51 protein-coding genes and 1 riboswitch (1 of these 52 cut by a window edge) are annotated in these 56,575 nt (G+C 66.1%); of the genes, 26 read left to right on the top strand and 25 right to left on the bottom strand.

Annotated elements, in window-relative coordinates; translation table 11 throughout:
* From ABFX29_RS12135 to ABFX29_RS12115, 5 genes are all read right to left on the bottom strand, one after another.
* Positions 1 to 520: the start of a serine/threonine-protein kinase gene (locus ABFX29_RS12135; RefSeq protein ID WP_246167716.1), read on the bottom strand. Its footprint begins 908 nt before the window's first position; the window shows 520 of its 1,428 coding nt (coding positions 1–520); its start codon is at positions 518 to 520; its stop codon lies beyond the left edge, outside the window.
* 211 nt (positions 521 to 731) lie between these two features.
* Positions 732 to 2,039, bottom strand: coding sequence for an Nramp family divalent metal transporter (locus ABFX29_RS12130; protein ID WP_152229270.1), 1,308 nt, complete (start codon positions 2,037 to 2,039; stop codon positions 732 to 734).
* Between the two features lie 104 nt (positions 2,040 to 2,143).
* Entirely contained in the window at positions 2,144 to 2,539 is a 396-nt protein-coding gene (locus tag ABFX29_RS12125; RefSeq protein WP_152229271.1) for a PIN domain-containing protein, read from the bottom strand.
* Positions 2,536 to 2,670, bottom strand: coding sequence for a hypothetical protein (locus ABFX29_RS12120; RefSeq protein WP_275124659.1), 135 nt, complete (start codon positions 2,668 to 2,670; stop codon positions 2,536 to 2,538). The genes ABFX29_RS12125 and ABFX29_RS12120 overlap by 4 nt, the downstream gene beginning before the upstream one ends.
* 28 nt (positions 2,671 to 2,698) lie before the next feature.
* Positions 2,699 to 2,825: riboswitch (SAM riboswitch) on the bottom strand.
* Between the two features lie 271 nt (positions 2,826 to 3,096).
* A complete protein-coding gene (locus ABFX29_RS12115) occupies positions 3,097 to 3,300 on the bottom strand; it encodes a cold-shock protein (RefSeq protein ID WP_066298618.1) in 204 nt (67 codons plus the stop codon).
* A 210-nt stretch (positions 3,301 to 3,510) separates the two neighbouring features.
* On the opposite strand from ABFX29_RS12115, the gene glsA reads away from it, so the two are divergent.
* Entirely contained in the window at positions 3,511 to 5,325 is a 1,815-nt protein-coding gene (gene glsA, locus ABFX29_RS12110; protein ID WP_152229272.1) for a glutaminase A, read from the top strand.
* Between the two features lie 187 nt (positions 5,326 to 5,512).
* Here the strand turns inward: glsA and ABFX29_RS12105 are convergent, their stop codons facing one another.
* The 5 genes from ABFX29_RS12105 to ABFX29_RS12085 form a co-directional block, all read right to left on the bottom strand.
* The gene (locus ABFX29_RS12105; RefSeq protein ID WP_055240158.1) at positions 5,513 to 5,716 is read right to left on the bottom strand and encodes a cold-shock protein; all 204 of its coding nucleotides are present in this window, start codon (positions 5,714 to 5,716) and stop codon (positions 5,513 to 5,515) included.
* A 211-nt stretch (positions 5,717 to 5,927) separates the two neighbouring features.
* On the bottom strand, positions 5,928 to 6,506 hold the full coding sequence (locus tag ABFX29_RS12100; protein ID WP_152229273.1) for a DUF421 domain-containing protein: 579 nt from the start codon (positions 6,504 to 6,506) through the stop codon (positions 5,928 to 5,930).
* Positions 6,507 to 6,599: 93 nt separating this feature from the next.
* Entirely contained in the window at positions 6,600 to 7,070 is a 471-nt protein-coding gene (locus tag ABFX29_RS12095) for an acyl-CoA thioesterase (RefSeq protein WP_246167717.1), read from the bottom strand.
* 151 nt (positions 7,071 to 7,221) lie between these two features.
* Positions 7,222 to 8,211 (bottom strand): LLM class flavin-dependent oxidoreductase, encoded by a 990-nt coding sequence (locus ABFX29_RS12090; protein WP_152229274.1) that lies wholly within the window; start codon positions 8,209 to 8,211, stop codon positions 7,222 to 7,224.
* Positions 8,212 to 8,279: 68 nt separating this feature from the next.
* Positions 8,280 to 8,768: an SRPBCC family protein gene (locus ABFX29_RS12085; protein WP_170287804.1), complete on the bottom strand. Its 489-nt coding sequence runs from the start codon at positions 8,766 to 8,768 to the stop codon at positions 8,280 to 8,282.
* Between the two features lie 138 nt (positions 8,769 to 8,906).
* Between ABFX29_RS12085 and ABFX29_RS12080 the strand changes: the two genes are divergently transcribed.
* Positions 8,907 to 9,635, top strand: a complete 729-nt coding sequence (locus ABFX29_RS12080; protein WP_152229276.1) for a DUF72 domain-containing protein — start codon at positions 8,907 to 8,909, stop codon at positions 9,633 to 9,635.
* A 72-nt stretch (positions 9,636 to 9,707) separates the two neighbouring features.
* On the opposite strand, the gene ABFX29_RS12075 is transcribed toward ABFX29_RS12080, so the two are convergent.
* The 4 genes from ABFX29_RS12075 to ABFX29_RS12060 are packed head-to-tail and all read right to left on the bottom strand — an operon-like array spanning position 9,708 to position 13,813.
* Positions 9,708 to 10,505 carry an ABC transporter permease gene (locus ABFX29_RS12075; RefSeq protein ID WP_091607081.1) on the bottom strand — a complete coding sequence of 266 codons (798 nt, stop codon included), beginning with the start codon at positions 10,503 to 10,505 and terminating at the stop codon, positions 9,708 to 9,710.
* Between the two features lie 10 nt (positions 10,506 to 10,515).
* Positions 10,516 to 11,442, bottom strand: coding sequence for an ABC transporter permease (locus ABFX29_RS12070; protein WP_152229277.1), 927 nt, complete (start codon positions 11,440 to 11,442; stop codon positions 10,516 to 10,518).
* Positions 11,442 to 12,593 carry an ABC transporter ATP-binding protein gene (locus tag ABFX29_RS12065; RefSeq protein WP_152229278.1) on the bottom strand — a complete coding sequence of 384 codons (1,152 nt, stop codon included), beginning with the start codon at positions 12,591 to 12,593 and terminating at the stop codon, positions 11,442 to 11,444. Before ABFX29_RS12065 ends, ABFX29_RS12070 begins: the two co-directional genes overlap by 1 nt.
* A gap of 5 nt (positions 12,594 to 12,598) precedes the next feature.
* Positions 12,599 to 13,813, bottom strand: a complete 1,215-nt coding sequence (locus ABFX29_RS12060) for an ABC transporter substrate-binding protein (RefSeq protein WP_152229279.1) — start codon at positions 13,811 to 13,813, stop codon at positions 12,599 to 12,601.
* 247 nt (positions 13,814 to 14,060) lie between these two features.
* Here ABFX29_RS12060 and ABFX29_RS12055 point away from each other — a divergent pair, with 247 nt between their 5' ends.
* The 3 genes from ABFX29_RS12055 to ABFX29_RS12045 are packed head-to-tail and all read left to right on the top strand — an operon-like array spanning position 14,061 to position 17,319.
* Complete coding sequence (locus ABFX29_RS12055) at positions 14,061 to 14,525, top strand: Lrp/AsnC family transcriptional regulator (RefSeq protein ID WP_152229280.1); 465 nt, start codon at positions 14,061 to 14,063, stop codon at positions 14,523 to 14,525.
* Positions 14,522 to 15,934, top strand: coding sequence for an aspartate aminotransferase family protein (locus ABFX29_RS12050; protein WP_152229281.1), 1,413 nt, complete (start codon positions 14,522 to 14,524; stop codon positions 15,932 to 15,934). Before ABFX29_RS12055 ends, ABFX29_RS12050 begins: the two co-directional genes overlap by 4 nt.
* Positions 15,934 to 17,319, top strand: a complete 1,386-nt coding sequence (locus ABFX29_RS12045) for an NAD(P)/FAD-dependent oxidoreductase (protein WP_152229282.1) — start codon at positions 15,934 to 15,936, stop codon at positions 17,317 to 17,319. Before ABFX29_RS12050 ends, ABFX29_RS12045 begins: the two co-directional genes overlap by 1 nt.
* 21 nt (positions 17,320 to 17,340) lie before the next feature.
* On the opposite strand, the gene ABFX29_RS12040 is transcribed toward ABFX29_RS12045, so the two are convergent.
* On the bottom strand, positions 17,341 to 17,652 hold the full coding sequence (locus ABFX29_RS12040) for a cupin domain-containing protein (protein WP_152229283.1): 312 nt from the start codon (positions 17,650 to 17,652) through the stop codon (positions 17,341 to 17,343).
* Positions 17,653 to 17,715: 63 nt separating this feature from the next.
* The gene (locus ABFX29_RS12035; protein WP_152229284.1) at positions 17,716 to 19,353 is read right to left on the bottom strand and encodes a PucR family transcriptional regulator; all 1,638 of its coding nucleotides are present in this window, start codon (positions 19,351 to 19,353) and stop codon (positions 17,716 to 17,718) included.
* A 147-nt stretch (positions 19,354 to 19,500) separates the two neighbouring features.
* Here ABFX29_RS12035 and ABFX29_RS12030 point away from each other — a divergent pair, with 147 nt between their 5' ends.
* The 7 genes from ABFX29_RS12030 (at position 19,501) to ABFX29_RS12000 (ending at position 28,851) form a co-directional block, all read left to right on the top strand.
* On the top strand, positions 19,501 to 20,991 hold the full coding sequence (locus tag ABFX29_RS12030; protein ID WP_170287805.1) for a CoA-acylating methylmalonate-semialdehyde dehydrogenase: 1,491 nt from the start codon (positions 19,501 to 19,503) through the stop codon (positions 20,989 to 20,991).
* A 20-nt stretch (positions 20,992 to 21,011) separates the two neighbouring features.
* Entirely contained in the window at positions 21,012 to 22,382 is a 1,371-nt protein-coding gene (locus ABFX29_RS12025; RefSeq protein ID WP_152229285.1) for an aspartate aminotransferase family protein, read from the top strand.
* Positions 22,383 to 22,697: 315 nt separating this feature from the next.
* Entirely contained in the window at positions 22,698 to 24,413 is a 1,716-nt protein-coding gene (locus tag ABFX29_RS12020) for an amidohydrolase (RefSeq protein ID WP_152229286.1), read from the top strand.
* Positions 24,410 to 25,849: an NAD(P)/FAD-dependent oxidoreductase gene (locus ABFX29_RS12015; protein WP_387012373.1), complete on the top strand. Its 1,440-nt coding sequence runs from the start codon at positions 24,410 to 24,412 to the stop codon at positions 25,847 to 25,849. Before ABFX29_RS12020 ends, ABFX29_RS12015 begins: the two co-directional genes overlap by 4 nt.
* The gene (locus ABFX29_RS12010) at positions 25,846 to 26,214 is read left to right on the top strand and encodes a cupin domain-containing protein (protein ID WP_152229287.1); all 369 of its coding nucleotides are present in this window, start codon (positions 25,846 to 25,848) and stop codon (positions 26,212 to 26,214) included. The genes ABFX29_RS12015 and ABFX29_RS12010 overlap by 4 nt, the downstream gene beginning before the upstream one ends.
* Before the next feature lie 59 nt (positions 26,215 to 26,273).
* Positions 26,274 to 27,767, top strand: a complete 1,494-nt coding sequence (locus tag ABFX29_RS12005) for a gamma-aminobutyraldehyde dehydrogenase (RefSeq protein WP_152229288.1) — start codon at positions 26,274 to 26,276, stop codon at positions 27,765 to 27,767.
* Positions 27,768 to 27,813: 46 nt separating this feature from the next.
* Complete coding sequence (locus ABFX29_RS12000) at positions 27,814 to 28,851, top strand: nitrilase-related carbon-nitrogen hydrolase (protein ID WP_152229289.1); 1,038 nt, start codon at positions 27,814 to 27,816, stop codon at positions 28,849 to 28,851.
* Positions 28,852 to 28,860: 9 nt separating this feature from the next.
* On the opposite strand, the gene ABFX29_RS11995 is transcribed toward ABFX29_RS12000, so the two are convergent.
* The 3 genes from ABFX29_RS11995 to ABFX29_RS11985 all read right to left on the bottom strand — a co-directional run bounded on the left by ABFX29_RS11995 (position 28,861) and on the right by ABFX29_RS11985 (position 32,397).
* Entirely contained in the window at positions 28,861 to 29,823 is a 963-nt protein-coding gene (locus ABFX29_RS11995) for an L-lactate dehydrogenase (RefSeq protein WP_152229290.1), read from the bottom strand.
* A gap of 95 nt (positions 29,824 to 29,918) precedes the next feature.
* Complete coding sequence (locus ABFX29_RS11990) at positions 29,919 to 30,599, bottom strand: GntR family transcriptional regulator (protein ID WP_170287806.1); 681 nt, start codon at positions 30,597 to 30,599, stop codon at positions 29,919 to 29,921.
* The gene (locus ABFX29_RS11985; protein ID WP_152229291.1) at positions 30,583 to 32,397 is read right to left on the bottom strand and encodes a gamma-glutamyltransferase family protein; all 1,815 of its coding nucleotides are present in this window, start codon (positions 32,395 to 32,397) and stop codon (positions 30,583 to 30,585) included. The genes ABFX29_RS11990 and ABFX29_RS11985 overlap by 17 nt, the downstream gene beginning before the upstream one ends.
* Before the next feature lie 121 nt (positions 32,398 to 32,518).
* On the opposite strand from ABFX29_RS11985, the gene ABFX29_RS11980 reads away from it, so the two are divergent.
* The gene (locus ABFX29_RS11980; RefSeq protein WP_152229292.1) at positions 32,519 to 33,214 is read left to right on the top strand and encodes a YoaK family protein; all 696 of its coding nucleotides are present in this window, start codon (positions 32,519 to 32,521) and stop codon (positions 33,212 to 33,214) included.
* A gap of 112 nt (positions 33,215 to 33,326) precedes the next feature.
* Positions 33,327 to 33,866 (top strand): GNAT family N-acetyltransferase, encoded by a 540-nt coding sequence (locus ABFX29_RS11975; protein ID WP_170287807.1) that lies wholly within the window; start codon positions 33,327 to 33,329, stop codon positions 33,864 to 33,866.
* A 256-nt stretch (positions 33,867 to 34,122) separates the two neighbouring features.
* Here ABFX29_RS11975 and ABFX29_RS11970 read toward each other — a convergent pair whose 3' ends face one another.
* Entirely contained in the window at positions 34,123 to 34,941 is an 819-nt protein-coding gene (locus ABFX29_RS11970) for an HpcH/HpaI aldolase family protein (RefSeq protein WP_152229294.1), read from the bottom strand.
* On the bottom strand, positions 34,926 to 35,711 hold the full coding sequence (hpaH, locus tag ABFX29_RS11965) for a 2-oxo-hept-4-ene-1,7-dioate hydratase (protein ID WP_152229295.1): 786 nt from the start codon (positions 35,709 to 35,711) through the stop codon (positions 34,926 to 34,928). The genes ABFX29_RS11970 and hpaH overlap by 16 nt, the downstream gene beginning before the upstream one ends.
* Positions 35,712 to 35,836: 125 nt before the next feature.
* Here hpaH and ABFX29_RS11960 point away from each other — a divergent pair, with 125 nt between their 5' ends.
* From ABFX29_RS11960 to ABFX29_RS11950, 3 genes are all read left to right on the top strand, one after another.
* Positions 35,837 to 36,931 carry an alpha/beta hydrolase gene (locus ABFX29_RS11960; protein ID WP_152229296.1) on the top strand — a complete coding sequence of 365 codons (1,095 nt, stop codon included), beginning with the start codon at positions 35,837 to 35,839 and terminating at the stop codon, positions 36,929 to 36,931.
* Positions 36,932 to 36,953: 22 nt separating this feature from the next.
* Positions 36,954 to 38,420 (top strand): DUF5129 domain-containing protein, encoded by a 1,467-nt coding sequence (locus tag ABFX29_RS11955; protein WP_152229297.1) that lies wholly within the window; start codon positions 36,954 to 36,956, stop codon positions 38,418 to 38,420.
* Between the two features lie 77 nt (positions 38,421 to 38,497).
* Entirely contained in the window at positions 38,498 to 39,346 is an 849-nt protein-coding gene (locus ABFX29_RS11950; protein WP_211372424.1) for a methylenetetrahydrofolate reductase, read from the top strand.
* Between the two features lie 88 nt (positions 39,347 to 39,434).
* Here the strand turns inward: ABFX29_RS11950 and ABFX29_RS11945 are convergent, their stop codons facing one another.
* Positions 39,435 to 40,418, bottom strand: a complete 984-nt coding sequence (locus tag ABFX29_RS11945) for an ABC transporter substrate-binding protein (protein WP_152229298.1) — start codon at positions 40,416 to 40,418, stop codon at positions 39,435 to 39,437.
* A gap of 194 nt (positions 40,419 to 40,612) precedes the next feature.
* Here ABFX29_RS11945 and ligM point away from each other — a divergent pair, with 194 nt between their 5' ends.
* Positions 40,613 to 42,022: a vanillate/3-O-methylgallate O-demethylase gene (gene ligM, locus ABFX29_RS11940; RefSeq protein ID WP_152229299.1), complete on the top strand. Its 1,410-nt coding sequence runs from the start codon at positions 40,613 to 40,615 to the stop codon at positions 42,020 to 42,022.
* A gap of 83 nt (positions 42,023 to 42,105) precedes the next feature.
* Here the strand turns inward: ligM and ABFX29_RS11935 are convergent, their stop codons facing one another.
* Genes ABFX29_RS11935 through ABFX29_RS11925 form a run of 3 tightly spaced genes read right to left on the bottom strand, consistent with a single transcriptional unit; the run spans position 42,106 to position 45,049 of the window.
* The gene (locus tag ABFX29_RS11935) at positions 42,106 to 42,741 is read right to left on the bottom strand and encodes a LutC/YkgG family protein (protein WP_152229300.1); all 636 of its coding nucleotides are present in this window, start codon (positions 42,739 to 42,741) and stop codon (positions 42,106 to 42,108) included.
* Entirely contained in the window at positions 42,738 to 44,252 is a 1,515-nt protein-coding gene (locus ABFX29_RS11930) for a LutB/LldF family L-lactate oxidation iron-sulfur protein (RefSeq protein WP_152229301.1), read from the bottom strand. Before ABFX29_RS11930 ends, ABFX29_RS11935 begins: the two co-directional genes overlap by 4 nt.
* Positions 44,249 to 45,049, bottom strand: a complete 801-nt coding sequence (locus ABFX29_RS11925; protein WP_152229302.1) for a (Fe-S)-binding protein — start codon at positions 45,047 to 45,049, stop codon at positions 44,249 to 44,251. Before ABFX29_RS11925 ends, ABFX29_RS11930 begins: the two co-directional genes overlap by 4 nt.
* A 193-nt stretch (positions 45,050 to 45,242) precedes the next feature.
* Between ABFX29_RS11925 and ABFX29_RS11920 the strand changes: the two genes are divergently transcribed.
* The 8 genes from ABFX29_RS11920 (at position 45,243) to ABFX29_RS11885 (ending at position 56,548) form a co-directional block, all read left to right on the top strand.
* Positions 45,243 to 46,961, top strand: coding sequence for an L-lactate permease (locus ABFX29_RS11920; protein ID WP_152229303.1), 1,719 nt, complete (start codon positions 45,243 to 45,245; stop codon positions 46,959 to 46,961).
* 113 nt (positions 46,962 to 47,074) lie between these two features.
* Positions 47,075 to 47,809, top strand: coding sequence for a FadR/GntR family transcriptional regulator (locus ABFX29_RS11915; protein ID WP_152229304.1), 735 nt, complete (start codon positions 47,075 to 47,077; stop codon positions 47,807 to 47,809).
* Positions 47,810 to 48,262: 453 nt separating this feature from the next.
* Positions 48,263 to 49,603 (top strand): sensor histidine kinase, encoded by a 1,341-nt coding sequence (locus ABFX29_RS11910; RefSeq protein WP_152229305.1) that lies wholly within the window; start codon positions 48,263 to 48,265, stop codon positions 49,601 to 49,603.
* 64 nt (positions 49,604 to 49,667) lie between these two features.
* Positions 49,668 to 50,327 carry a response regulator transcription factor gene (locus ABFX29_RS11905; RefSeq protein ID WP_152229306.1) on the top strand — a complete coding sequence of 220 codons (660 nt, stop codon included), beginning with the start codon at positions 49,668 to 49,670 and terminating at the stop codon, positions 50,325 to 50,327.
* 79 nt (positions 50,328 to 50,406) lie between these two features.
* Positions 50,407 to 53,217 carry an FAD-binding and (Fe-S)-binding domain-containing protein gene (locus ABFX29_RS11900; protein ID WP_152229307.1) on the top strand — a complete coding sequence of 937 codons (2,811 nt, stop codon included), beginning with the start codon at positions 50,407 to 50,409 and terminating at the stop codon, positions 53,215 to 53,217.
* A gap of 89 nt (positions 53,218 to 53,306) precedes the next feature.
* On the top strand, positions 53,307 to 54,227 hold the full coding sequence (locus ABFX29_RS11895) for a hypothetical protein (protein WP_152229308.1): 921 nt from the start codon (positions 53,307 to 53,309) through the stop codon (positions 54,225 to 54,227).
* A 67-nt stretch (positions 54,228 to 54,294) separates the two neighbouring features.
* A complete protein-coding gene (locus ABFX29_RS11890) occupies positions 54,295 to 55,431 on the top strand; it encodes an ROK family transcriptional regulator (RefSeq protein ID WP_152229309.1) in 1,137 nt (378 codons plus the stop codon).
* 52 nt (positions 55,432 to 55,483) lie between these two features.
* Complete coding sequence (locus ABFX29_RS11885) at positions 55,484 to 56,548, top strand: extracellular solute-binding protein (RefSeq protein ID WP_152229310.1); 1,065 nt, start codon at positions 55,484 to 55,486, stop codon at positions 56,546 to 56,548.
* The last annotated feature ends 27 nt before the right edge of the window (positions 56,549 to 56,575 follow it).

Below are 56,575 nucleotides of genomic sequence, written 5' to 3'. Positions count from 1 at the left end.
TGCCGAAGTCAGTGAGCTTGGCGCGGGGTGCCGTGCCCGCGATGGCCGGGGGCAGGAGGATGTTGGCCGGCTTCACATCCCGGTGGATCACTCCCCGGGTGTGGATATAGGCCAGGGCGCCGGCGAGTTCCGCTCCCACGTAGGCGACGTTGGACGCAGGCACAGGAGCGTCACGCAGCCGCTTGCGAAGGTCCGGACCATCCACCAGTTCCATGACCAGGAACGCCCGCGGCTCGCCGTCCGGGCCGTCGTCCCGCCCGGCGTCGTCCTTGCCCGCGTCATACAGGGTGACCAGCCCGGGGTGGGAGAGGGATGCCAGAAGCCGCATTTCGGTTTCCTGCCGCCCGACGTCGTCGGGATCAACAGCACTGGCCCGGAAGAGCTTCACGGCTATGTCGCGGCCGAGCGCTTCATCCAGTCCTCGATAGACGGTGGCCATGCCACCGTGGCCAATTGGTTCGATGAGTCGGTATCGGCCCGCAATCAGACGATTCAGGCCACCCGCTGCGCTGATTTCCATGCTGCAACCTTCTCTCGCCATTACAGCGTAACGGAGGGTTCTCAGCGCGTACCTGGGGTCTGGCTACATATTTTCGAACTGCGTTTTTCCCTCGTAGATGCCGGACCAATACGCTAAACTGCCCTGCCGCGCTGGTGCGCGGTAGGGCAGTTCCAGGGTGCTTCGATCCCGCTCTCCGGAACCGGCGGCGGAGCCGGCCCGGGACCTTGGACTACTCCCCGCCGAATACCGGCGCGAGAGCCTTCCAGGCCTGCTGCAGGCCGAGAATGATGAACAGCAGGGCCGTGATGCCCAGCGCGATGTTGGTGTGCAGGCGGTTGGCCCATTCCTTGGGAATGCGCTTGCCGTTGAGCAGTCCCAGCAGGGTGACTGCCAGGAACGGCATGAACAGGGAGCCAAGCACGCCGTAAGCCAGGATCAGGCCGATGGGCTGGCCCAGTGCGAACAGGATCATGGGCGGGAAGGTCAGCCACAGGACGTAGAACTTGAAGTATTTGCCGCCCACGCGGGTATCCGGGTGGCCGGATTCCTTGCCGCGCATGTTGCCCCAGAAATCGGCGAACATCAGGGAAACGCCGTTCCAGACGCCGATGATGGAGGAGAAGGACGCAGCCCAGAAGCCAACGAGGAAGCCGGTGCCAACAAAGTCGCCGTATTCGAGCTTCAGCACGTCGTAGAGGTCCAGGAGGCCCTTGTCTCCGGCGCTCAGGGTGATGCCCGCGGTGCGGACAACCTCAGCACCCACAATGAGCATGGCGATGACGAAGATGCCGGTCATGACGTACGCCATCGAGTTGTCGATGCGCATGACCTTCATCCACTTGGGCGTGTACCAGCCCTTTTCACGCAGCCAGTAGCCGTAGGCGGCGAGGGTGATGGTGCCGCCGACGCCGCCGGCCAGCGCGAGGGTGTAGACCACTCCGCCTTCGGGGATCATCGGGACCAGGCCCTTGAACATTTCCGGAATGTTGGGGGTGGCGATGATGGCCAGGCCCACCACGGTGACGAACATCAGGCCTACGAGGACCGCGGTGATCTTCTCGAAGGTGGCGTACTTGCCGAACCACACCATCACGAACCCGGCCAGGCCCATGAAGATGGCCCAGGCCCAGAGCGGCAGGAACGGGAAGACTGCTGCCAGCGGAAGGGCGGCGGAAGACATGGCCGTGGCTCCGTAGACGAAGCCCCAGATCATGATGTACGGACCGAAGTACCAAGTGGTCCACCGGCCCAGGGAGCGCCAGCCTTCGAAGATGGTCTTGCCGGTGGCGAGCGTGAAGCGGCCCGCGCCTTCAACCAGGATGATCTTCAGGATGACGCCGAGGATGACCGCCCAGAGCAGTCCGTAGCCATACCGGGAACCGGCCACCAGGGTGGCGACCATGTCCGCCGCGCCGACGCCCGTGGCCGCGACCACGAGTCCGGGGCCAACAATTTTCCATTTGGCAGCTTTGCCGCCGTCATCGTCAATCCGTTCCGAATGCGGTACCGCATCCGATCGGGGAGTGTTTTCAGCCATCGGCCAGGAATTCCTAACTTGCGAGTGTCCGCGGCGCCAAGAGAGCACGCGGCAGTGTGCCCGGCCTCACCCGGGACAATGAATTCTCTCACAAGGGGTTGTGCTCAGCCGAATTTCCTGAATGGACTGACCGCATGCGCACCACAGGCCACAAAAGCCTCAGGTTCCGGGGTCACCACCGTGAGATTGCGGGCAATGGCCGTTGCGGCAAGCCAGTTTGTGAGGCCGCCGCGGACGTCCTCCGGCGCCGGCGGCGGCAGGGTTCGCCACAGCAGGGCGACCTCGTGGTCAACCGGGAGGATGTTCTCGGCAAAACGGGAAGACAACTCCCAAAGCCAACCCGGCGTGGTTGATTCAAGCTCCCCCACGGTCAGCGCGGAGACAAAGACGCGCAGATGGCTTCGGCTGCGGAGGAACTCGACGACGGCGCGGTCCGGGGACCCGCTGCGCACCTCCGCCACGACGGGGGTATCCAGGAGCAGGCCCGAGGGACCGCTCATGCCGCGGCGGACGGGTCGCCCAGCAGGAAGTCCACGAAGGCTTGCCTGACGCTGACCAGGGACTCATAGTCCTGGAGACTGACGGCATTCAGGAGACCGTGAACAGGAGGAGAGGATGCTGAATTATCCATGGGTGCGGCGCCGGGCGCCGGTCCTTTCGGCGTGCTCTTGCCTGGCACCGGTTGCCCCGGAGGGCGAGTGCAGGCCGCTTCTTCATCCGAACCACCCAACGAGCGTGGGGTTGGTATGCGGCCAAGTCGGAGCTTGGCGGCCGCAGTTCTTGAAGCTGTTAGGAGTATAGACAGAAGCCCGCAGATTTTGTGTGCTGCGTTACGCGCGCCGGGCGCTCCCAAGGCTGAAACGTGCGGGGTGTCAGCCCGAACAGGTCCGTGAAGCCGGGGCGGCACCCATTCCGTGGAGGGATCCCCGCACCGTTCCCTAGGCGTCCCCTAAACACAGACAGGCATCCCTTAACACGCCTTAAACACACAGATGCAGGACGGAAACCGTCCTGCATCTGTGTCCAGCTGGCCCGTGAAAGGGCCGGAAGTCTTTGGTTAGACAGCCTGGATGTTTACCGCCTGGGGGCCCTTGGGTCCCTGTTCGGTATCGAAGCTAACCTTCTGGTTCTCTTCGAGGGAGCGGTAGCCGCTCGCGTTGATGGCGGAGTAGTGGGCGAAAACATCGGCGCTGCCGTCATCGGGCTCGATGAAGCCGAAGCCCTTTTCGGAGTTGAACCATTTCACGGTGCCTGTTGCCATTTTTAATCATCCTTCTGAGGCGAAACATCCCCGACCGTCGAGGAGTTTCCAGCTGAAGTGTCCCATGCAGCGTTGGACAAAAAAAGCGGCTGTCCCTGGATTCGGGGTTCGCCGCTTCAAGTTCAAACGCTCAACACAACAACTGCGTGCCAGTATACACAGAGGTAACGGTCAGGTCACGGGGTTTCAGGGTCCCCGTAGGCTGGTTGGATGGACTCCCCCATCGATCACTACCTGCAGCGAATCCACACCGAGATAGCGGACCTGAAGGACGGTAAACCGTACAGCTCGATCCCAGCGATGGCGAACGTCGACCCGGACAATTTCGGGATCGTCCTGGCCACCGCGGACGGATATGTCTACGAGATTGGGGATACCCGCGAAGAGTTCAGCATCCAGTCAATCTCCAAACCGTTCACCTACGGCCTTGCGCTGGCGGACCGCGGCATGGACGACGTCGACGCGAAGGTTGACGTGGAACCCTCCGGTGATTCCTTCAATGAGATTTCGCTGGCCGAGGGCACCGGACGCCCGGCAAATGCAATGATCAATGCGGGCGCCCTGACTGCTACGTCCCTGGTGCGCGGGTCGGGCGGCAATTCGAGGTTCAAGCGGATACTTAATACCTATTCCGCATTCGCAGGCCGCCAGCTCTCCGTTAGCGAACGGATCTACCAGTCTGAGCTGAAGTCCGGTCACCGCAACCATGCGCTGGCTTACCTGCTGCGCAGTTTCGACATTATTGAATCGGACCCCACCCCGGTGATTGAGGACTATTTCCGGCAGTGTTCGGTAATGGTCAACACACTGGACCTCGCCATGATGGCTGCAACGCTGGCCAACAGCGGCAGGCACCCCCTGACCAATGAGCAGGTCCTGGATATTGCGCCGGTGGAACGGGTGCTCTCAGTCATGGCTACCTGCGGAATGTACGACGACGCCGGCGCCTGGATGAGCAGCGTCGGCATGCCGGCGAAGTCCGGCGTGGCAGGCGGCACCATCGCCGTGCTGCCCGGACAGATCGGGCTGGCCGTGTACTCCCCGCCGCTGGATGCCCATGGAAGCAGCGTGCGCGGAGTCGCCGTCGCCCAGCGCCTTTCCAGTGACCTTGAACTGCACTTTGTGCGGGCCGGGCGGACCGGCCGCTCCGCGCTTCGCGGGTCCTACGACATCGGAACAACTCCATCCGGCATCCGCCGCAGCGAGGAAGCTGCCGCCGTGCTGCGCGCCAACGTGGCCCGCGCCCGGATCCTGGAGCTGAACGGTGACCTGCTGTTTGCCGGCGCCGAGGCCATGGTGCGCGAACTCGCATCCCTGGATGACGACGTCGAACTGGTGGTCCTGGACCTTCGCAGCGTCGATGAGGTGTCCGGGGTGGCGATGCGCATGTTCGCGGAGGCTGCCCACATGCTCACCCAGGCCGGGCGCAGCCTCGCGGTCGTGGACGCGGACGGCGCGGTGGCAGAGAGCCTGATGGAGGACGGGCACGACATCCAGTCCTTCGCCACCCGCTCGGCTGCCGTGGAATGGTGTGAGGAAGAGCTGCTGGAACGCCATGCCGCCGGGCTGGTCCAGCCTGCACGGATCCTTCCGGCTGACTCCCCCGCACTCGCTCCCATGGGCGAGGAACCGGCGAAGGACGTGGCCGCGCGGATGGAAAAGCTCACCTATGACGACGGCGAGGTGATCCGCCGGATCGGCCAGCGCTTCAGCGGCGTGTACTTCATTGCCTCCGGGCACGTGCAGACCCTGATGCCCGGACCTGACGGGCACCGGGTGAAACTGAACCGGCTCGGTGCCGGCATGACGTTCGGCGAGATGGCCCTGGGCGAGGACAGGCGGCAGGAAACCACGGTCAAGGCCGACGGCGCCGTGGAGGTCTGGCGTCTTCCGGCAGAGGAGATCGCGCATCTGGAAGAAAATGAGCCGCACCTGGCCATGCAGTTCTGGCGCGCACTGACACAGGACGCGTACACCCGGGTGGAGCAGTACCTGCGGGAGACCGCAGTGCGGGTACAGGACTAGCTCCCCTGCCCAACCGCCGAAAACCCATCGAGAGGCCAGTTACGGCTCGTTTGAACGCTCAAACCAGCCGTAACTGCCCTCTCGGCGAAGAAGTGTGGCGGGGTTAAAACAAGAAGAGCAGGACGGTTGCCCGTCCTGCTCTTCTTTTTAGATGCCTGCCTTAGCGGCGGCGTCTAGGCTTCTGGAATTAGAGGCCCTGAATGTTCGTAGCCTGCGGACCCTTGGGGCCCTGCTCGGTGTCGAAGGAGACCTTCTGGTTCTCTTCGAGGGACTTGTAGCCGCTGGAGTTGATAGCGGAGTAGTGAGCGAAGACGTCGGCGCTGCCGTCGTCCGGCTCAATGAAGCCGAAGCCCTTTTCGGAGTTGAACCACTTCACGGTACCTGTAGCCATTTTAATATTCCTTCTGGATTGAAACACTTCCCGACTTTCGGGAGGTTTCAGTCGCGGTGTTCCTTTACCGCTTTTACAGAAAAGCGGCTAGCCCGTTTGGGTTTCGCCGCTTGAAATACAAAATGCGCAACACAACAACTGAGAAAGACTCTACACGGGATCCCGCCAAACGCCTAATCGTGCTCCCGGGCGGACCCGGCCGGGCGTCCTGTTAGGGGCCCTGATGCCCGTCCCGCTGCGGCAGAAGCAGTTCACGGGGGATCCTGTCCCTGTCAGCCACGCGCCGCAGCAGCTCGCGTTCCACCGGCACCCCCCTGCGCATGACGCTCACGTCTCCGGTGGGCTCAAGCAGCACTATCGAGACCTCGGAGAAACTGCGGATCCCGGCTTGGCGCAGTTTGAAATAGAGCTCGTCGTTTTGGATTCGGGCCTTTTTAAGGTTGTCCGCGAGGATTTCGTCCCCTGCCATCAGCAGTACCGGTTTGCTGCTCAGGTACACGCCGCGTTTGGTGCGGCGGAGGTACTCCTCCAGCCGCATCATGGTGAACAGGGTGATGAGTCCAACGATCCCGCCGGCAAGGGTGGGTGTGTAGCCGAGGATGACCCGGCCCACTACTCCGCCCAGGGCAATGACGATCGCCTTGTCCAGGGTGGACCAGCTGGCGAGCGCCCGCTGGCCGAAGCCCCTGATCAGTAGGAAGAACGCGGCATAGATGCCGATGGCCGAGACGACTACCCACAAGGCTTCGATCGGCGTTATGCCAAGGCTGTACCACGGATCATTCGACACGGCAGGGTCTCCTCCGGCAGTGAACGGTTCCCCGGTACCTCAGGCAGGCAGCTTTCTCAGATGGTAGTCCCCCGGCTTACCTGCTGGGACCCGCTAGGCAAAGACCGAGGCACCGGTGTGCCGGCGCAGCAGCTCCCGCTGCTCGGCCGAGACGCGCTGCAGTGCGCCGGTGGCACCATCCACAAATGCCAGGGTGGTCTCAGCCTTGATGCATGGCTTGTTCGTCACCGGATCCGACACTAAGTAGGAAATCGCCAGACTGGCTCCCTTGACGGAGCTGAACCAGATGTCGACGTCGGCCGGAACGTTCCGGTATTCAAGCGGGGCGAGGTACTTGACCCTGTGCTCCGAGACAAGGGACTGCGTATTGGGCGCAACCGTGTTGAAAAGTGGAACCGGAGGTTCGGTTCCCGGTGCGCCGGTGCCTCCGGGCGGGCCAAACGCCAGGATCCTGGCTTCTTCCAGCATCCGGATGACTTCAACATTGTTGATGTGGCCGTAGGCGTCCATGTCGGACCAGCGCATGGGCACTCGAACCCGGATGACGTGGGCGGATGTTTCCATGCCTAGATTCTGGCACAGCGCGGCCGGTGCGCCCGCCGTCGTGCTCCGCGCACCGCTCACCCGGCGCTCCGCTATCGAGATAGCAGAAACTGCCCGTTTCAGACGTCAAACGAGCAGTTTCTGCTATCTCGCGGGGGGAGGTGGAGCCGGGTTAGGCGGGGATGAGCTCCGCAGCCTCGGCCAGCAGGGTGAATGAACGCAGGCGCTGTTCGAGGGTGGGAGCATGCGTGGCCACGATGAGCTCATCGGCCTGGGCATGCTCGGTGAACCAGTCCAGGTAGGAACGGACCTCAGCGGGAGTTCCAACGCCGGAGTAGTGGCCCATCATCTTGATGTGCTGGCCGGCCGGGGAATCAAGCACCAGGTCAGCTTCCTCATCCGTGTACGTGCGGTCCTTGCCAAGCAGCTGGGTGACCCGCCGCCGCTGGGACTGCTTGAAGATTGCTTCCGCCTCTTCGGTAGTGGGCGCGGCAAGGGCGTTGACCCCCGCAATCACGTACGGCTCGGCAAGCTGCTCGGAGGGCTGGAACTCACGCCGGTAGAGCGCGACGGCGTCCTGCAGTGCCTGCGGAGCGAAGTGGGAGGCGAAGGAGTACGGCAGGCCCAGCGCGGCGGCGAGGCGGGCTCCGAACAGGGACGAGCCGAGGATGTACAGCGGCACATTGGTGCCCTTGCCCGGGATGGCATCGATGCCCGGAATCAGGCTGTTGCCGGTCAGGTAGCCCTGCAGCTCCTGGACGTCGCGGGGGAAACTGTCCGCTGACATGGGATCGCGCCGCAGGGCGCGCATGGTCTTCTGGTCGCTACCCGGAGCCCGCCCCAAGCCCAGGTCAATCCGTCCCGGATACAGGGACTCCAAGGTTCCGAACTGCTCGGCAATGGTCAGCGGAGCGTGGTTGGGCAGCATGATTCCGCCGGCACCGAGCCGGATGGTGGAGGTGTTCGCGCCGATGAAGGAGATCAGCACGCTCGTCGCGGAGGAAGCGATGGTGGGCATGTTGTGGTGCTCGGCGTACCAGACGCGGCGGTACCCCAGCTTTTCCGCATGCCGGGCCAGGGCCAGGCTCTCCTGGAAGGATTCGGCTGCAGTCCCGCCCTCTTCAATGGAGGCGAAGTCGAGGATGGAAAGCGGGTACGTCATGGGACAGCTGGCCTTTCGTTGCACTTGGTTGGGCTTAGCAGTACAACCGAGGGACCCCCGCGGTTATTTCAGGACCGCCGCGCCAGGAATTCCGCCAGCCGGGAAAAGGACGAGTTCCAGCCCGTTTCGTGGCTGTCCCTTTCCTTCGTGTTCGGGAAGGGCCCCTGCGCGAAGGACATCTGCGTGCCGCCGTCGCGCGCTTCCAGGTCAACGGTGATCAGCGTGGTGTTGCTGGCCGCTGTCCCGTCCGGCTGTTCCCATTGCTGGGTCATCGACAGGTGTTCGGGCGGATCAAGCCGTTCCAGGGTGCCGCCCCACCACAGTTCGTCCCCCGTGATGGTGTTCACCATGCAGGCCTGGTAGCGGCCGCCTTCCCGGCTGTCCATGCTCACCCGGTCCTCCGGGACGATGAAACCCTCCGGGCCCCACCAATCGGTGACGTGTGCCAGGTCCGTCCAGGCGTTGTACACCGCCTCGGGCTGTGCCCGGAAGTCGCGGACCATCTGCAGGTAAATCCCGCGCCTGGCTGGTTGTCCTGGCTGTTCTGGCTGGGTCATGGCTGGTCCTTTCCCGGGCAGTACCGCCGTCTGGGGCTTCTTCCAGTCTGCCGTTTCCACCGTGCCCCGGGGTACGCCGACGGGCAGTTTTAACCGGGCCGGGGGTACGTTGGTGCCCAGGAACAGGAGGGAGCACCCATGGCACAGCTGCGCATCGGAACGTCCGGGTGGACCTACAGTGACTGGCGCCATGAGCTGTATCCCTCCGGGGTACCGGCCGCCAAGTGGCTGGAGTACTACGCCGGGCAGTTCGACACCGTGGAGTTCAACGGCAGTTTCTACCGCTGGCCACGGGAGGAGGCGTTTGCCCGCTACCGGGACCGGCTGCCGGAGGGTTTCGAGTTCTCCGTCAAAGCACCTCGGGGGCTCACGCATGCCCGCAAGCTGCGCGATCCGGAGGTCTGGATTGGACGGATTAGCCGCTGCTGGGAGGAGCTGGGTTCCCGGGCCGGCGTGCTGCTGCTCCAGCTGCCGCCGGACTTTGAACGCGACGACGCCCGGCTCGGTGACGTGCTCACCGATCTTCCGGAGTCCATCCGCGTGAGCGTTGAATTCCGGCACGAGACCTGGAACGACCCGGAGGTCTATGCCCTGCTGGCCCGGCACAACGCAGCCTACTGCGTGATGAGCGGCGCACAGCTGCCCTGCATTCTGGAAGCCACCGCGGACTTTGTCTACGTGCGCCTGCACGGGCCGGACCAGCACACCCTCTACGCCGGGTCGTACCCGGAGCCGGACCTGCAGTGGTGGGCGGAGCGACTCCGAGAATGGCAGGCCGGCGGGCGGGATGTCTATGCCTATTTCAACAACGACGGCGGCGGCGCAGCGGTGCATAACGCCCGCCGGCTCAGGGAGCTGCTGGCTTGAGGGACGTCAGGACAAAGGAAGAGGCACCGCGGCGTTCACCGCGGTGCCTCTTCGATTGCAGCTGACGGTTCCCTAGCGGGCCGCCAGCATCTTGGCCCGGCGGTGTGCCAGGACCTGTCCGCCGATCACGACGAGGAGCGAAATGATGAACATGGCCGAGCCGATGACGTTGGCCTGCGCCGGGATGCCCCTGGTCGCGGCCACGTAAATGAACTTCGGGAACGTGTCCAGGTTGCCGGAGTTGAAGTTGGTGATGATGAAGTCATCGAAGCTCATCGCGAAGGCCAGCAGCGCTGCCGCCACGATGCCCGGCAGCAGCAGCGGGAAAGTAACCCGCCAGAACGCCTGGATGGGCGAGGCGTAGAGATCCCCGGCGGCTTCCTCCAGCTTCGGGTCAAGGCTCGCCACGCGCGCCTTGACAGTCACCACCACGAAAGAGATGCAGAAGATGGAGTGGGCAATGATGACGGTGCCCATGCCAAGCTCAGCGCCGATGTTCAGGAACTGCGCCAGCAGCGAGGCTCCCAGCACCACTTCGGGAGTAGCCAGCGGCAGGAAGATCAGCATGTTCGCCGTCGCATTGAACTTGAAGCGGTAACGGACAAGCCCGACGGCGATCGCGGTGCCCAGCGCCGTCGAAATCAGCGTTGCCGCCAGCCCTACCTGCAGGCTGTTGCCCAGGGCCTCGCAGACGCCCGGGGCGCCGCAGGGGTTCTTCCAGTTATCCAGGGTGAAGCCGCGCCAGGAAAGGTTGGTGCGTCCGGCGTCGTTGAAGGAGAACGCGAAAACGTAAACGATCGGAACCAGGAGGAAAAGGAAGGCCAGTCCCCCGAACACCGGCACAAGCCAGCGGCCTAGTTTTTGTTTCATGTTTGGTTCCTTACATCAGTTCTTTGGTGCCGAAACGCCGGACGTACAGGATCACCAGGAACAGGATCGCCAGCATCAGCAGGAAGGAGAGCGCTGACGCGCCCGGGTAGTCAACCACCCGGAAGAACCGGGAGTCGATGACCTGGCCGATCATGGTGGTGTTCTGGTTGTTGCCCAGCAGTGCCGCGTTCACGTAGTCGCCGGTGGCGGGGATGAAGGTCAGCAGCGTCCCGGCCATGACGCCCGGAAGCGAAAGCGGGAAGGTGATCTTGCGGAAGGTGGTGAAACCGTTCGCGTACAGGTCCCCGCCGGCCTCGATCAGCCGGGTGTCCAGGCGTTCCAGGTTGGCGTAGATAGGCAGGGTCATAAAGGGCAGGAAGTTGTACGTCAGGCCACAGATCACGGCGAAGGCCGTGGCAGTGAGCCGTCCGTCGTCCGGCAGCAGCGACACCGCCCGCAGTACCGAAACCACCGGGCCTTCATCTGCCAGGATCTGCTTCCAGGCCTGGGTGCGCAGGATAAAGCTGGTGAAGAACGGCGCGATGATGAGCACCAGCAGGATGCCCTTGAGCAGCTTGCGGTCACGCAGCCGCACGGCCACCAGGTAGGCCATGGGATAGCCGATCGCCAGCGCGGCGACCGTGGCGATCAGTGCGAACCCGAACGAGCGGAGGACCGCCGGCCAGTAGTTCTGCAGCACCACCACGTAGTTGCCGAACTCAAGGGCTGGAACGAACTGTCCGACGTCCGCACCCTCAGGCTTGATGTAGAGGGACGTGGCCAGCAGGGACAGCACCGGCATGGCAAAGAAGAGCAGCAGGAAGATGAAGCCGGGCAGGATGAGCAGGTAGCCGATCCGCCCGCGCCGCTTGCTTGCTTCCTCCTCCGCAGCGCTGGGTCCGGCACCGGTGGCCTTCCCCGCGGTGAGGAGCGCCATTAGAGGCCTTCCTCTCCGGCGCCGGCCTCCCGGTCCTCGCTTCCGCTGAGGCCAAAGGCGTGTTCCGGATCCCAGGCCAGGCGCACCCGGTCGCCGTCGTTGAACAGGGCTCCGCCGTGGTTCTGGGTGAAGACACCAACCGTGCCGATCCCCTCGGCGTCGACCAGGTACTCGGTGCTGGCGCCGGTGAAGGAGGCGTCAAGGACGACGCCGCGGATCGAGGCGGGCGCGGCAGCAGCCGTGTCCGCTTCCATCCGCAGTTTCTCCGGGCGGATGCCCACCAGGATCTTGCCGGCGTGGTCCGTGGCGCGGGCCTTGAGCAGGGTCAGGGAGTTGCCCGCGACGTCGATCTGCAGGTACTCCCCCGCGTCACCCGTGACCGTGGCCGGCATGAGGTTGGACTTGCCCAGGAAGTTCGCGACAAAAGCGGTTCGCGGAAGTTCGTACAGTTCCTGCGGCGGGCCCATCTGCTCAATCCGGCCGTGGTTCATGACGGCCACGGTGTCCGCCATGGTCATGGCTTCTTCCTGGTCGTGGGTGACGTGCACGAAGGTCAGGCCGACTTCGGTCTGGATCTTCTTCAGTTCCACCTGCATCTGGCGGCGCAGCTTCATGTCCAGCGCACCAAGGGGCTCATCCAGGAGCAGCACGGCGGGCCGGTTCACGACGGCGCGGGCAAGCGCAACGCGCTGCTGCTGGCCGCCGGAAAGCTGGGCCGGACGGCGGGCTGCCAGGTGTGCCAGTTCCACCAGTTCCAGCGCAGTCTTGGCCTGGGCCTCGGCGTCGCGGACCTTGCGGCGCTTCAACCCAAAGGCAACGTTGTCCAGCACGCTCATGTGCGGGAACAGTGCGTAGTTCTGGAACACGGTGTTGACCGGACGCTGGTACGGACTGGTCCCGGTGATGTCCTTGGCCCCGATGGAGATGGTGCCGGCCGTGGGCTGTTCCAGGCCGGCAATCATCCGCAGCGTGGTGGTCTTGCCGCAGCCCGAGGGGCCAAGCAGCGCGAAGAAGGATCCGGAGGGGATGACCAGGTCCAGGTTGTCCACTGCGGTGAATTCGGTGAAGCGCTTGGTAACGCCGGAGAGGACGAGGTCCGCCCCCGTGCCCGTTGCCGCTTCCGGTCCGCGGGAAAGCTCTGTGGTGCTCATGGTGCCTAGTTTCCGATCGCGGTCTGGAAGCGGTCGCTGAAATCGGTCTCTTCGTCCGGGGTCAGGGTCCGCACGACGTGGGCGTTCGCGAGGAATTCGTCCGTGGGGAAGATGAGCGGGTTCTCGACGAGCTCGGGATCAATGGCTTCCATGGCTTCCCGCGCACCCTCGACGGGGCAGACGTAGTTCACGTAGGCCGCAACCGTTGCTGCGTTTACCGGGTCGTAGTAGTAGTCCATCAGCTTCTCGGCATTGGTCTTGTGGGTCGCACCGATGGGAACCAGGAGGTTGTCCGACCACAGCGTTCCGCCGGCTTCCGGCATGGCGAACTCCCACTTGTCGCCCTCTTCGAAGTTCAGCTGCGTGATGTCGCCGGACCAGCCGATGACGGCGAGGGCGTCACCGGAGATGAGGTCTTCCTTGTAGGAGTTGCCCTTGACCTGGCGAATCTGTCCGTCGGCGATCTGTTTGGACAGGACGTCCAGCGCGTTCTCGAACTCGTCTTCGCCCCACTTGCCGGTGATGTCCACGCCCTGGTCCAGCATGAGCAGCCCCATGGTGTCCCGCATTTCGTCCAGGACTTCGACGCGGCCCTTGAGCTCGGGCTGCCAGAGGTCGGAAACGGACTTGAGCCCCTGGGGGAATGCCTCCTTGTTCCAGGCGATCCCGGCAAACCCGGTCTGCCAGGTCAGGGAGTGCTTGCGTCCCGGATCGAAGTCCACGTTCTTCAGGGATTCCAGCAGGTTCTTGGAATTCGGGATGTTCGCCAGGTCCAGTTCCTGGGTGTAGCCCAGGCGGATGAGCCGTGCTGCCATCCAGTCAGTGAGGGTAACGATGTCCTGGCCGATGTCCTGTCCGGCTGAGAGCTGGCCCTGGACCTTGCCGAAGTAGGTGTCGTTGCCGTCGACGTCCTCGGAGTAGTTCGCCTTGATGCCGGTGGCCTCGGAGAAGGCTTCCAGCGACGGGTAGGTGCGGGTTGAGTCGTCGTAGTCCAGGTACAGGGTCCAGTTGGCCCAGTTCACGATCTTGTCAGTGTCCGAGACATCGGTTGCGGGGCTCGGCTTCGAGGATGCACCGCCGCCGGTTCCTCCGCCGGTGCCGCAGGCGGCGAGCATGCCGGCAAGCGAAAGGCCTCCGGCTCCCATCAGAAGCTTCCGCCGGGAGAGTTGGGCGTTGACGATACTCCGTAGCATCGGATCGTTCACGGGGCGCTTCGACATAGGAACTCCTTGCTGGCACAACTGCACTGCGGACGGGTGTTGATGATTGATAGTGCCAGACCGAAATCCGCGGAGACAAGGTTTTCGTTGTAAAAGTTTTGTTACGCGACGGTTTCCAAATGAATATCCCTAAGATCAGTACGCTTTCAGTTCTCTAAACTCTTGATTTCGCATGAAATAAAAGATTCAATTGCTAACACTCAGGCAGTCTGAGCTATCGATTCCGTACCTGGAGGTGGCGCAAACCATGGAATCCGCGCCTGGAAACCATTCCGTCGACGACATCTCCAAAGCGATCATTGAACAGCTGCAGGAGGATGGACGCCGCTCCTACGCCGCGATCGGAAAGGCCGTTGGCCTCTCCGAAGCGGCTGTGCGGCAGCGCGTCCAGAAACTGACTGACAGCGGCGTCGTCCAAATCGTGGCAGTAACCGATCCCCTGCAGCTGGGCTTCGCCCGGCAGGCGATGCTGGGCATCCGGGTCCACGATGACGTCCTTGCAGTAGCCGACCGGATCTCAGCCATAGACCAGGTGGACTACTGCGTCATAACTGCCGGCTCGTACGACCTGCTGGCCGAAGTGGTGTGTGAAAACGACCAGGACCTGATGCTGCTGGTCAACCGGTTCCGCAGCATTCCCGGCGTTTCAAGCACCGAGACCTTTATGTATCTCTCCCTGCGCAAGCAGGCCTACAACTGGGGCACCAGATGACCGAAACAACTGTCCAGCCTTCAACTTCTTCGTCAACAACGCCGCGCGGAACGGACCGCCAGCAGGCGGCACGGGACCATCTGTGGATGCACATGGCCCGCCACTCGGGACCGGTTTCCGGCGGGAATGTTCCGATTATTACGCGCGGCAAAGGCCATCACATCTATGACGACCGCGGACACGAACTGATTGACGGCCTGGCAGGGCTGTTCACGGTCCAGGTCGGCCACGGCAGGGAAGAACTGGCTGAGGCTGCGGCCCGCCAGATGCGCGAGCTGAGCTTCATGCCGCTGTGGTCCTACGCGCACCCGCCGGCCATCGACCTGGCCGAACGCCTGGCAGCCGGAGCGCCCGGCGACCTGAACCGGGTCTTCTTCACCACCGGCGGCGGCGACTCCGTAGAGTCCGCCTGGAAGCTGGCGAAGCAGTACTTCAAGCTCACCGGCAAGCCCACCAAGCACAAGGTGATCTCCCGCGCCGTCGCGTACCACGGCACGCCGCAGGGAGCCCTGTCCATCACCGGCATCCCGGACATGAAGTCCGCGTTCGAGCCGCTGGTACCGGGAGCCTTCCGTGTTCCGAACACCAACCAGTACCGCGCACCCGCGGGCCTGGAGGATCCTGAGGCATTCGGCCGCTGGGCAGCGGACCGCATTGGCGAGGCCATTGAGTTCGAAGGACCGGATACGGTTGCCGCCGTCTTCCTGGAGCCGGTGCAGAACTCCGGCGGCTGCTTCCCGCCGCCCCCCGGCTACTTCAAGCGGGTGCGCGAGATCTGCGACCAGTACGACGTCCTGCTGGTGTCCGACGAGACCATCTGCGCCTTCGGCCGCGTCGGCTCCATGTTCGCTTCGACCGACTTCGACTACGTGCCGGACATCATCACCTGCGCCAAGGGCATCACCAGCGGCTACGCTCCCCTGGGCGCGATGATCGCCTCGGACCGCCTGTTTGAGCCGTTCGCCAAGGGCGACACCACGTTCTACCACGGCTACACCTTCGGCGGGCACCCGGTCTCCGCCGCCGTCGCCATGGCCAACCTGGACATCTTCGACGCCGAGGACCTCAACAACCGGGTGAAGACGAACGCCCCTGCCTTCCGCGCCACACTGGAGAAGCTGAAGGACCTGCCGATCGTGGGCGATGTCCGCGGCGAGGGCTACTTCTACGGAATCGAACTGGTGAAGGACAAGGCCACCAAGGAGACCTTCTCCGACGAGGAATCGGAGCGTCTGCTGCGCGGCTACATTTCCACTGCGCTCTACGATGCGGGCCTGTACTGCCGTGCCGACGACCGCGGAGACCCCGTCATCCAGCTCGCGCCGCCGCTGACGATCGGGCAGCCCGAGTTCGACCAGATTGAGTCCATCCTGCGGTCCGTTCTTACGGAAGGCCTGAACCACCTCTAATGAGCATCTCCACAGCCCCGGTAAACGGCAATGTTTCCTTCTGGTACGCGGAAACCGGCCTTCCGGATCCGCGTCCCGCCCTGGACGGGAACCGCGAGGCGGACGTCGCCGTCGTGGGTGCCGGTTACACGGGGCTGTGGACCGCTTATTACCTGAAGAAGGCCCGCCCGGACCTGTCCGTTGTGGTGCTCGAATCCCGCTTCGCGGGGTTCGGCGCCTCCGGGCGGAACGGGGGCTGGCTCACCAACTCGATTACCGGCGGCCGCAGCCAGTACGTTAAGTCCCACGGCCGCGCCGTCGTGGGGCGGTTCCAGGAACTGCTCAATGAAACCGTGGACGAAGTCATTGCGGCTGCCGCTGCCGAGGGCATCGACGCCGCGGTGGCCCAGGGCGGGGAATTGAACGTTGCCCGCAATGAGGCCCAGCTGGGCCGCCTGCGGGCTTGGGCACAAGACGAAGCCGCCTGGCCGGAGGCAGGAACCCGCCTGCTCGACGCCGCCGAAACAGCTGAGCGGATCCAGGTTGCCGGCGCGCTGGGCAGCATCCACCACCCGCACTGTGCCCGCATCCACCCCGCACGGCTGGTGCGCGGACTGGCCGCCGCCGTCGAACGCCTTGGTGTGCCCATCTATGAGGGCACTACCGTCACTGACATCCAGCCCGGCCGGGCCGTGACCGACCGCGGCACGGTGAGCGCGAAGTACGTCCTGCGCGCCACCGAGGGCTTCACCGCGAACCTGCGCGGCCACCATCGTGAATGGCTGCCTATGAACTCCTCCATGATCGCCACGGAGCCGCTCCCGGAATCGGTCTGGCAGCAGATCGGCTGGAACTCCATGGACACCGTCGCGGACATGGCCCACGCCTATATGTATGCGCAGCGCACCGCCGACGGACGCATCGCCCTGGGCGGACGCGGCGTGCCGTATCGCTTCGGCTCACGCACGGATACCGACGGCGCCACGCAGCCGGAGACCATCGCCAGCCTCACGGCGCTGCTGCAGGACATGTTCCCTGCCGCGGCCGACGCCCGGATTGAGCACGCCTGGGCCGGTGTCCTGGGAGTCCCCCGGGACTGGAAGGCCACCGTTGGCCTGGACCCGAAGACCGGACTGGGCTGGGCCGGCGGCTACGTGGGCACCGGCGTAGCAGCCACGAACCTGGCTGCCCGCACCCTGCGCGACCTGATCCTTGAACCCGGCAGCGAACTGACCGCCATGCCGTGGGTGAACCGGAAGGTCCGCAGGTGGGAACCCGAACCGCTGCGCTGGATTGCGGTGAAGGCCATGTACGCGGCCTACTACGCTGCCGACCGCGCCGAGCGCAACGGCCGAAGCACGACGTCGCCCATCGCCAAGGCCGCGAACCTGGTCTCCGGGCGGTAGCCTGGCGGTCGATCCCGGCCGTCAGCCCTGCGGTTTGAGCTCAATCTCCACGAAGGCGAACTCGGTGTCCGTCTTGTTGATGACGTTGTGTTCGCTGCCTGCTTCCCGTGCGTAGGAATCCCCCACCACCAGATCCCGGGTGGCCTGGGCGCCGTCGGCAGTTTCATAACTCATCTGCCCTGCAATCGTTGGAACCACCACGTAGTCCATCTCATGGAGGTGCCAGCCGGTCTGGGTGCCGGGAGGGAAACTCCAATGGGTGACCCGGACGCGGTCATTATCGATCTGCACGGTGGCGACGGCCTGCCCGTAGTCAAAAGATGATGAGGTCATGGATCTGAACATACCCGGGCTGGAGCACTGCCCCGGCTCAGGCAGGCCTTTGTTACCGCACGCTCAGCCTGCCGGCGAAAGCGACTGGAGCTGGCGCAGCAGCACCGCAACATGCAGCGACGTGCGGGACTCCGGGTCATCCAGGGACACCCCCAGCCGGGACTCAAGCTTCTGCAGCCGGGCGTACAACGTTGGACGGCTGAGGTAGCCGCTGCGGGCCAGTGCCGTCTTATTGCCGCCGCACTCCAGGAAACGCTGGAGCAGCGCCAGGTCATCCTGGGCATCAATCCCGCGCAGCTCCGCCTCGGCGAAGGAAACGGCCCTCGGGTCTTCACGCAGCAGCGCCAGGAGGCCGCGCAGCCGGACGTCGGTTGAACGGAAATACCGGTTCGCCCCGGCTGAAAGCGTGCCTGCCGTCTGCGCGACGTGTGCAGCCTCATCCAGGCCTGCAGCGGCGTCGGACAGCCGGGACCGGGCCCGGCCCACACCAGCGGTCCAGCGCAGTTCCCCCGCCCCCGCAGAGGTCCGTGCCGCGAGGTCACCGCAGATCCTCTCCAGCAGGCTGTCTTCGAGCATCCGGGCCGGAAGCGCCAGCAGCACTGCCACCTGCCCGGTCTGCAGCGCGGCCGCGAGCGCACTGTTCCGCGTAGCTGCCAGTACGGCGTCGAGCATCTCCAGCAATGCCCGCTCCTTGCGCTGCATCGACATCGGGTCCTTGCCGGAGCCGGAGTCCAGGTGAAGGACCAGCGGCAGGTAGGCAGGAGAAGGCTTCAGCCCCAGCGCCGACGCGCGGGTGAGGCTCTCTTCCTCGTCCTGGGTCCGTGTGCCGCGCAGCTCGTGGATGAGGCCGGCCTGCGCCTGCTGGGCCAGGCCGGCCTGATCGCGCTCGGCGAGGCGGTTGATGGACAGTGCCTGCCCCGCACGCTCCAGCACCATGGACGCCTCAGCGGCAGCGGCCGGGCCTTCCGGGACGCCGGGAAGGACCAGCCTGCCCCACTGCGCGCCGCCCAGCCCAACCGGGGTCTGCAGCCAGCGCTCATCACCGGCCACCTTGGTCTCGGGATAGGCGTGCACGGCCCGCGAGCGCCGCTGCCAGTCCCGCAGGAGTTCCTGGGCGGGCCGGCCGGCGGCGGCGAACGCCACCACCAGGTGCGAACTGTCCTCCAGCACTACCGGTGCACCCAGAAGCTCAGCGGTGCGGTCCACAATCTCCTGCACCCCGGCGCTTTCAACGCTCAGCATGGTGAAGACTTCGTGAACCTGGCGGGCCTTTTCCACCTGTTCGAGCTGACCGGCAACAATCCTGCGGTGCACCACCTCAGTGACTTCCACGAACCGCACCGTCCGGTGCAGGCGGATCACCGGCAGGGCACGTCCGCCGGAAGAGCGCACCGCCTGAGCGCCGGCGGCCAGTGCCTCCGCAGCCTTCGGACGGTCCGCGGGAATCTCGACGACGACGCCGGCCACCCCCGCTGCCTGCAGCCCAGCCAGGTATTCGGCGGCCTGGTCTGCCGATTCCCCGAAGGCCAGGCCGGTGGTCAGCACCAGCTCTCCGCCCTCCAGCAGATCCGCCAGGCTGCGCAGCTCGGCAACATGCACCCAGCGAACCGGCACATCCAGGCCACTGTGTCCGGTCACGATTTCCGGTTCCCCGGCCCGAACGACGTCGAGGTCCAGGACGGTGCTCAGCTGCAGGCTCATGCTGGGAGTCTAGGCAGGCCCCGGCCACCCTGCCCGACAAAGCGTAAAGATTTCTGAACATTTCCTGACACCTTGGCAATGTTCGCCGCCCCGGCGCCGGGCTTAGATGGTGTCCAGCCCCACCTTCTACACCCAAGGAGCAACAACGTGCAGACCACGCAGCACTGGATCAACGGCGCTTTCACGGCGCCGGCAGACACCCGCCTCGCCGACGTAACCAACCCTGCTACCGGCAAGACCACCTCCCAGGTGGCCCTGGCGAGCGAAGAAACCGTCAACGAGGCCGTTGCAGCCGCTGCCGCGGCCTTCCCCGCCTGGCGTGACACCTCCCTGGCCCGCCGGGTGCAGATCCTCTTCAACTTCCGTGAACTGCTCAACGCCCGCAAGCCGGAGCTGGCCGCGATCATCACCGCCGAGCACGGGAAGGTCCTCGACGACGCACTCGGCGAAATCAGCCGCGGCCAGGAAGTCGTGGAATTCGCCTGCGGCATCCCGCACCTGCTCAAGGGCGGCTTCACCGAGAACGCCTCCACCAAGGTGGACGTGCACTCCGTCCGCCAGCCCGTTGGCCCCGCGGCCATCATCAGCCCGTTCAATTTCCCGGCCATGGTCCCCATGTGGTTCTTCCCCGTGGCCATCGCCACCGGCAACACCGTGGTGGTCAAGCCCAGCGAAAAGGACCCGACGGCGGTCAACTGGGTCGCCGAGCTGTGGAAGGAAGCCGGCCTGCCGGACGGCGTCTTCAACGTAGTCCACGGTGACAAGGTGGCTGTGGACACCCTGCTGCACCACCCGGACATCAAGTCCGTCTCCTTCGTTGGCTCCACCCCGATCGCGCAGTACGTCTACCGCGAAGGCACCGCCAGCGGCAAGCGCGTCCAGGCACTCGGCGGCGCCAAGAACCACATGATCGTCCTGCCCGACGCCGACCTGGACCTGGCAGCCGACGCGGCAGTAAACGCCGGCTTCGGTTCCGCCGGCGAGCGCTGCATGGCCATCTCCGCCCTGGTCGCCGTTGGACCCATCGCCGATGAGCTGGTGGCCAAGATCGCGGAGCGCACCCGCACCCTGCGCATCGGCGACGGCCTGCGCGGCACCGACATGGGACCTCTGGTCACCTCCGCCCACCGGGACAAGGTGGCCAGCTACATCGACGCCGGCGAAGCCGCCGGAGCCACTGTTGTCCTGGACGGACGCAAGGTGGAAGCCGATGCCGACGGTGAAGGCTTCTTCCTGGGCCCGACCCTCTTCGACCACGTCACCCCCGAGATGTCCATCTACACCGATGAGATCTTCGGCCCCGTGCTCTCCGTGGTCCGCGCCGAAAGCTACGACGAGGCACTCGCCCTCATCAACGCCAACCAGTACGGCAACGGAACGGCGATCTTCACCAACGACGGCGGCGCAGCCCGCCGCTTCCAGAACGAAGTCCAGGTGGGCATGGTCGGCATCAACGTCCCCATCCCCGTGCCCATGGCGTACTACTCGTTCGGCGGCTGGAAGAACTCCCTCTTCGGCGACTCCCACGCCCACGGCACCGAAGGCGTCCACTTCTTCACCCGCGGCAAGGTTGTCACCACCCGCTGGCTCGACCCCAGCCACGGCGGCCTGAACCTCGGTTTCCCGCAGAACGCCTAGGCCCACGGAAGGAATCGATCATGAGCACCACCGCCGAATCGGCAGTCACCGAAGAGGAACTGGCCGCAGGACGCCGCGCCTATGAGCTGGACCGCAAGCACGTGTTCCACTCCTGGTCCGCCCAGAAACAGATCAACCCGATGACCATCACCCGGGCTGAAGGGTCCTTTGTCTGGGACGGGGAAGGCCGCAAGCTGCTGGACTTCTCCTCCCAGCTGGTCAACACCAACATTGGCCACCAGCACCCCAAAGTGGTTGCAGCGATCCAGGAGCAGGCCGGCAAGCTGTGTACGGTTGCCCCGCAGTACGTCAACGATGCCCGGTCCGAAGCCGCACGGCTGATCTCCGAGCTGACCCCGGGGAACCTGGACACGGTGTTCTTCACCAACGGCGGCGCCGACGCCATTGAGCACGCCATCCGCATGGCCCGCCTGCACACCGGCCGCTACAAGGTTCTCTCCGCCTACCGCTCTTATCACGGCGGCACGGCACTGGCAGTGAACGTCACGGGTGACCCGCGCCGGATCCCCAATGACTACGGCACCTCGGGAACCGTGCACTTCCACATTCCGTTCCTGTACCGCAGCCAGTTCCACGCTGCCACCCAGGAAGAGGAAGTCCAGCGGGCGCTGGATCATCTGGAGCAGCTGATCCTGCTCGAAGGCGCCGGCGCCTTTGCAGCACTGGTACTGGAGTCAATCCCGGGAACTGCGGGCATCATGATCCCGCCGCCGGGCTACCTGGCCGGCGTTCGGGAGCTGACCCGCAAATACGGGATCATGTTCATTGCCGATGAGGTCATGGCCGGCTTCGGCCGGTCCGGCAAGTGGTTCGCCGTCGAACATGCAGAGGGTGTGGAGCCGGACCTGCTGACCTTCGCCAAGGGTGTGAACTCCGGCTACGTCCCGCTGGGCGGCGTGGCAATCTCCGACGAGATCGCGGCGACGTTCGCGGACTCGGCTTACCCGGGCGGCCTGACCTACTCCGGCCACCCCCTGGCCTGTGCTGCAGCCGTAGCCACCATCAACGCCATGCGTGAAGAAGGCATGGTGGAGAACGCCGCGAACCTCGGTGAGACCGTGTTCGGCCCGGGACTTGCGGACCTGGCGCGAAAGCACCCCAGCGTGGGCGAAGTCCGTGGCACCGGCGCGTTCTGGGCCATCGAGTTCGTCAAGAACCGCGAAACCCGCGAACCGCTGGCACCGTACGGCGGTTCAAGCCCGGCCATGAACGAACTCATTGCCGCTTCCAAGGAACGCGGGCTCCTGCCCTTCGCGAACTTCAACCGCATCCACGTGGTGCCGCCGTTGAACATCACCGGCGAAGAGGCCCGCACCGGGCTCGGCATCCTGGACGAAGTCATGGCAATCGCTGACGGTTACACCGAGTAACCCACCAGCCCGCAGTACCCGTCCAGCGGCGGGATCCTTCGGGGTCCCGCCGCTGGATTGGCGCACTCGGACGCAGGATGACGCCGGATTTGCCTGCAATTGCATGGAAATTTTCAGCGTGCCCGGGAACTGCGGATGCGCGGTGTTTCGCGCCCGTAAACAGTTTCGTCAACTTCATCCTCACCGTTGACAAGGCTGCGCGGCTCCCGTTTTATAAGAACAGTCGTCACCAATGAATGGCATTCATTTATATGCCGGGTCCGGAATAGCGCTGGGCTAGACCGAAAACGACCAAAGTGGAATAACGAGGTTTTTGTGCCACAGTTCGAATGGATTTTCCATTCCGGAGCGGTCTTCGACGGCCACCGGCTGGTCCCCGGGGCCAGCGCCGTAGCCGTGTCCGGCGGCGTCGTCTCAGCAGTTGGAACCGACGCAGAGCTCAAAGCCCTGGCCGGCCCTGCCACCCAGGCGGTGGACCTGGCCGGAAGGCTGATCACCCCGGGTTTCACCGATGCCCACATCCACGCTGCCTACGCCGGTGTGGAACGCCTGGGCTGCGACCTCGCCGAACTCAGCGGAGCGAAAGCCTGCCTGGACCGTATCGCCGAGCACGCCGGACAACCGGCGGCACCGGAGAACCCTGACGGGTGGGTCACCGGCGGCGGCTGGTACAAAGGCGATTTCCCCGGCGGCTACCCGGACCGGCACACCCTCGACGCCGTCGCACCCCACCGCCCGGTGTACCTGATCAACCGTGACCACCACAGCGCCTGGGTCAACACCCGCGCCCTGGAGCTGGCCGGCATTGACGCGTCCACACCGGACCCCGCGGACGGGCGCATCGAGCGCGGTCCGGACGGTTTCCCCTCCGGAACCCTGCACGAGGGCGCCATGGACCTGGTGGCCCGGGTGCTGCCGCCGGTAACGGACCAGCTGCTGGCTGCCGGGATCCTCCATGCCCAGGAGCACCTCTTTTCGGTGGGCGTGACCGGCTGGCAGGAAGCCATTCTTGGCACCTACGGCGGCTACCCGGATGCCTCCGCCGCGTACCGCTCCCTCGCTTCTGACGGAAGGCTGAAGGCCCGCGCCACCGGTGCGCTGTGGGTGCCGCGGGACACCACGGTGGATTCAGTTCCTGCCCTGGTGGAGTCCTTCCTGGAACGCCGCGAGACGAACACCGCGGCCGGTTTTCCCACCACCAGCGCGAAAATCATGGTGGACGGGGTTCCGGAAAACTACACCGCTGCCATGCTTGACCCGTATCTGCGCCCCTGTGCCTGCACCGGTGACGCCCCGGCGGATGAGCGCGGCCTGCTCTACCTCTCCCCGGATGTCCTGACCGCTGTGTCCACGGCACTGGACGCGGCCGGATTCGACCTGCACATGCACGTCATCGGTGACCGTGCCGTCCGCACCGGGCTCGACGCCGTCGCCGCTGCACGGGCAGCCAACCCGGGCAGCCCTGGCAGGCACCACATGGCGCACCTGCAGATCATCCACCCCCGGGACATTGGCCGGTTCGCCGAGCTGGACGTCACCGTCAACGCCCAGGCGCTGTGGGCCTGCAACGACGACCAGATGACGGAGCTGACCCTCCCCCTGCTCGGCGACGAGCGTTCCGGCTGGCAGTACCCGTTTGCCGGCCTCGAGGCAGCCGGAGCCAGGCTTGCGATGGGCTCCGACTGGCCCGTTTCCAGCCCGGACCCCTGGCAGGCAATCCATGTGGCCGTCAACCGTGCCCATCCGGACTATCCCGGGGCCCCGCCGCTGGTTCCGGGCCAGGCCCTGGCCCTGGGCAGCGCCCTGGCCGCCTATACCTCCGGTTCCGCCCGGCTCAACCGTGCCGGCGGCGGGACCCTGGCACCGGGCGCACCGGCCGACCTCGCAGTGCACTCGGCCAACCCCTTCGAGCTTGACCCCGCAGACCTGTCCTCGCTGCAGAGCGAGATGGTACTGGTTGGCGGCGAACCCGTCTTTGTCCGTTCCACAGCCGATTCCGGCGCAGCAGTACTCCAAAGGACCGCACCATGATGACCGTTTACGACCTCGCCGAGAACCAGTACGGCAGGCCGCGCGCCGCGAAGGCCCTCGCTGCGGCAGCCCGCGAGCCTTACTGGCTGGACGACCCGGAACGGCCGGCAGCACTGCCCGCGCTGGCCCGGGACGCGGAGACTGACCTCGCCGTCGTCGGCGGCGGTTATACGGGCCTGTGGACCGCACTGATGGCCAAGGAACGCGATCCCGGCCGCCGCGTGGTGCTCCTGGAGGGCTCCCGCATTGCCTGGGCTGCCTCCGGGCGCAACGGCGGTTTCTGCGAGTCGTCCCTGACCCACGGTGAAGCAAACGGCATCAAGCACCTCCCGGACGAAGCCGCCCAGCTGGACCGGCTGGGCCGGGAAAACCTGCGCGAAATGGCCGAGACCGTCCAGCGGTACGGCATCGACTGCGGCTTCGAGCTCACCGGCAGCCTGTCCGTGGCCACCGAAGCCCACCAGGTGCAGTGGCTGGAGGAGGAAGCCGACGCGGACAACCCCGATCTGGTGTTCCTGGACCGGGACGCGGTGCGCAAGGAAGTCGATTCGCCGCTCTACCTGGCGGGCCTCTGGGACCGCACCGGCACCGCCCTGCTCAACCCGGCCCGGCTGGCATGGGGACTGCAGCGGGCCGCCCTTGAAGCCGGCGTGGAGATTTTCGAGAACACCCCGGTGCGGGACCTCGAAAACGCCGGCGGGAAGGTCCGTGTGCTGACCGACGGCGGTACCGTCACGGCCTCCCGGGTTGCCCTGGCCACGAATGTGTTCCCGTCCCTGCTCAAGCGCACCCGCCTCTTCACCGTCCCGGTCTACGACTATGCCCTGATGACCGAGCCCCTGTCCCCCGGCCAGCTGGCCGCCATTGGCTGGCACAACCGGCAGGGACTGAGCGACCTGAACAACCGGTTCCACTACTACCGGCTCACCACGGACCGCGACGGAGCGGCCCGCATCCTCTTCGGCGGGTACGACGCCGTCTACAACTACGGCCGCAGGATGAAGCCGGAGTACGAGCACCGGCAGGAAACCTACGAACGGCTCGCGTCCCATTTCGCTGCCACTTTCCCCCAGCTCGCCGACGTGCGCTTCAGCCACGCCTGGGGCGGGGCGATTGATACCTGCAGCCGCTTCTTCGCCTTCTTCACCACCGCCTACGGCGGCAAGGTAGCCTTCTCCGCCGGCTACACCGGACTCGGAGTCGGCGCCACGCGCTTCGGCGCCAATGTCATGCTGGACCTGCTCTCCGGCGAGCAAACCGAACGAACGGAACTGCAGATGGTCAAACGCAAACCGCTCCCCTTCCCGCCCGAACCGGTGGCTTGGCTGGGCGTGAAAATCACCACCGCGGCCATGGTCCGGGCCGACCGCCGCCAGGGCCGCCGCGGCCCCTGGCTGAAGGCCATGGACGCAGTAGGCATGGGGTTCGACTCATGACCGCCCTAGCTTCGCTGCCCGCCGGCGTGCCTGTGCAGCCCGATGCCCTGGACCTGGTCCGCGAGCCCGTCCCCGCGGAGGCCGTTGCCTCCGGGGCCCCGGCAACCGGACTGCACCCGCTGGGCAGCTTTGGCGGAGTGGACCTGGGCGTTTGGGAAATGACCGAAGGCGGCATGTTCGACACCGAAGCCGACGAAGTCTTCCTGGTCCTCTCCGGCGCCGCCGCCGTCGATTTCCTGGCCGATGACGGCTCCGTCACCTCCACCGCAGCACTTGGTCCGCACACCCTGATGCGGCTGGCAGCCGGAACCCGCACCCGTTGGAAGGTCACCGAGACCCTCCGCAAGGTCTACCTGACCGCATAGCCTTCGGCCGGGCCACCCCAGCCGCGACCAGCACCCAAACCACTTTCACGGAGTACGACATGCACCAGTTTTCCGAGGGACACCTCTTCATTAACGGCAGCTACCGGCAGGGCCGGGGCGAGGAAGCCAAGCGGATCAATCCGGCCACCGGCAACGCGGAGGAGACGCTGCGCTACGCGGACGCCGCAGACGTGGACGACGCCGTCGCTGCCGCCAAGGCCGCGTTCGCCGGGTGGTCCCGCCGCACGCCGGGCGAACGGTCCGAGGCGATGCTGGCGCTGGCCGCGGAGCTGGACAAGCGTTCGGCCGAGCTGGCCGAACTGGAGACCGCACAGACGGGCAAGTCCATCCGCATGTCCACCGAGTTCGATGTGCCCGGCACCGTGGACAATGTGTCCTTCTTTGCCGGTGCTGCGCGCCAGCTGCACGGCCTCGCCGCAGGCGAGTACGGCGCCGGCGGCACATCCATGATCCGCCGCGAACCCATCGGCGTGATCGGGTCCATCTCGCCGTGGAACTACCCGCTGCAGATGGCGGGGTGGAAGATCCTTCCCGCGATCGCCGCCGGCAACACCATCGTGCTCAAGCCCAGCGAGCTCACCCCGGGCACCTCCCTGGTCTTCGCCGAGGCTGCTGCAGCGGCAGGAATCCCTGACGGCGTCATCAACGTTGTCACCGGCTCCGGCCCGGTGGCCGGCGAGGCCCTGGTGACCCACCCGGATGTTGTGATGACCTCCTTCACCGGTTCCACCGCCGTCGGCCGCCGGATCATGGCCATGGCCGCGCAGACCGCCAAGCGGGTGCACCTGGAGCTTGGCGGCAAGGCGCCGTTCCTGGTGTTCGACGACGCCGACGTCGAGGCCGCAGCCCACGGCGCCGTAGCCGGGGCGATCATCAACGGCGGGCAGGACTGCACCGCCGCGACCCGCGCCTATGTCCAGGCCCCGCTGTTCGACGCCTTCACTGCACGGGTTGCCGAACTCATGGACGCCGTCGTGGTGGGCGACCCGACAGATCCGGACACCGACCTGGGTTCGCTGATCAGCCACGCCCACCGGGACAAGGTGGCCGGGTTCGTGGACCGGGCCCGCGCATCCGGTGCACAGATCCTGGCCGGCGGCGTCGCCCCCGGCGGCGACCTCGCAGCAGGCGCGTTCTACCGGCCCACCCTGGTGACCGGCGCCGCGCAGGACTCGGAGATCGTCCAGGACGAGATCTTCGGCCCGGTGCTCACCGTCCTGCCGTTCACCTCCGATGACGAGGGCATTGCCCTGGCCAATGACACGCCCTACGGGCTGGCGGCCTCCGCCTGGACCCGGGACCTGAACCGCTCCCTGCGGGCCAGCGAGGAAATCGCCGCAGGCTGCGTGTGGGTGAACGACCACATTCCGATCGTGTCCGAGATGCCGCACGGAGGCTACAAGGCCTCCGGGTTCGGCAAGGACATGTCCGTGTACTCCTTCGAGGAATACACCAACGTCAAGCACGTGATGATGAGCCGCGACGCTGCCGCCCACAAGGAATGGCAGGACACGGTCTTCAAGGAGCGCTGACACCCCCGCAGCGCCGCCAACCGCACCCCTTTTCCGGAGGTTTCCCATGATTGAAATCACCCGTACCGGCGCGCTGCGCTCACCGGCCGCCGCCACGCCGGCCACGTCAAGGCCCTCGCTGAGGGTGGGGGTGGTCCAGCACCGCTGGCAGCCGGACCCGGCGGCGCTGCGGACCGAACTGAACGACGGGATTGCCCGGGCAGCGGACCAGGGGGCCGCCGCCGTCTTCCTGCCCGAGCTAACGCTGTCCCGCTATCCCGCCGACACCCTCCCGGACGGCCTGCCCGCAGAACTGGCTGAAGACCTGCACAGCGGGCCCACCTTCGCCTTCGCGGCTGAGGCCGCCCGGCGGCACGATGTCTGCGTCCATGCCTCGCTCTTTGAACGCGAGGACGGGCCGGACGGGCTGGGGCTGAACACGGCGATCCTGATATCCCCCGAGGGAGCGCTGCTGGGCCGGACCCGGAAGCTGCACATCCCGGCATCCGAGGGCTATCACGAAGACCGGTACTTCCGGCCCGGTCCGGCTTCCGGGGATGCCTATCCGGTCCATTCGGTGGCCGAGCTCGACGGCGCCCGGCTGGGGCTGCCCACCTGCTGGGACCAGTGGTTCCCGGAACTCGCCCGGCTCTATTCCCTGGGCGGGGCCGAGGTGCTGGTGTATCCCACGGCGATTGGCTCGGAACCTGACTTCCCGGACTTCGACACACAGCCCCTGTGGCAAAAGGTGATTGTTGGCAACGCGATCGCCAACGGCCTGTTCATGGTGGTGCCGAACCGGTGGGGCAACGAAGGAAACCTGACGTTCTACGGATCGTCCTTCATCTGCGACCCCTACGGGCGGATCCTGGTGCAGGCACCGCGGGACGAATCAGCCGTCCTGGTGGCGGACCTTGAACTGGACCAGCGGTCCCACTGGCTGGAACTCTTCCCGTTCCTGTCATCCCGCCGCCCGGAAACCTATGGCGCCTTGGCCGAAGCGGCGCCGTCACGGGCGGAGCCGCTGAACGGTGCAGCCGGGTCCCGTCCGCAGCTGCAGATGGCCCGCGACGGAGCCGGTTTCCAGATCCCGGCGCGTTCCTAGATCCCGTCCCTAGATTCCCAGAGCGGCCAGGTTCTGCTTCAGGGTCTCCGCGGAGTCCTGCAGCAGCTGCTGCTCATGCTCATCCAGCGGCATTTCCAGCATCTTGTACACCCCGCCGGACCCCACGATCGAGGGCAGGGACAGTGCGACGCCGGAGATTCCGTGGACTCCGCGCAGCAGCGCCGAGACCGGCAGGACGGCGTTCTCGGCCTGGAAGACCGCCTCGACGATCCGCACTCCGGCCAGGCCGATCGCGTAGTTGGTGGCACCCTTGCCTTCGATCACCTTGTAGGCCGCGTTGACGACGTCGTCCGTAATGGAGGCAAGTACTTCATCGGTGAAGACCTGGCGCCCGCTGATGGTCCATTCGCGGATCGGGACCGGCCCAATGGTGGCACTGGACCAGACCGGGAATTCACTGTCCCCGTGCTCACCGATGATGGTGGCATGCACGCTGGTCATCAGCACGTGTGCCTGCCGGGCCACCAGCAGCCGCAGCCGTGAGGTGTCCAGCACCGTGCCGGAGGAGAAGATCCGGTTCGGCGGCAGGCCCGTGATCTTCTGCGCCGCGACGGTAAGGATGTCGCACGGATTGGTCACGAGGATGTAGACAGCCTCCGGGGCCTGCTCCATCAGGGCCGGCATCAGGGTTTCCATGATCCGGACGTTGGCGGCCGCCAGGTCCAGCCTGGTCTGTCCGGGCTTCTGCCTGGCGCCGGCGGTCACAACGATGACGTCGGACCCTGCCAGCGCTTCGATCCTTCCCCCTCCGGCCACGGTATTGGCCCCGGTGAACTGGGTCCCGTGGGACAGGTCCAGGGCCTCCGCTTCGGCACGGGTGGCGTCGATGTCATAGATGACGATTTCCCGTGCCGCTTCACGGATCAGGGACGCGTAGGCCAGCGCCGTACCCACGCTTCCCGCCCCGACTATTCCGAGCTTGGTGACTGGTCTGGTGGTGATGTTGGCCATGGCTTTGTGCCCCGCTCACAGTAGGAGGATCCCCCTACATGGCACTATAGGTTCCCCTTCCCCGCGGCGGAACGGCTTCGGGCGCGGGCACTTCCTCAGTTTGCGAAACGGCGGAGGAAGGACCGCTTTGACCGCTGGATATGGGCACGCATCAGTTCCTCCGCTTCGGTGGCGCTGCCTGCGTCCACCGCTGCCAGGATGGGGCGGTGCTCAGACCAGGAGTCCCGTCCGCGGAAGCCGACGTCCGATGCGTAGAGCCATTCGATCTTCCCCGCCAGCTGGGCCAGCAGCGCCTGCAGCGACGCGCTGTCCGCCAGTTCCGCGATGCCCCGGTGGAATCCCAGGTTCAGTTCCGGCAACGCGTCCAGCCTGCCTTCCGAAGCGGCAGCGTCTCCGGCAGCCAGGATTTCCCCGAGCCGGCGCCGAACGGCCCACCAGTCCGGGTCCGGGGTGCCCGCAGCGGCCTGCCGGCCGGCACGCTCGGCGGCCCGCCGCGCCGTCGCTCCTTCCACTGTTTCCCGGACATCGAACAGGTCCCCGGCTTCCCCCGGTTCCAGGCGGGCAACCCGGGACCCGGCGTAGGGGCGGGACTCAACGAAGCCTTCGGCTGCGAGCGCCCGCAGCGCTTCGCGCACCGGCACGCGGGAGGATCCGTAGCGGGCTGCCAGGGCTGCCTCGGTGATCTTGGCGCCCGGGGCCAATTCGCCGCGGATGATGTCCTGCCGGATCCGGTCCCGGATCCGCGGTTCCCCGGGAAGGTCAGCGGCCTGCGGCATAGCCCTGCGCACCGCGCGGATTGGCGGCAGCCATCAGCACGCCGGTCTGCGGATCACGCACGACGGCGGAAAGCCGGCCCAGTGCCCAGTCCCCTGCCCGGGTGATGACGTGGCCGCGGTCTGCCAGGGCTTCAATGACCTCAGTACCCAGCCGGTCTTCCACGACGGCGCCGCCCGGAGTCCAGGTCCGCGGCCAGAACGAGCCGGGCAGGGAGGTGGTGTGGAAGGCCGGGGCGTCGATGGCCTGCTGCGGCGTGTAGCCACCCACGATCGTGCGCAGCAGGTAAAGCAGCTGCCATTGGTCCTGCTGGTCCCCGCCGGGTGAGCCGAGGGCGGCCACCGGCTGGCCGTCTTTCAGGACCAGGGTGGGGGTCAGGGTGGTTCGAGGCCGCTTGCCCGGCTGCAGGGTTGAGGGCGCTCCGTCCTCCAGCCAGGTCATCTGCAGGCGCGTTCCCAGGCAGAACCCAAGTTCCGGAATGGTGGGCGAGGACTGCAGCCAGCCGCCCGAGGGGGTAACCGAGACCATGTTGCCCCAGCGGTCCACTACGTCCACATGGCAGGTGTCCCCGCGGGTTTCCCCGGTGGGCGAGACGGTTGGTTCCCCGGTTCCGTCACCGCCCGCTGCGGCGTCGTGCGCCAGTGCCGGCGGCACGTACCCGGTGCGGAGCGGCGGCTGGAAGGCAGTGTGTCCGGGAACCTGCCCGGGACGGAATTCCAGGGAAGCCAGCGGGGTAATCTGCTCGCGCCGGCTGGCGGCGTATTCCTCGCTCAGGAGGTAGTCCAGCGGCACGTGGCCGTCCCCGTAGTACGCCTCCCGGTCCGCGATGGCGAGCTTCTGCGCCTCCAGGATCGTGTGGATACCCAGCTCGGTGGAGGGGTCAAGGTATTCATCGGCGAATCCGTCAAGGATCGCCAGGGTCTGCAGGAGCGCCGGCCCCTGGCCCCAGGGGCCGGTCTTGGCAATGGTGTAGCCGCGGAATTCAAACGTGAGCGCCGGCTCGTATCCGGCTTCGGAAGCGGCGAAGTCCGACGCCGTGATCACCCCGGCGTGATCCGTTCCGGAGGAGTGCCGGTGCGGTTTGGCGGCGAATTCTGCGGCCGCCTGCGCCACGAAACCCGTGCTCCATTCCCGGCGGGCGGCATCGATGCGCTCCTCGCGGGTGCCCCCGCTGTCCCCGGCGCCGGCCAGCCGCTGCAGCACTGCGGCGTAGGCCGGGTTGGTAACCAGTTCCCCTTCGGCCGGCGGCCGGCCTTCGGGCATCCACAGCTCGGCAGAGGTGGGCCAGTGGTCCTGGAACAGCCGGGCCACCTGTCCAATAGTCCGCCCCACCTGGGCCAGCACCGTGTGGCCGTCCCTGGCGTAGCCGGCGGCGTAGGCCAGCACGTCTGCCAGTTCCCAGGTTCCGTGGTCGCGGAGCAGCAGCAGCCAGGCATCGACGGCGGCGGGAACGGCGGCGGCCAGGGCCCCGGACCCCGGGACCAGTTCCAGGCCCTCGGCGACGAAGTGCTCACGGGTGGCTCCTGCCGGTGCGCTTCCCTGCCCCATCAGGACCACCGGTTCGGAAGGGTTTTCCGCGGTGGCAAAAACGCCGGTGAGGTCACCGCCGGGACCGTTCAGGTGCGGTTCCACAACGTGCAGGACGAATCCGGCTGCCGCGGCGGCGTCGAACGCATTTCCGCCGCGTTCAAGGACGGACTGCGCGGCGGCGGTGGCGAGCCAGTGCGTGGAAGCGCTCATCCCGAATGTGCCCTGCAGGGTGGGCCTGGTGGTGAACGTGCCGGGGGCAGTGAAGGACATGGTTTCGCTTTCGTAGGCTGCGGCGGCTGGAGTTCGGCGAATTCAGGGAGATTGAATACAAAACCCACATATCAGTCGGTTTCGTATACATTAGGCGGCATTGCTGAGGAAAGGGAAGCCCATGAAACGCCTCAATGCCGTGCCCACCGAGCGGGTGCACCTGTGGTTGATGCTGGCGCTGACATTCTCCACCGGGGTGATCGACGCCGTTGGCTACCTTGGCCTGGACAACGTCTTCACCGGCAACATGACCGGCAACGTAGTGCTCCTTGGCATGGCCTTTGCCGGAGGTGCGGACCTGCCGGTTCTCCGGCCCGCCCTGGCGCTGGTGTTCTTTATGCTCGGTGCGGCGCTGGCGGGGCGGATGCTGCGCCGGGGACCGGAAGGATGGTCCGGGCGCATATCCGCGGCACTGATGATCGTGGCGTCCGGAATTACCGTCCTCGCAGTGTTCACCGCAGTGGTGGACGTGCAGGCGAACAACGTCCTGGGCAGCGTCACCACCTCCTCCATGGCCACGCTGATGGGCATTCAGGCGGCCACCGCCAAACGGCTGAAGGTCGCGGAAGTGACCACCGTCGTCGTCACCTCCACGATCACCGGCCTGGCGTCGGATTCGCGGCTGGCCGGCGGGGACAGCAAGTTCTGGGCGCGCCGGGCGCTGGCAATCTCGCTGATCCTGGCCGGCGCCGTAGCCGGGGCGGCTGCCTTGAACGTGGGGCTGTGGCTGGGACTGGCGCTTTCTGCCCTGATTTCGACGGCGGTGGCAGTGTTTGGCTACGTGCGTCACCACCGTGAGCTCCGCGCCATCCCCTAACCATCGAGATGACAGAAACTGCCCGAAAAAGGGGGTCTAACGTGCAGTTTCTGCAATCTCGATGAGGGGACGTTGCCGGACGCCGGGCGCCTTCGGGTTTACAGTAGTGGGCATGCTGGAGCAGGAACCCGGAGACTGGACTCCGGTACGCACACCGCGGCTGCTGCTGTGCAGGCCCGAAGCACGGGATGAGGCAGCGGCCATAGACCTCCATACCGATCCGCGCACCAACGTGCACCATCCGGTGCCCTCGAGCGTCACCCGGGCATCCTCTTCCCGGACCTTCCACGAAATCCGGCAGCACTGGTACCGGCACGGGTTCGGAGTCTGGGCGGTTTTCCCCGCCGACGAGCCCGGCCAGCTGATTGGCTTCACCGGAGTGTCCCGCCGGGTCGTTCGCGGCAGGCCCGCCCTGAACCTCTACTACCGCTACTCCCCCGAGGTCTGGGGCCAAGGGCTGGCGACCGAGGGCGCACTGGAGGCGGTCCGCCTGGCCGAGCAGCTGCTGCCTGGCCTGCCGGTGGTCGCCTATACCTCCGTGGACAACATCGGTTCCCAGCGCACGGCGCTGGCTGCCGGACTCGAGCGGCGCGAAGACCTGGACGTGGACCGGGGCGCCTATCTGGACCTCTATCTCGCCAAGGGCTGGTAGCACTCCTACTCCGGATACAGCGATTAATCCGCAACTTTTCCGAAGCCAGCCTCCGGCCCTGCTGCCAACTCCGGAGGCTGCGCAGGGGCAAGCTGATCTCTCCGCGGAACCTGGCAATTGCCGCCGCAGCGGTGACCATGAGCGGGCAGGACTAGTTCTCCCCTCAACGAGATGGCAGAAACTGCCCGAAAGGAGGGGTCTAACGGGCAGTTTCTGCCATCTCGATGGGGGTACTCGGTGGGGATATAGGCGGAGGCTAGTAGCTGGCGGGAGCGGAACCGGATCCGCCGGAGTCCTGCGGCATGTATTTGGCTGCGAGCGCCTCCGAGGCTCGGGCCAGCAGCGCCACGTCCGCGCCAACGGCAATGAAGTCCGCTCCGGCGTCAAGGTAGCGGCGGGCGGTGGCCTCCACGAACGCGTTCACCCCCACGGGAACGCCATGTTCCCTGGCAGTGCGGATGCAGTGCTCGACGGCGGCAACGACGTCCGGGTGGTCCTGCTGGCCCAGATGCCCCATGGAGGCTGCGAGGTCCGAGGGCCCAATGAAGATGCCGTCCACGCCGTCGGTCCCGGCAATCCGTGCCACGTTGGCAACGGCCTCGGCGGTTTCAACCTGCACCAGCAGCGTGATGGTCTCTTCGGCCCGGTCCAGATAGCCTTCGATCCGGTTCCAGCGTGATCCCCGGGCAAGGGCACTGCCCACACCGCGGACACCGCGCGGCGGGTACCGGACCGCGGCAACGGCTTTTTCTGCCTGCTCCGCGTTGTCCACCATGGGAACGATCAGGTTCTGGACACCCAGGTCCAGGTACTGCTTGATCAGCACCGTGTCGTTGGACGGGACCCGCACAACGGGGAAGACGGGATATCCCGCCACCACCTGCAGCTGGACGCTGATGGATTCCAGCGAGTTAATGCTGTGCTCGCCGTCGATCAGCAGCCAGTCGAAGCCTGATCCTGCGCAGATCTCCGCCAGGAGCGGGTTGCCCGTGCAGGCCCACATTCCTGCCTGCGCGCGCCGGCCGTTCCCCAGGACGGATTTGAAGGAGGGGGCAGGTTCTACTCGAAACGGCATGTCACTGATCCCAGCTGTCCGTAGTCTGCGTGAACGGTATCGCCCTTGTGGACCCACATCGGACGGGTGAAGGAACCGGCCAGGATGATCTCCCCGGCGCCGAGGCTCGCTCCGTGGGCTGCAATCTTGTTTGCCAGCCAGTAAACGCCGGCGGCGGGGTGGTTCAGCACTCCGGCAGCCACACCGGTTTCCTCGATGGTCTGGTTCTTGTACAGCAGGGCGGAGATCCAGCGGAGGTCGACGTCGTCCACCTTCACCGGCCGCCCGCCAACCACCATGGCACCCATCGCCGCGTTGTCCGCGATGGTGTCGACAATGGTGCGGCCTTCCATTTCGATCCGGGAATCGAGGATCTCCAGGGCCGGAACCACATACTCGGTGGCATCCAGGACGTCGAAGATGGTGCAGTTCGGCCCGGAGAGGGGCTTGCCCAGCACAAACGCCAGCTCCACTTCGATGCGCGGATGCGTGTACGCGTCCCACTGCACCGTGCAGCCGTTTTCAAGGATCATGTTGTCGAAGATGACGCCGTAGTCCGGTTCCGTGATCCCCGTGGCGTCCTGCATGGCCTTCGAGGTCAGGCCGATCTTGCGGCCTGCCAGCTTCCGGCCCTGCTCCTGCATCCGCCGGCTCCACAGTTCCTGGACGGCGTAGGAGTCCTCCACCGTCATCTCCGGATACCGCGCGGTGAGCCGGGGTACCGGCGTGCGGCTGGCGCCCGCGGTTACGAGCTCATCGGCAATCTTTTCTATGGTCTGTTTCTCGAGCACGCTTACTGCACCACTTTCGAAGGAACACTGGTCCGATCCATACGGCTGAAATGGATTGTATATGATCCAGGACACATTGGAGTGGAAAAGAAGCGCCTGCGCGGCACTCCATTACGCTTGAGTCTGTGCCCATCTTCCGCGCCCGCAGACTGCGCCCCGCCCGAATGGTGGCTGCTGGAACGGCGGCCGCGGCGGTCGCAGCTGCCTTCGTGTACTCTCCGTGGCCGGCAGCCCTGTTGATCCGTGGCGTTTTCCACCGCGGTGCCAGGCAGCTGGTGGCCCAGATGGAGCCTTATGCGCCCGCTGTGACCGAACACCGCGGTATCAGGTACCAGGACGACGCCGGTACGCGGCGCCTCGATATCTACCTGCCTCCCGGACACACGGGAGAAACCCATGTGCCAGTTGTTTTCTGGGTTCACGGCGGAGCCTGGATTTCCGGCTCCCGCCGGGATATCGCCCCGTACCTGAGGATGCTCGCCGCACGCGGATTTGCCGCCGTCGGAGTCGACTACTCGGTGGCGCCGGGACGGATCTACCCGCAGGCGCTCCTGGAACTGGACCAGGCCGTCACCTTTCTTCAGGGCCATGCCGGAACATACGGCCTGGATATGGACAGGGTGGTCCTGGCCGGAGATTCCGCCGGAGCGCAGCTCGCGGCCCAGCTGGCAGCAGCAGTGTCCTCACCGGAATATGCGGCAGGCCTCGGAATCTCGCCTGCGCTGGCCGGCTCGCAGCTGCGCGGCACGCTGCTGCACTGCGGTGTCTATGATCTCGAGGCTATGGGGAAGCTGACGGGCGTTCTGGGCTGGGGCTTCCGCACGGCCCTGTGGGCCTACACCGGCAAGCGCAGGTTCAGCGAAAGCGCCGCCGCGGAACAGATGTCCGTCATCGCCCATGCCACAGCAGCATTTCCGCCGGCGTTCATCAGCGGCGGAAACGGCGACGGGCTTACCAGTGCACAATCGGTACCCTTCGCGGCGCGGCTGGAGGACCTTGGCGTTGCGGTAACCCGCAGGTTCTGGCCCCAGGACCTCTCTCCTGCCCTGCCGCACGAGGCACAGTTCCAGTTCTCGCGGCCTGAGGCACGCGCAGTCCTGGACGAAACGGCCGGCTTCCTCGACAGCGTGTTCCGGGGGCAGCAGGATGGCCCGCAGGCACAAGGTTTCCAAGAAGGCACCACCGATTCCGTCCAACCAGCTGAGCGGTCTACCGCTTAGCCAACCTCCCGGGGGAACGACCATGCGCAGAATCCTGCTCATCATTTCTGCCGCACTGCTGGCGCTCGCGGCACCGGCTGCGCCGGCTTTCGCCGTCGAACCGGTGGACATCATCGTGGAGGACACCGCCGGTGTCCTGGACCAGAACACGCTGCTGCCGGCGCTGGAGCAGATCCAGTTCCACGAGCCGACGACCGTTGCGGTCTACACCTACCGCGGTGACCCGAACGCCGAATACCAGGACGGCGACACCGTCACGAATGAGGAAACCCTCCGGTTCGCCCGGGAAGAACACCCCGAATGGATCAGCGCGGACGGACAAAAGTGGGCGGACGGGCTGTTTATCTTCACCCTGGATCCCGACGGACGCTGGATCGGCACCTACTTCGGCGAGGACCGCAAGGTGGACAGTGACCAGGCCCAGGCCATCCGGGACGAAGCGGCAGAGCTGTTCAAGGACGCGCAGTGGACCGACGGCACCATCGCCGGCGTCGAGGAGGCGGCAAAACTGATCAACCGGCCCTGGTATCTCAACCCCGCAACCTGGATCGCTGGCGGCGCCCTGGTGCTCGCGGCTGGAGGAACCTGGCTGACCATTGTGGCTGTGCGGCGCAAGCGCCTGACGACCAACCGTGAGCTGATCGCGAAAGCCGAAAAGTCCTACGCCAGTGTCAGCATGGATCTGGAAGCCACCGAGCTGAACGCCAACACGATTCCCGCCGAGTCACGCTACGGTGCCAAGGTGCTGGAAGAGCACCGCACCTTCCGCACCCGCTACAACAGGGCCACCGAGCTGGGAAACACTGTCCGGACATTCAGCGACAAGGACCTCAAGCGGGGCAGGACACGCAAACCGGTGGAGGAATTCGCCGAACTGGCAGCTGCACTGGACGGCATTGACGACGTCATCGCGGACACCAACACCCTGCTGAACATGGGCCCGGGCTGGCAGGCAGCCTGGGACCGGCAGGCCGCCCCGCTGCTGGCGGAACTGGACAAACTTGAAGACCTTTTCGCGCAGGACAAGACAGCCGGTTCGGCAACGGCGGCCGCGCTGCTCGCCTTCCGCACCGAGTGCCGGCGCCGGCTTCAGGGTGCTGCCGCCGCCCTGGCCAGCGGCTCGATGACTCCGGAGGAGGCCCTGGACATCCTCCGGGACTCCGGCAGCGAACTCGCTGAGCTGCTGAAGAACCACTCGGAGACGGTCATAGAAAAAGCGGCAAAGGACAGCTCGGAGAAGAAGCTGATGCGTGAGGCACTGGAGGAGGAACGCAGCCGCCCCCGCCGCTACCGCGACGGCTACCGTCCCGGCATCCTGGACACCGCCTACCCCAACTACGTCTGGTCCGTGGCGTCCTTCAACGCCGGCGTCCAGGCCGGAAACGGCAAGATTGAATCGGCGCGGAGCTCCGCGTCCTCCGGTTCTTCCTCCGGGTACGGCTCCAGCGGCGGCAGCTTCAGCGGTTCAGGCAGCTCCTCCCGTTTCTAGGGTCTCCGATTCCCAGCGCCTCGATCCGGCCTGCCGGATCGTGGACACCGCACGGCGCGCTGGCTAGGGTGTTCGGCATGAACCCCGTGGACCCCGCTTCTTCGCTGCTGGATGACTTCTCGCTGGAAATGACCGGAAAGGACGTTCCCGCCCTGGCGGAGGCGCAGGGCCTCCTGCCCGCCGGAACCCGTATCAACGTGACGTTCCTGGGCAACGAGGATTTGCCGATGCGCCTGGCCGCCGCCTCGGCGGTAAAGGCCGGCGGGCACGTTCCCGTGCCGCATATCTCCGCACGGCGGCTGGGATCGGCGGCCGAGCTGGAGAAATTCCTGGGAGCCCTGTCCGAGGCGGGAGCCGTGGAGAACGTCTTTGTGGTGGCCGGGGACCCGGCGGAGCCAATGGGACCGTACGAGGATTCGCTGGCCGTCATCGCGTCCGGACTGCCGGCGGCGCACGGAGCCAGGCACATCAGCATCTCCGGTTACCCCGAAGGCCATCCGGACATCGGTGAACAAACCCTGTGGTCCGCACTGGAACGGAAACTGGCCGCAGTAGAGGACCAAGGTCTGGACGCCTCGATCATCACCCAGTTCGGCTTCGATACCGCCCCCGTGCTCGCGTGGTGCGAGGAACTGCGCGCCCGGGGCATCGACGCGCCGGTGCGGATCGGAGTCCCGGGGCCGGCCGGAGTCAAACGCCTGCTGGGCTACGCCCGCCGGTTCGGCGTTGGCACCTCCGCCTCCATCGCACACAAATACGGGTTCTCCCTGACGAACCTGCTCGGCACCGCGGGCCCGGACCGTTTCCTGAACCAGCTCGCTGCCGATCATGATCCTGCACGGCACGGAGTGGTGAAGCTGCACTTCTACACCTTTGGCGGCCTGCGCCCTACTGCCGAGTGGGTGCGCAGCTTCCGCGGCTACTAGAGACGCGAAAGCGCTCCGCTGTGTGACTTTTCCCCCGCCGCGCGGCGGAGCTCAAGGCACAAAGCGGAGCGCTTCTGCGGGAACCGGGCTAGTCCTGCGGCAGCAGCTCATCCATGTTGGGCAGCTCCTCGACCAGGCCGCGGTCCTGGGATATCCGGGCCACTTCCTCGACCGATGCCCGGTTCACTTCGGTGCTGTACCGGGGCAGGGTCAGCTGCTCAATGACCGCGGGCTCAAGCGAGGTGTACGTGGGCAGCACGGCCCGGACCTTGTCCGGGTTCTGCTCCGCGAACTCCTGCGAGGCATTCATCGCCCGGGCGAACTTCTCCACAATCTCCGGGTTCTCCTGGACGTACTTATCGGAGGTGAAGTAGACGGCCACGGTCAGGTCATCCACCGGCTCGGCGTAGTTGGAGAACACCGGCACGGCGCCGTCGGCCCCCGCAATGGTGACGAAGGGCTCGACGGCGGCAATCGCGTCCACGGTTCCCGCCGCCAGCTGCCCGGAAAGCTCCGGGAACGGAATCTCGACGAACTCGATGCTCTCGTAGTCGCCGCCGGCCTGCTTTACTGCTTCCGAAATGGTCGAGTCGGAGATGTTGTTCAGCGTGTTCACGCCGACTTTCTTGCCGGCCAGGTCCGTGACCGTCTCGATGCCGGAATCCGGCAGCGTCATGACGGACGCGAAGTCCGCGTCGGTGTCCCCCGTGGAGCTTCCTCCGGGGGCAACCATCTTCACCGGCAGGCCCTTGGACCGGCCCACGATCATGGACGTGATGTTGGAGAAACCGAAGTCCATCTGTCCGGCTGTCACGGCCGGAACAATAGCTGCCCCGCCCTGGGCCAGGGTGAGCGTGACGTCCAGGCCTTCCTCTTCGAAGAGCCCTTCCTGCACCCCCAGGTAGATGGGCGCGACGTCCACGATCGGAATGACTCCCACCTCGATGGGAATGAGCCCCTCCGCTCCCCCGGACGCCGACGCCGAGCCCTCGTCCGAAGTCAGTGACCCCGACCCGCAGGCCGTCAGGCCGAGCAGCGCCGCCGTTGCCGCTGCCGCCAGCAGTTTCCTCATGGTGTGCCTCCTCGTTGGGGTACGGCCCGGCCGCACCGCAGGTGTGATGCAGCCCACACTATCTATCCAGATAGGCATTCACCAGACATTTCTTCGCGTCCCCTGCAGACCCTCGACTTACCTATGTCGATAGATATAAAGTCGGCGGCACCGGCTTGAGGCCGGATCCCGTCCGACAGAAACAGAGGTTCACCGTGGCACCAAAGAATCTGCAGGAAGTACTGGATGCGTCCGATGGAGTAGTCGACCTGCTCCGGAACTCGCAGATCGGAGCGTACATCTACCCCGTCGTCGCTCCGGAGTTCACCAACTGGCGCAGCGAGCAGCGGGCCTGGCGGGAAACCGCCGTGCTCTTCGACCAGTCGCACCACATGGACAACGTCTTTATCAAGGGCCCCGACGCCCTGAAACTCATCTCCGACACCGCCATCAACTCAGTGGCCAGCTTCCCCGTGAACAAAGCCAAGCAGTACGTGCCGACGACGCCGTCCGGCCATGTGATCGGCGACGGCATCCTGTTCCACCAGGACGAGGACGAATACGTGTACGTGGGCCGCGCCCCGGCCGCCAACTGGCTGCTCTTCAACGCAGAGACCGGCGGCTACAACCTGGAGATCGAGGTGGACCGCCGCTCGCCGTCGCGCCCCATGGGTAAACCGGTAAGCCGGCGCTACTGGCGTTTCCAGGTCCAGGGGCCCAGCGCCTGGGACATCATCGAGAAGGCCAACGGCGGCCCCCTGGAGCAGCTGAAGTTCTTCAACATGGACACCATGAGCATTGCCGGCGAGAAGGTGCGCACGCTGCGGCACGGCATGGCCGGCGCACCCGGACTGGAAATCTGGGGCGACTATGCCTCCTACGACAAGGTCCGCGACGCCCTGATGGAAGCCGGCGCCGAGTTCGGCATGGCCGCCGTCGGTGCCCGCGCGTATCCCTCCAACACGCTTGAATCCGGCTGGATTCCGTCTCCGCTGCCGGCCATCTACACCGACGAACGGCTGCGGCCGTACCGCGAGTGGCTGGGGGCGGACAGCTACGAGGCAACCAACGCCGTCGCCGGCAGCTTTGTCTCCGAGGACATCGAGGACTACTACCTCACCCCGTGGGAACTGGGCTACGGATCCTTCGTGAAGTTCGACCATGACTTCATTGGCCGCGAGGCACTCGAAGCCATGGACCCGGCTGCCCAGCGGCGCAAGGTGACCCTCGCCTGGAACCCGGAGGACCTGGGCCGGATCTTCACCTCACAGCTGGACACGGAGCAGACCCCGTACAAGTACTTCGACCTGCCGCTGGCCAACTACGGGTCCTCGAACTACGACTCGGTGATCGATGCCGACGGCAATGTGGTGGGCGTATCAATGTTCACCGGCTACTCCGCCAACGAACGGCGCGGCCTCTCACTGGCGACGGTGAACCCGGACGTCCCTGAAGGCAGCGAGCTGCGCGTGGTCTGGGGAGAGCCCGACGGCGGCACCGCCAAGACCACCGTTGAACCGCACCGCCAGCTTCAGGTGCGCGCGGTGGTCAGTCCGGTGCCTTACTCCGAGACCGTGCGCAAGGACTACAAGGGCGGCTGGCGCACCGGTTACACCGGCGCGTAAGCACCACAGAACCTCAAAGGAGGCCGGCCCCCCAACGGCCCGGCCTCCTTCGGTTTAGCTGTGCCGGTTTAGTGGAAACCGGTTCAGCTGCGAACGATGATGACGTCCAGGGTGCGGGGACCGTGTACTCCTTCAACTCGTTCAAGCTCAATATCGCTGGTGGCGCTCGGTCCGCTGATCCAGGTCAGCGGCCGCGTTCCGTCCAGGCGGCGCAGCGCTTCAGGCAGGATCATGGTGATGTCCGCAGCCCGCACCACACACACGTGGTGGTCCGGGATCAGGGAGATAGCGCGCCGGCCCATGCCCTCGCTGCCGTCCAGGATGATGGTTCCAGTTTCCGCCACGGACACCGCACTGCCGGTAACCACCGCTGACGTGGCATCAAGTTCGGCAACACTGAGCGGATCGGTGCGGGAATCGCTGCGGCGGCGGCCCGGTGCGGCCGCCTCGGCATCAGCCAGCCACGCCTCGTCGATGCCCGCGGGCACCACATAGCTGGATGCTTCCCGGAGCAGCTCGGCAACACGGGGCGCGACGCCGGACTCCTCCACCACGGTGACGCCGGCCTTGTAGTCCTCCAGCCGGTCCACCAGCACGCTGATGCGCTCGGCTTCCGGGGCGTCGACGGCGGTGCGGTAGGTGCGCGGCACCTCGGGGACGGCCGGTGCGTCCTTCAGCGCACCGCGCAGGCGTTCCAGGATTTCCTCGCGTGCGCTCATGCCGTCTTCTCCCCCTGGGCCGGTGCCGCAGCCGGCCTGTTGTCCTCGTGTTCCTTGGCCCACCAGTCCCGGAAGGACTGTGCGGGCGGCGCCGGAATGTCCCGGCTCTGGGTCCAGCCGGCGGCGATGCCGGGCAGCTTGGTGATCTTGCGTTTGCGTCCGGCTGCCAGCCTGCCCAGCGGCAGACCCTTTTCCAGCAGCCCGAGGTTCCGGCCGCGGGAGAACGCCCAGGAGGCGCCCTTCATCAGCACGTCCATCTGGGTGGGCAGCTTCTTGCCGCGTTTGCTTTCCACATCCACCGAACGCAGGTGGACCAGGATTTCCGGAATGTTGATCTTCACCGGGCAGGCGTCGTAGCAGGCACCGCAGAGCGAGGAGGCGTAGGGCAGCGAGCTGTTTTCCTCGCTCTTGATGCCGGTCATCAGCGGGGAAAGGATGGCACCGATCGGCCCCGGGTAGGTGGAGCCGTAGGCGTGTCCGCCGGTGCGCTCATAGACCGGGCACACGTTCATGCAGGCGCTGCAGCGGATGCAGTGCAGCGCCGAACGGCCCATTTCATCCGCTAGGGCGGCGCTGCGGCCGTTATCCACCAGGACCAGGTGGACGTTCTGCGGACCGTCGCCTTCGGTGACGCCGGTCCACAGCGAGGTGTACGGGTTCATGCGTTCCCCGGTGGAGGACCGAGGCAGCAGCTGCATAAAGACTTCCAGGTCGCTCCAGGCCGGCAGCAGCTTCTCCACGCCCATGACCGTGATCAGGGTTTCCGGGAGGGTCAGGCACATGCGGCCGTTGCCCTCGGATTCAACCACGGCCAGGGTGCCGGATTCGGCAATGGCGAAGTTGGCGCCGGAAATGGCGACCTTGGAAGACAGGAACTTGCGCCGCAGATGGGAACGGGCTGCCTCGGCCAGCTTTGCCGGCTCATTGGTGAGGTCCGGATCCACGCCCGGCATTTCGCGCAGGAAGATGTCCCGCACCTGGGAGCGGTTCTTGTGGATCGCCGGCACCAGGATGTGGCTGGGCTTGTCATGGTCCAGCTGGACGATCAGTTCTGCGAGGTCCGTCTCAAAGGCTGCAATGCCCTGCTCTTCGAGGTATTCGTTCAGGCCGATTTCCTGGGTGGCCATGGACTTGACCTTGACCACCTCGTCCACGCCCTCGGCACGGATCAGGTCGCGGACAATTCCGTTGGCCTCGTCCGCGTCGCGGGCCCAGTGGATGATGCCGCCGCGGGCGGTGAAGTTCTTCTCGAACTCCTCCAGCAGTTCGGGCAGCCGCGCCATAACGGATTCCTTGACGGCACTGCCGGCGCTGCGCAGGTCTTCCCAGTCCGGGAGCTCACCTACCACTCGCAGGCGCTTGTCCCGGATGGTGTGCGTGGCATGTTCCAGGTTGGCGCGCAGCTGGGCGTTGCCCAGTTCCCGGCGTGCCGCCGTCGGGAAGGAGTCCACGGCGTTGAGGTTGCCCTTGCCGTAGACCGGCAGGGTGGGCATGCCCAGGTACGTGCTCATCGGGAAGCCTTTCCGCTGACCAGGACATCCCCGGTGATCGAAACCGGGTTTTCCCGGGTACTGGCCAGGATCTCGGCGAAGTGCAGGGTGGTGACATCGCTGCCCTCGCGGGAGAGTCCGCCGCCAATGTGCAGCAGGCAGGATGCGTCTCCGCCTGAGCACAGCGAGGCACCGGTGGCCTTGATGTTGGCCGCCTTGTCTTCGAGCATGGCGGAGGAAACGTCGGCGTTCTTCATGGAGAAAGTTCCCCCGAAGCCGCAGCACTGGTCAGCCTGCGGCAGCTCGGCGACTTCAATGCCGCCCACGCTCTGCAGCAGGTTCAGCTGCCGGTCACCCAGGCGCAGCAGGCGCATGCCGTGGCAGCTGGGGTGGTAGGTGATCTTGTGCGGGAACCAGGAGCCAAGCTGCTCGGCAGCGTTGGTGATGCCCAGGACATCCGTGAGCAGTTCGGAGAGTTCGTAGGTCCGGGCACCAACAGCTTCGGCCCGGGCTTCCAGGTCCTTGTCCCCGGCGGAGCGGGCAACCATGGGGTGCTGGTGCTTCACCGAGCCAACGCAGGAGCCCGACGGCGCGACGGCGACGTCGTAGTCGGCGGCGGTGAATGCCTCAACGTGGTTGCGGACTACCGGCACCGCCTCAGGCAGGTAGCCGGAATTCACGTGCATCTGGCCGCAGCAGGCCTGGCCGGAGGGGAACACCACTTCGTGTCCCAGCCGCTCCAGGATCTCTACGGTGGCGCGTGCCGTCCGCGGATACATCGCATCCACGATGCAGGTGGCAAATAGTGCAATTCTCATGGGTGCCTCTCAACGGGGATGCCCCGAAGCTCGTGTGGTCAGACCATAGTAGGCACGTTGCCTGCAACACACCAAAGCATCCGGGGCTGGTGGCCATGATCACACGCACCGCCGGAGTGCGCTAGAGTTCCTTGGTCTGACCATTGTGGTCTGACCAACTTCCAACCAGTTCACCACTCCCCGGAGGTCCCCCGTGGATCACTTCACCGCCACCACTGACCCGGTGTTCGGCAGCGTCGCCGCATCCGCCATCGTGGCGCTCATCCCCCTGCTCACATTCTTTGTCCTGCTGGCCTTCGTAAAGGTAAAAGCCCATGTGGCAGGCGGACTGTCCCTGCTCGTGGCAATCGCCGTGGCCATCTGGGCCTTCAAGATGCCCGCCGGCCTGGCCCTGCTGTCCGCTTCCCAGGGTGCGGTCTTCGGCGCGTTCCCCGTGGTCTGGATCGTCATCATGGCGATCTGGCTCTACCAGGTCACCGTGGTGAGCGGCCGGTTCGAAGACCTGCGCCGCGTCTTTGACGTAATCGGCGGCGGCGACGTCCGCATCCAGGCGATCCTGGTGGCGTTCTGCTTCGGCGGCCTGCTGGAAGCGCTGGCCGGATTCGGTGCACCCGTGGCGATCACCGCCACCATGCTGGTGGCACTGGGGCTGAAGCCAATGAAGGCTGCAGCCGCCGTGCTGGTGGCCAACACCGCCCCGGTCGCCTTCGGCGCCATGGCCATCCCGATCACCACGGCCGCCAACCTCACCGGCCTCGACGCCGACCACATCGGTGCCGTCGTTGGCCGCCAGGCGCCGCTGCTCGCCGTCGTGGTTCCGCTGATCCTGGTCTTCATCCTGGACGGCTTCCGAGGCATCAAGGAAACCTGGCCCGCCGCCGTCGTTACCGGTGTTGCCTTCTCCGCCGCCCAGGTGCTCTGCTCCACGTTCTTCTCCTACGAACTCACGGACATTGTTGCCGCCCTCGCAGGCCTTGGTGCTGCCGTGGTGTTCCTGCGCTTCTGGCAGCCGCGCGGCATCGAAGGCGCCAGGGTCCGAATGGGCCTGTCGGAAATGGCCATGTCCGGTGCCGGCACGTCCGGTTCCGCCGGCGGTTCGGCTGCCGTCCGCGACGAGAACTCCCTGACCACTTCACGCACGTGGCTGGCCCTGTTCCCGTACTTCCTGGTGATCGTCATCTTCGGCATCGCCAAGCTCTGGAAGCTGGGCGTGGATATCCCCGCTTTCCTGGCTTCCACGGACATCAAGGTTCCCTGGCCGATCCTGCACGAACGCCTGGTCGATGCTGCCGGTGAGCCCGTCTCTTCCACCATCTACACGTTCAACTGGCTCTCCACCCCCGGCACGCTGCTGCTGATCACCGGCCTAATCGTTTCCTTCGTCTACTCCAAGTTCGACGACGGCGGACGCTACCGGATGTCCGTGGGCGCCGGCGTGGCCGAGATCGGCAGGACCGTCTGGAACATGCGCTGGGCAGGGCTGACCATCCTCTCCGTCCTCTCCCTGGCCTACGTCATGAACTTCTCCGGGCAGACCGTCTCCATTGGCACCTGGCTGGCCGGAACCGGCGCGTTCTTCGCGTTCCTCTCCCCCGTGCTCGGCTGGGTGGGTACGGCCGTCACCGGTTCCGATACCTCCGCGAACGCACTGTTCGCCCGCCTGCAGCAGACCGCCGGCCTTGAAGCCGGGATTGATCCGAACCTGCTGGTCGCTGCGAACACCACCGGCGGCGTCGTCGGCAAGCTGATCAGCCCGCAGAACCTGGCAATTGCTGTGACCGCGGTGAAGCTGGATGGCCAGGAATCGGTGCTGCTGCGCAAGGTGGTGGGCTGGAGCGTGGCCCTGCTGCTGGTGCTCTGCACCGTTGTGTACCTGCAGTCCACCCCCGTCCTGGGCTGGATGCTTCCGTAACTGCGCTAACGGGCGGCCCGGGCGAACCACATGGTTCGTACCGGGCCGCCGTTTTTGTACCCGTGTGACCACCACGAACCGCCCGCCCGCCGCGACCGTGCAAGGATATTGCAGTGACCTCTCCCACTTCCCTCCCGCCCCGGCGCAGCTATGACCTGCTGCTGGAGAACATCGAAGCCGATCTGCGCTCCGGTGCCATCAAGCTTGGCGACCAGCTCCCGGGCGAGCGGACGCTGGCGGAAACCTACGGTATTTCCCGCGCCTCGGTCCGGGAGGGCATCAGGATCCTGGACGCCATGGGTGTGCTTCGATCCTCGGCCGGTTCCGGCCCGAAGTCCGGCGCGATCATTGTTTCCGAGCCCTCGGCGGGCCTCTCCTCCGCACTGCGCCTGCATATGGCCAGCAGCCGGCTCTCCGTCGAAGACATCGTAGAGACCCGCGTGCTCCTGGAAACGTGGGCTGCGCAGGCCGCCGCCGGTGCCCCGGACAGCCCGGAGAAGCAGGCCGCCCTGAACCGCGCCGGCGACCTGCTTGACGCCATGGACCGCCCGGACCTGGACCGGGACACCTTCCATACCCTGGATGCCCGCTTCCACGTGGAGCTCAGCTCCCTGGCCGGCAACTCCGTCATTGAAACCATGATGGATTCCCTCAGCGGCGCGATTCGCGGGTACGTCAAGGACGCCATGGATAACTTTGACGACTGGCCGCGGATCCTCGCCTCCCTGCGCGAACAGCACCACGGGATTTACGACGCCGTTGCTGCCCGCGACGGCGCGCTGGCAGCCGAACGCCTGCGCGAGCACATCACCTGGTTCTACGCGCAGATTCCGGCCGCGGAGCAGTAGGAGCCGGGCGACCGGCGGCGCGGGCTCGATGTCCGGCGGCGCGGACTCGCCGGGTGGGCGCGGGCCGAGTGGGCGCGGCCGAGCAGTGGGGCGCCGGGGGCTCAGGTCTATCGGACGGATCCGTCCCTGCTTTCCCAACCTTCGGGGAGATAAAGGGGTTTAGAGCATAGTCTCCCCAACCTTCGGGGAGCTACAGCTGTTCAGGACCGCCCTAAGCAGCGTTATCTCCCCGAAGGTTCACCGGAACGGGCCCAAAGCAGCGTTATCTCCCCGAAGGTTCACCGGAACGGGCCCTAAGCAGCGTTATCTCCCCGAAGGTTCGTTGGGCTGCCCCGGCTGCAAGGACCACCCAGCGGGCACCCGCCCAGCGGGCACCCACCCAGCCCAACCCCCAGGCGCAATGCGGGGGAAAACCCCATGGTGGCACGCGCCGCAAGATAGCAAGCTGGAGTCATGACCAACACCTACGCCCCCGAACCTGACGCAGTACCGGGATCACGCCCGGCAGCAGTGACGAGAACACAGCCGCGCCGCCCCGCATTCTTCCGCAGTGCCACCTGGTGTGCCTTCGGGTACCACGGCGTGAGCCTCCTGCTGGCTCCATTGGCGCTGGCGTACGCGGTGGCCACGGTGTCCCTCGGTGCGTCCCTGCTGGTCACCGTAGTGGGCCTGGTCATTGTTGCCGCCATGGTGGTTGCCGCCAGGTACTGGGGCACCGTGAACCGGGGCCTCACCGCGTCCCTGCTGGGCCGAAGCGTTCCGGCGCCGCCGCCGTTCACCTCCCGGCGCGGGTTCTTTGGCTTCCTGCGGTCCGGGCTGGCCGACACCGCCGGCTGGCGGGCGATCGCACACATGGGCGTCAGCTTCGTGACCTCGGTGATGTCCTTTGTCCTCAGCTTCACGTTCCTGGCCACGGGGCTGGGTTGCATGACCCACTGGTACTGGTATCAGTGGCTTCCGCCGATGCAGGCTTCGGACGGGACCTGGCACCGCGGCAGCATGATTGCCCCGGACGTCTTTGTGGAAGGTTTCTGGTGGCAGGCAGCCTACGTGGCTGTGGGATTCCTGTTCACTTTCATCCTGTGGCCGGCCGTCAACAACGGGCTTGGGAAACTGCAGGCACTCCTGGCCGCGGGACTCCTCGGGCCAACCTCAGCGCAGCTGCGCGTGAAGGACCTGGAGACGAGCCGCAGCGCCTCGGTCAATACCGCCGATGCACGGCTGTCCCAGATCGAACGCGACCTGCACGACGGCACCCAGGCCCAGCTCGTAGCCATCGCCATGAAACTGGGGGACGCACGCGAGCGCCTGGCCGCAGCCGAGTCCAGCCCAGAACTGCAGCACCTGCTGGACAGCGCCCATGGCACGGCCAAGGATGCGCTCACCGATCTGCGGTCCATTGCCCGGGGCATCCGCCCGGCGGTGCTCAATGACGGACTGGATGCTGCCCTTGAATCCCTGGCCGCCAACTCGGCGCTGCCCGTGGAGCTGGACTACCGGCTTCCGGTACGCCCCGCCCCGGCGGTGGAAGCGATCGCGTACTACTGCGCCGCCGAGCTGCTCACCAACGCCGTCAAACACTCCCGCGGCACGGGAGCCTGGATCTCCGTTACGGAACAGGACAAACGGCTGTTCCTCACTGTCACCGACAACGGCGCCGGGGGCGCCAGCCCGGCAGCGGGAACAGGACTGGCTGGCCTGGCCGAACGGGTCCGCACCGTAGACGGCACCCTGCATGTCTCCTCCCCCGCCGGCGGACCTACGACGGCGACGGTCAGCCTCCCGCTGCCGTGATCGGTGTCCGGCGGTTCAGGACGGTCATTTCCGGGCAGGCCCGCCTATGGGGCAGGCTTCAAGCATGAAGATTGCGATCGCCGAGGATTCAGCCCTGCTGCGCGCCGGCCTGGTGGAGTTGATGGCCGGCCGCGGCCACGACGTGGTGGCCGCGGCCGGTACCGCGGACGAGCTGTTCCTGGCGCTGGAAACCGCGCAGCCCGACGTCGTGATCCTGGACAACCGGATGCCGCCCACCCACACCAGCGAGGGAATCCGGGCTGCACTCCTCCTGCGCGAAACGCGCCCGGAGATCGGCGTGCTGCTCCTGTCCCAGTACGTCGAGACCCGCTACGCCACGCAGCTCTTCGCCGGCCAGCCGCGCGGGACCGGTTACCTGCTCAAGGACAGGGTGGCGGATGTGAGCAGTTTCCTGGACGCCCTGGAACGCATCCATACCGGGGAGACCGTGCTGGACCCCGAGGTAGTGCGGCAGCTGATGGGCGTTTCCAGGGCGGCCGGGCTGGGCGCGCTTACCCCGCGGGAACGCGATGTCCTGGACCTCATGGCCCAGGGACGGACAAATGCCGGTATCTGTGCTGAACTGTTCCTCTCCGCCGGCGCGGTGGAGAAGCACATCACCTCGATTTTCAGCAAGCTGCAGCTGGCACCAGCGGCCGGGGACCACAGACGGGTCCTGGCCGTTCTGCAGTACTTACAGGCCGTCCCGCCCGGCGTGGTCTGACCATTTCCTGGAAACCGTCTTCGCGGAATAGATTTGATCCGGGAGACAAGTCCCCGTCTATGCCATGGATCAGGATCGTATGTCAGTCACAGCGCACAACACCGCCACCGCCATTTCCGAGCTGGGGAGCGGAGGAATCAGCACCCGGGAGATCGACCGCCGCAAAATGGCGCACGATGCTTCCCATTACCTCCTGATCCCGGAGGCGGTTGCCACGCCCTCCACCACGGATGAAGTGGCGCAGCTGATGCGCCGCAGCCGCGAATTGGGTATCCCGGCAACGTTCCGCTCGGGCGGCACCTCGCTCTCCGGGCAGGCAGTGAGCGACAGCCTGCTGATCGACACCCGCCAGCACTTCCGGGACATTGAAGTGCTCGACGGCGGTGCCCGCGTCCGGGTGGCTCCCGGTGCCACGGTGCGCTCGGTCAACTCCAGGCTGGCCGCCTTTGGCCGGAAGCTCGGCCCCGATCCGGCCAGCGAAATTGCCTGCACCATTGGCGGCGTCGTGGCCAACAACTCTTCCGGCATGGCCTGCGGGACCGAGTTCAACACCTACCGGACCCTTGAATCGATGGTCCTGGTGCTGGCCAGCGGCACGGTCCTGGATACCGGAGCGCCGGACGCCGAAGAGAAGCTGCGCGCCCTGGAACCGGAACTCTTCGAAGGACTGCTGCGCCTGCGCGGCCGGATTGTGGCGAACCCGGACTCCGTTGCCACCATCACCCGCCTGTTCTCCATGAAGAACACCATGGGCTACGGACTGAACTCCTTCCTGGACTTCGAAAACCCGGCCGACATCCTGGCGCACCTGATGATCGGCAGCGAAGGCACCCTGGGCTTCGTGGCGCAGGCAACCTTCCGCACCATCCCGGCCCTGCCGAAGGTCGCCACCGGCCTGATGTTCTTTGAAACGCTCGACGCCGCTGCCACCGCGCTGCCCGAGCTCACCGCCACGGGACTGGCCACCGTAGAGCTCATGGACGCCACGTCCCTGCGCGTGGCCCAGCAGGCCGCGGACGCTCCGCTGGAACTGCGGGGCCTGGAACTGAAGTCCCATGCGGCCCTGCTCGTGGAGCACCAGGCGGCCACTGCCGAGGAACTGGAGGCCAAGCGGAACGCTTCCCTGCCGCTCTTTGAGTCGCTGCGCCTGGCAGCACCGTTCGCCATGACCACCAATGCCCGGGACCGCGCCGGGATGTGGCACATGCGCAAGGGCCTCTACACCACGGTGGCGGGCGCCCGGCCCTCCGGCACCAACGCCCTGCTGGAGGACATCGTGGTGCCGGTGCCGTCGCTGGCACGGACCTGCGCCGAGCTGGCCACCCTGTTCACGGCCCACCACTACCGGGACTCCGTGATCTTTGGGCATGCCAAGGACGGCAACATCCACTTCATGCTCAATGAGAACTTCAGCGACCCGGCCGAACTGGCCCGCTATGAGGCCTTCACCGAGGAAATGGTGGACCTGGTCCTTGGTGAAGGCGGCTCGCTGAAGGCCGAGCACGGCACCGGCCGGATCATGGCACCCTACGTCCGCCGCCAGTACGGCGATGAGCTGTACGACATCATGGTGGAGGTCAAGCGCCTGATCGACCCCGCGAACCTGCTCAACCCCGGCGTGCTGATCAACGAGGATCCGCGGTCCTACGTGCAGAACCTCAAGGTAGCCCCCACGGTTGAAAAAGAAGTGGACCGCTGCGTGGAGTGCGGCTACTGCGAACCCGTGTGCCCCAGCAAGGACCTCACCACCACGCCGCGCCAGCGCATTGTGCTCCGCCGCGAAATTGCCGACGCCGAAGCCCGCGGCGATTCGGTGCTCGCTGCCACCCTGCGTGCGGACTACGACTACGACGGCGTGCAGACCTGCGCCGTGGACGGGATGTGCGGCACAGCCTGCCCCGTGCTGATCAACACCGGGGACCTGGTCCGCCGGCTCCGCGCGGAGAACACCAACAAGGCAGCCGACGCCGGCTGGAAGGCCGCGGCCGGGCACTGGGGCACCATGACCTCCGTGGGCGGCAAGGCCCTGACCCTGGCCAAGGCTGTGCCCTCTCCCCTGCCCAAGCTGGCCACCGCCGTCGGGCGTGCCGTCCTTGGCGCGGACAATGTGCAGTCCTACGACACAGTGCTGCCGGGCGGCGGCACCCGGCGCACACCGCATGAGGACGCCGACCCGGTGGCAGTGTTCTTCCCGGCCTGCATCGGCACCATGTTCGGGCCGGCCGGAGGCGGTGAAGGATCCGCACCGGCGTTCATGGAACTCTGCGAACGTGCCGGGGTTGGGGTGCGCATTCCCAAGGGCATCGAAAACCTGTGCTGCGGCACCCCCTGGAAGTCCAAGGGCTTCACCTCCGGCTACCAGGACATGACCGAGAAGGTGCTCGCCAACCTGTGGGTAGCCACGGGCGGAGGAGAGCTCCCGGTGGTGTGCGATGCCGCTTCCTGCACCGAAGGGCTGGACACCATGAAGCGCCTGGCCGGTGAAAGCCCGGTCTACCCGGGCCTGCGGTTCGTGGACTCCGTTGACTTTGTCCGCGAGAGCATCCTCCCCCGGCTGGAGGTGACCCGGAAACTGGGCTCGCTGGCACTGCACCCCACCTGCTCCTCCACCCAGCTGGGCGCCAATGATGCACTCACTGAGATTGCGGCAGCGGTCAGCTCCGAAGTCTTCGTGCCGCCGAGCTGGGGCTGCTGCGCCTTCGCCGGAGACCGCGGGCTGCTGCACCCCGAGCTCACTGCCTCGGCAACCCAAAAGCAGGCCGAGGAGATCAATGCACGCGTCTTCGACGGGTACGCCTCGGTGAACCGCACCTGCGAAATCGGCATGAGCAAGGCCACCGGGCACAGCTACCGCCACATCCTGGAGTACCTGGCCGAAGCCACGCGCTAAGGGGCCGGCCACCGGTTCGACTCGGACACCGCCGCAGGAGCAGAATCGAAAGAGAGCAGATTCTGCATCCTGTCGGAGGATGAGCTTCCATGAGCAACGCAAGGGACGCGCTGGCCGCTGGTGCGCTCGTGTTCGCGCTGGCTGCTGGTGCAGCAGGTTGTTCAGTGCCGGGCGACGGCGGAACCGGCGCTGCCGAACCATACCGGACGGTTGTGCCGGCACCTTCGCCGGCCGTCAGCGTGCCGGCTGACACACGGGCCGGAGGCGGGCTGCCGGACAACTACGTTCCCGTCCCCGCCCCGGAGCCGGCCACCCGCTCAGCGGCCCCCGAGCCGGTTCCGGAACCGGATGAGAAAGCCGATTCGGAATCAGCGGATGCTGCGGATCCGTTCGACGCCGCCACTTCCGCCACAGGGACCGGCGCCGGCCCCGGCACGGAAACAGCCCCCGTACCGGGTCCGGACCAGCGTGCGCTGGCCGCCGGCACGTCATGGGATGCCGCCGAACAGGAGCGGGTCGCGGCTGCCCTTGCTGCCGCGGATGCCTACACCGCCGCCCATCCGGAAACGGCAGAGGCGGCCGTCTACGCTTCGGTCCGCGCGGATTTGGCCTGCCGGACGGCCCAGGACGGCACCGCGCTGGTAACCCGGGCGCTGCGGAGCGCCGGCTACACCTTCACCGGCTGCGGCCCGGAAGAGATTCTCAGCTGGTTCGCCGGGCACCCGGGCTACGGCGCCGTCCTGCCGGACGCTTCCGCCGCCCGGCCGGGCTCGCTCGTGGTGGCCTGCGCACCTTCTGGAGAAAGGGTACTCGGGGTGTATCTGGGCGACGGACTGGCGGTCTTCGGCAGTGACGCAGCGGCCGCCGCCGGCATCGTTTCCGGCCCGGCACGGACCCCTGCCGACCATTCCGTCGTCGCCCCTGCGGACCTGTGGGGCACCCGGCTTCTGCCTGCGGGCGCCCGGGCAGGACAAGCTCCCGTTTACGTCCGGCCTGCACCGTTCGTCTGACGGGTTTGGGGTTTCCGCCCTAAAAACGGGTCTTGCAATCTTACTTTCTTCACCGTATAAAGTAAGAATGTCATCCACCTCACATGCCCCAACCGGCCGCCGGGAACTTCGGCGCATCCGGGTGGAGTCCGTGGTGGGAGCCCTCCTATCCCAGGGCCCCATCTCCCGCACCGACCTTGCTGCGGCCACCGGATACAGCCCCTCCACCGTGACCGGAATCGTGCATGAACTGCAGGAGCTTGGTTACCTCCATGAAGTCGGCCAGCGCGAATCCACCGGGGGCCGGCGCCGGACCCTCATGGAAATCGACCGCTCTGCGGTAGTCCTGGTGGTCGCCGAAATCTCCAGCGGCAGCGTTCGTGCCAGCCTGGTTGACCTCGATGCCAAGGTGCTGGAAACCCGGGACTCGGTATTCGACGCCGAAGATCCGGTGTCCTCAACGGCACGCGCCGTTTCCGAGCTCGCCGACGCCGCACCCCGCCGCCCGGCCCGGCTGGTGCTGGCACTGCCCGGCGTCGTCGGCAATGACGGCACCGTCAGCCTGGCACCGGATTTCGCCGCCGCGAACGGGTCCGAGCTCGCCACCGAACTGCAGCGCCGCACCGGACTGCAGGTCACGCTTGAAAACGACGTCAATCTGGTGGCCCTCGGCGAGCGCAGCGCCGGCGCAGCGGCCGGCGTCGACGACCTGGTGCTGATCCACGTGGCCGAAGGCATCGGCGCCACCATTCTGAGCGGCGGCAGGCTCCTCCACGGCGCGACCCGCTCTGCCGGCGAAGTCGGCTTCCTGCCCGTTGCCCCGCGGCCGCTCCCCCATGGCAACCGCGGCCCCTTCGAAGCTGCGTGGAGCACCCCTGCCATTGCTGCCGCGGCACATTCGGGAGGGCTCGACGCCGACGGGCCGGTCATTGCGCGTATGTGCACCGATGAGCGCGCCCGGACACTGCGCGACGACGTCCTGGACGCCTGGGCCTGGGCCGCCGTCGTCTGTGCCTGTGTCCTGAACCCCGCACTCGTTGTCTTCTCCGGGGACGCCGTCGAGCTGGATGACCAGGCACGCGCCGCACTGGCCAACCGGATCCGCGCCGCCGCACCGTCTGCCCCGGATGTCGCATTCGCCTCGCTGGGCACCGCAGGCATCCTCCACGGCGCCGTGGCCCGCGTTTTGGAAGACCCCTCAGCCCTCATCACACCCGCCGGATAGCCTCCGGCACCCAGAGATCACCCCCGCACCATCCAAACCCAAGGAGAAGTACATGATCCGCACTGTCCGCAAACCGCTCGGCGCCGTTGCCGGCGGCCTCGCGCTGATGCTCGCTCTCTCATCCTGCGGCCTGGACGATTCGTCCTCCGGAGCCGAGGGGTCCGACGGCGGCACCCTCACTATCTACACCGCCCGGGACAAAGGCCTCGCCGAAGCAGTCGTGGCCGACTTCGAGGCAGCCAACCCGGACTACGCCGGCAAGGTGGAGATCCTCACCCTCGGCGCACAGGAAGCGCTGGAGCGCATCCGTGCCGAGAAGGCCAACCCGCAGGGTGATATCTGGTGGGGCGGCACCGGCCAGCAGATGAAGCAGGCAGCCGGGGACGACGTCCTCGCCCCTGCCCCGGAAGCCGTCGTTGACGCCGTCCCCGAGGAACTGCGTGATCCGAGCGGCCTGTGGGTCGGCGAAATGCAGCTGGCCGAGGTCATCTTCTACAACCACGACATGCTCAGCGAAGAAGAAGCCCCCAAGGACTGGGACGACCTGATTGCTCCGGAAATGGCTGACAAGGTGGCTATCCGCGACGTCGAGGCTTCCGGCACCATGCGCAGCATTTACGCAGCCATGATCGACCGCCAGTACGACGCCGCAGGCTCGCCCGAGGCCGGTTACGACTGGCTGCGCAAGCTCGACGCCAACACCAAGGTGTACGCAGCGAACCCCACCGACCTGTACCTGCGCGTGACCCGCCAGGAAGCCGCCGCCAGCGCCTGGAACCTGCAGGACGTCATGCTGCAGATCGAGAAGCAGAACGCTCCCTACACCCCGGTAGTCCCGGCATCCGGTGCCCCGATGCTGGTGGACGGTGTGGCCAAGATCAAGAACGGGCCGTCCAGCGAAGCCGCTGACGCGTTCCTCGAGTTCCTCTTCAGTGAAGAGACCCAGAAGGACCTCTCCGAGACCTACTACCAGATCCCCTCGATCGAGATGACCGAGACCCCGGCCTGGCTGGCCGAGCTGGACCTGGTTGAAATGGACGTCGACTGGGACCGCATTGGCCAGAACGAATCCGAGTGGATCGGCTACTGGGCCGAAAACATCAAGGGCAAGGGCTAACCCAGCCCGGACAGGCGGCCGGCGCCC

It is taken from the genome of Arthrobacter gandavensis (assembly GCF_039528575.1).
GTDB lineage: Bacteria > Actinomycetota > Actinomycetes > Actinomycetales > Micrococcaceae > Arthrobacter_B > Arthrobacter_B citreus_B.
Note: the sequence above shows the minus strand (reverse complement) of the source record. Positions and strands in the feature narration are given on the sequence as shown.

Excerpts from the sequence above, each read along its gene's own strand:
- ABFX29_RS12130 (WP_152229270.1), bottom strand. The coding sequence starts at position 2,039 with ATGGCTGAAAACACTCCCCGATCGGATGCGGTACCGCATTCGGAACGG.
- ABFX29_RS12125 (WP_152229271.1), bottom strand. The coding sequence starts at position 2,539 with ATGAGCGGTCCCTCGGGCCTGCTCCTGGATACCCCCGTCGTGGCGGAG.
- ABFX29_RS12120 (WP_275124659.1), bottom strand. The coding sequence starts at position 2,670 with ATGGATAATTCAGCATCCTCTCCTCCTGTTCACGGTCTCCTGAATGCC.
- ABFX29_RS12115 (WP_066298618.1), bottom strand. The coding sequence starts at position 3,300 with ATGGCAACAGGCACCGTGAAATGGTTCAACTCCGAAAAGGGCTTCGGC.
- glsA (WP_152229272.1), top strand. The coding sequence starts at position 3,511 with ATGGACTCCCCCATCGATCACTACCTGCAGCGAATCCACACCGAGATA.
- ABFX29_RS12105 (WP_055240158.1), bottom strand. The coding sequence starts at position 5,716 with ATGGCTACAGGTACCGTGAAGTGGTTCAACTCCGAAAAGGGCTTCGGC.
- ABFX29_RS12095 (WP_246167717.1), bottom strand. The coding sequence starts at position 7,070 with ATGGAAACATCCGCCCACGTCATCCGGGTTCGAGTGCCCATGCGCTGG.
- ABFX29_RS12090 (WP_152229274.1), bottom strand. The coding sequence starts at position 8,211 with ATGACGTACCCGCTTTCCATCCTCGACTTCGCCTCCATTGAAGAGGGC.
- ABFX29_RS12085 (WP_170287804.1), bottom strand. The coding sequence starts at position 8,768 with ATGACCCAGCCAGAACAGCCAGGACAACCAGCCAGGCGCGGGATTTAC.
- ABFX29_RS12080 (WP_152229276.1), top strand. The coding sequence starts at position 8,907 with ATGGCACAGCTGCGCATCGGAACGTCCGGGTGGACCTACAGTGACTGG.
- ABFX29_RS12075 (WP_091607081.1), bottom strand. The coding sequence starts at position 10,505 with ATGAAACAAAAACTAGGCCGCTGGCTTGTGCCGGTGTTCGGGGGACTG.
- ABFX29_RS12070 (WP_152229277.1), bottom strand. The coding sequence starts at position 11,442 with ATGGCGCTCCTCACCGCGGGGAAGGCCACCGGTGCCGGACCCAGCGCT.
- ABFX29_RS12065 (WP_152229278.1), bottom strand. The coding sequence starts at position 12,593 with ATGAGCACCACAGAGCTTTCCCGCGGACCGGAAGCGGCAACGGGCACG.
- ABFX29_RS12060 (WP_152229279.1), bottom strand. The coding sequence starts at position 13,813 with ATGTCGAAGCGCCCCGTGAACGATCCGATGCTACGGAGTATCGTCAAC.
- ABFX29_RS12055 (WP_152229280.1), top strand. The coding sequence starts at position 14,061 with ATGGAATCCGCGCCTGGAAACCATTCCGTCGACGACATCTCCAAAGCG.
- ABFX29_RS12050 (WP_152229281.1), top strand. The coding sequence starts at position 14,522 with ATGACCGAAACAACTGTCCAGCCTTCAACTTCTTCGTCAACAACGCCG.
- ABFX29_RS12045 (WP_152229282.1), top strand. The coding sequence starts at position 15,934 with ATGAGCATCTCCACAGCCCCGGTAAACGGCAATGTTTCCTTCTGGTAC.
- ABFX29_RS12040 (WP_152229283.1), bottom strand. The coding sequence starts at position 17,652 with ATGACCTCATCATCTTTTGACTACGGGCAGGCCGTCGCCACCGTGCAG.
- ABFX29_RS12035 (WP_152229284.1), bottom strand. The coding sequence starts at position 19,353 with ATGAGCCTGCAGCTGAGCACCGTCCTGGACCTCGACGTCGTTCGGGCC.
- ABFX29_RS12025 (WP_152229285.1), top strand. The coding sequence starts at position 21,012 with ATGAGCACCACCGCCGAATCGGCAGTCACCGAAGAGGAACTGGCCGCA.
- ABFX29_RS12015 (WP_387012373.1), top strand. The coding sequence starts at position 24,410 with ATGATGACCGTTTACGACCTCGCCGAGAACCAGTACGGCAGGCCGCGC.
- ABFX29_RS12010 (WP_152229287.1), top strand. The coding sequence starts at position 25,846 with ATGACCGCCCTAGCTTCGCTGCCCGCCGGCGTGCCTGTGCAGCCCGAT.
- ABFX29_RS12005 (WP_152229288.1), top strand. The coding sequence starts at position 26,274 with ATGCACCAGTTTTCCGAGGGACACCTCTTCATTAACGGCAGCTACCGG.
- ABFX29_RS12000 (WP_152229289.1), top strand. The coding sequence starts at position 27,814 with ATGATTGAAATCACCCGTACCGGCGCGCTGCGCTCACCGGCCGCCGCC.
- ABFX29_RS11995 (WP_152229290.1), bottom strand. The coding sequence starts at position 29,823 with ATGGCCAACATCACCACCAGACCAGTCACCAAGCTCGGAATAGTCGGG.
- ABFX29_RS11990 (WP_170287806.1), bottom strand. The coding sequence starts at position 30,599 with ATGCCGCAGGCCGCTGACCTTCCCGGGGAACCGCGGATCCGGGACCGG.
- ABFX29_RS11985 (WP_152229291.1), bottom strand. The coding sequence starts at position 32,397 with ATGTCCTTCACTGCCCCCGGCACGTTCACCACCAGGCCCACCCTGCAG.
- ABFX29_RS11980 (WP_152229292.1), top strand. The coding sequence starts at position 32,519 with ATGAAACGCCTCAATGCCGTGCCCACCGAGCGGGTGCACCTGTGGTTG.
- ABFX29_RS11975 (WP_170287807.1), top strand. The coding sequence starts at position 33,327 with ATGCTGGAGCAGGAACCCGGAGACTGGACTCCGGTACGCACACCGCGG.
- ABFX29_RS11970 (WP_152229294.1), bottom strand. The coding sequence starts at position 34,941 with ATGCCGTTTCGAGTAGAACCTGCCCCCTCCTTCAAATCCGTCCTGGGG.
- ABFX29_RS11955 (WP_152229297.1), top strand. The coding sequence starts at position 36,954 with ATGCGCAGAATCCTGCTCATCATTTCTGCCGCACTGCTGGCGCTCGCG.
- ABFX29_RS11950 (WP_211372424.1), top strand. The coding sequence starts at position 38,498 with ATGAACCCCGTGGACCCCGCTTCTTCGCTGCTGGATGACTTCTCGCTG.
- ABFX29_RS11945 (WP_152229298.1), bottom strand. The coding sequence starts at position 40,418 with ATGAGGAAACTGCTGGCGGCAGCGGCAACGGCGGCGCTGCTCGGCCTG.
- ABFX29_RS11935 (WP_152229300.1), bottom strand. The coding sequence starts at position 42,741 with ATGAGCGCACGCGAGGAAATCCTGGAACGCCTGCGCGGTGCGCTGAAG.
- ABFX29_RS11930 (WP_152229301.1), bottom strand. The coding sequence starts at position 44,252 with ATGAGCACGTACCTGGGCATGCCCACCCTGCCGGTCTACGGCAAGGGC.
- ABFX29_RS11925 (WP_152229302.1), bottom strand. The coding sequence starts at position 45,049 with ATGAGAATTGCACTATTTGCCACCTGCATCGTGGATGCGATGTATCCG.
- ABFX29_RS11910 (WP_152229305.1), top strand. The coding sequence starts at position 48,263 with ATGACCAACACCTACGCCCCCGAACCTGACGCAGTACCGGGATCACGC.
- ABFX29_RS11905 (WP_152229306.1), top strand. The coding sequence starts at position 49,668 with ATGAAGATTGCGATCGCCGAGGATTCAGCCCTGCTGCGCGCCGGCCTG.
- ABFX29_RS11900 (WP_152229307.1), top strand. The coding sequence starts at position 50,407 with ATGTCAGTCACAGCGCACAACACCGCCACCGCCATTTCCGAGCTGGGG.
- ABFX29_RS11895 (WP_152229308.1), top strand. The coding sequence starts at position 53,307 with ATGAGCAACGCAAGGGACGCGCTGGCCGCTGGTGCGCTCGTGTTCGCG.
- ABFX29_RS11890 (WP_152229309.1), top strand. The coding sequence starts at position 54,295 with ATGTCATCCACCTCACATGCCCCAACCGGCCGCCGGGAACTTCGGCGC.
- ABFX29_RS11885 (WP_152229310.1), top strand. The coding sequence starts at position 55,484 with ATGATCCGCACTGTCCGCAAACCGCTCGGCGCCGTTGCCGGCGGCCTC.